Below are 56,298 nucleotides of genomic sequence, written 5' to 3' on the forward strand. Positions count from 1 at the left end.
CAAAATGCTGGACGTAGCGCAGAAGCCGGATCGCCGAGGTCGCGCCGCAGGGCGCACGGTATCCTGGAACATGGATGCGTAGACGAGCGATGACATACTCCTTCGCCAGACGGCGCGTGGCCGGATCGGCGATGCGGACAAAGTTCAGCCGGTAATTGCTGTAGCGGGCGTTCACCCGGAAGATGGCAGCGCTCAGATCCCAGTGATCGTCACCGAAGCGGGGAAGCTGCGCGCGGTCGGCATCGTCCCTGATCGCAATGCCGGCGAGCACAGGCTCGTCGTCACTGTAAATGGCCGAGGGCAAAGATGGCCGCCCTGGAAGCATGATCGGCGCCGGCATCATGGCGCTCCCGCTTCAGGCGGCAGGTAGATCAGCCTCGGGTCCGCAGCCGCGGCCTGTCGCGCCTCATCGATCTCGGCTTCGCTGAACCGGGGCAGGATCTGATCGGCGATCCGGCCGTGAACGCGGCCGAATTTGGTCGCCCAGTCGGCTTCGGTGAGCGCTTGTCTCTGCGTCCGGATGAAGCTGAGGAACGATAGCAGCGCGGGCAGCTTGCGGGCCGTGATCACCGCATTGCGGCATTCGAGACAGCCCCAGAAGGGCGACGGACAGGCTTCGCCCGCTGTGCCGAACGGGCTCGCGTAGAACCCGCCGCAACTGGCGAGCCAGACGTCCTGCTCGCCGCTGAGCAAGGCGGTAATGGCAGCAGCGCCGGCAACGGGAAGCCCCATTGCTCGGTCCGGATCGGCCCGGACAATCAACTCCTCGTTCGACGGCAGGACGCCCGGTTGCCGTGCAGCGTCGAACGCATCGCGCATGGCGTCGGCGATTGTCGCCTCGTGGACATGGCGAAGCGCGGGAATGTCGGCATAGTGATTGGCCGCGACCGTGACGCTGTGCCCGACGGCAAAGCGATCGAGCTGGCCGCCCGTGCGTCGATACCATGCCGCCTTGTGGGTCTTGCGCAGGCGGGTCAGGTTGAGACGGAGCGGCTGACCCTGTTCATCGCGAAGGTCGTGCCGGCGGGTCCATGAAGCCACAGGCTCCTTCATGCCAAGCACGTGCGGGGTCAAACGGCCCCAGGCGTAATGGACCCAGAGCGTGTCGGCACCAAGCCGGCTTCTCGCCGGGGCGGTCCAGTGCAACACCTTGCGTATCAAGCCGCCCGGCGTGGAGGAACCGCCGTCGCGCACACGCAGCCGCTTCCACTCGGCGCCGCGCGCCCGGCGCTTGCAATACTCGATCTCGACATAGCCCCCCGCCGGATTCTTCAGGCAGTCGGCCCGGAAGCCCTTGATCGCCTCGATCTCGAGCCCGGTGTCGAGTGAAACGAGGACGATGAGCGGCACGAGGTCGGTGGCGAGCAGGTGCCGGCGGCCATGCAGTTCATGGATCAGCCGATCGTTCGGCAGGCCGCTCTCACGGCGGAGCGTGTAGAGCCGCTTGAAGAGAGGATGTCTATGCCCGATGACGCTGTCCGCATCGATCGCCGCCATGGCCGCCGCGTGTTCCGCCGCGAGAGTGCCGCTTCGATCGGCATCCTCGACCGTCGGAATCCGATCTGCGTCGGCGAAACGGCGGATGATGGCGGCGAGATCTGTGCGTGCAGCGGTCCGCAACGCCGTGGCGACATCGTCGCCATAGGCATCGCGTGGCCGAGCGCGCACCCCCGATCGGTCGCTCGTGTACATCAACCGCCGCGATGCATCGGGCGGCAGGTGGCCGGGCTCGGCAGCCTCGGCGAGCCGCAGCAGATTGAGCACCTTGCTCATCCTTTGCAGTCGGTGATTGGGATGCAGGCCGCTCTCCTCCATCCAGGCGTCGAAGCCGTTGATGCAGGCGGCGCTCACGTCGGATAATCTGACGACGTGGGGACTAACGGCGTCGAGATACCGCCAGAACATCCTGAGCGAATTGGCATAGGCGGAGGCCGTCGATATCGAACCGGCCGGACCGCCGACCTGGCAGGCGCGCCAGAGCGTGCCGGCAAAACTCCGGGCCAATGCCTTGCGGCCGCTGAGCATCGACAGGTCGATCGTCTTGCTGCGGTCCGCCAGCGTCACGGTGAAGCGCAGCGAGGCAATCGCCGCTGCGGCTTCACCCGCAGGATCGGGCAACGCCTCGGGAAACAGTGCACGACGGCCGGGCCGCCGCACTGAGGCAGTCGTCGCGGAGGTCATCGGGCATCTCCGGCCGTGTCTTCGGCCCAGCGATCCGCGGCCGCCTCCACCAGCTCCTGCGCTTCGGCAAGACTGTCGAGATAGATGTAGGTGCTGGTCACGCTCGCGTGCCCCAGGAGGTGCTGCAGCTTTTGCAGCGGATCGCCGAGAATCCGCCGATAGGCTGCGCCGTGCCGATCTTGCGGATCGAAGACCGTCCCGATCTGCTCGCGGATCAGCATGGAGAGCATGTTGACGGCGAAGGTGTGCCGCAAGGTATGCGGCGTCACGTCGATCTCGATGCCGAAGCGGCGACAGCGGGCGCAGGCCCGGCGGAAGGCCGCTTCCCAGGTGGCCGATGGCACAGGCTTGCCGCCTTCGGTCAGCCACAGCGAGGCATGCTGCGCTTGGCCGGACACGCCGACCAGCACGCGCCGGCGCTCGCGCGGCGTCAGCCGGTCGAGGCGAACACGCTTGCCTGCGGCGTCGCTTGCCTTCCTGTCCTCCGACATCAGCCACAAAGGATCGGACACCGGTTCGGACCGGGAGACGGAGATGGTGCGCTCGAGACCGATGTAGTCGGTGATCATCCTCAGCACCCTGCGGGGAATCCGGATGCGCCGCGGTCGTCCGCCCTTCGCGATCGGACCAGGAAGATCGAACGGCACTGAACGCGATCCGCGCTCGGCCGGGTGCGGAAGCTCCGTCAGAAGCAGACTGCCGGCCTCGGTCAGTCGCAAACCGGTCGTGACGAGAAGCTCGGCGAAGAGCGCATTGCGCTCGCCATTGCGGCCCCGCCACGCCGGGTCCTCCGAGCCGTCGGGCAAACGTCCTCTCAGCCCAACGTCGCGAAAGAGCAGGTAGCGGCCAAGGTCAATGTATCGAATATCGTGCCGACGCGCTGCGCGCTCGCGTGCCCGATTCGTCGTGACAGCCACCATGGCGCGCGTACCCGCCGCCCGCCGCAGCTCGACGCCGTAGCCGAAGGGCGAGGTCGTGATGATCTCCTCTTCGACGGCCCAGCGATAAAGCTTGTCGAGTGCCGCAACGCTCCGATTCCAGCTCGCCGCTGAAATCCGGTAAGGCGCGTCCGACAGGCGCCGTGCCCGATGAAAGGCCAGGACATCGTGGCGATCGGCCTGCCAGACCGTCTTGCCGCCACGGCATTCGCCGAGGAAGCGCGCCCAGACAAGAATATCCCGTGCGTAAGAACGCCAAGTGTTCGGCGAGCGCGCGCCCATAGCCGGACAGGCGCGGAAGAAGCGGTTGATATGGAGATCATAGCTGGCGTCATCCATCAGGATGAAGGGCATGCCGTCGATCAGCCCAGCGCGCTCGGCTGTGTCGAGCGCGCCGAGCGCAGAGTTTACTGCGAAACCATCAATGGAAAGTGGGCGCGAAACAGCGCCAAGATCGGTAAAATACAACTGCACGCACGATACCTGAACGGAGCGCCTTCGGCGCAACTTCTTTGGTTGGACTGCGAGGGGTTCCCCTCGCGCTCTCCCGTTCGCCACGTGGCAGGGGTGCAGGACTTTGCCTGCACCCCATGAACAAGCTTATGGAGTCGCCGCCGCGTCAAGCGTTGTCCTCGCTTACGCTGCGGGAACGCTTGACCCGGACGTCTGAAGAGCCTCACCGGAACCGCCGATGATGCCTCCCCATGCCTGATTCTGAGACAGGATCACAGTGTCAGGATAATGCTGTTAGCTCTTCCATGGCATAGGCTTCACTGCCAAAGCGGCCGCTCAAGTCACGGTCCAGTCGATGCTTTGAGCCGGAAAGATGAGCCAGTTCATGCAGGAGAGTTGAATAGAGGTGTATCTCGGACTCGAACCGCTCCCGGTCGGGCATAAGGATATCGTCGAGGGCAGGGCGATAGCAGGCTGTTGCACCACCGTAAGTGACTGCCGCACCGGTGTTTCGGACGAACGCTTCGACTGCCTCAAGGTGGGGGACCTGCGTCGTCGGGAGCGCCTCGGCCGGCCGATAGAACTCCTGCGGAAGGTTCTCGATCTGCTCGACGTTGAAGACCGTGTAGCCCTTGAGATAGGGAATGCCGCGATCGTCATCGTCCTCGCGCTCCTTGGGGGCGAAGGTGCCGTATTTGACGACCAGGGCGCCTTTTTCGCCCTTCCGGACCTGGCCACCGAATTCTTGAGCCTGGCGGTAGGTGAGCCAGGTGTTTTCCTCGTAGCCGGCGCACTCGCTTGCAAGCCACAGCATCAGGACGTTGATCCCGCGATAGGCTTCGCCCGTTGCGCGGCGCGGAACGAGGGAGCCGCGGCTGTTTCCGCGCCAGGGGCGGATCCACGGCTTGGTGCCGGCTTCAAGCTGCTCGATGACCGCATCCGTAATGCGCTGGTAGGTGTCCTTGATGTTCTGCACTGCCGTCTCCTTCCGTTGGTTGACGGCAAAAAACGGAGATGGCCGAAGCGAGCCCATGCACCCAAAGGGCCGCAACGGAGAGGAGGACCGCGCCAGCGGTTGCATGGGGGAGGGGCTATCGTAGCTTGTCCGTCAATCATCTGACGGAAGGAGAGGGCGCAGAACATTGGCGCCTGCCCGTCATGGCCGGCGAGGCACAGCTTTAAATCTGCCGAAGTTCCTCACCGCCCATGATTGTCGTCATCGCGCTCACGGCTTCTTTGCGCTGCCAAGTTCGCTTCGATGGCCTTCAGATCAAGATTCTGGTCCTGCTGTGGCTGCCCGGCCGGCGTCTGCTGCGATTGCACCTGTCGGGCCAGACGTTCTCGCCCCAGCTGGGAAAAGTCCGATCGGGCGGTAAAGGTGATTTCTTCGTCGTGCGGTAAATTTTCGGGCAAATCGGTGCGATCAGCAACGACGATGCTGCGTTCGGTGACGAGGCTCGCCACGCGGTCGTCAGCTCCGAGAACCGTGCCGGTGATTTCCTCTCCGGTCCAGGCGGTGCGAACATTATGGTGAAGGGGCTCCTCGCCGCAGTCTTTCAAATCCGCGAATGCCGCTCGAATTGCTTCACGGCGATTAGGATCCAAAGCGTCCTGCACGACCCGCTTCATCGCATCGCTCGAAGGGTCGTTCGTGGTCTCGATCGACGCGTCGATCATCCGTGGCTTGCTGATAACGGAAAAATCGATCTCTTGCCCGAAGCGGCGCCCGAGTTCGGAAATGAAGGCTTCTTGCGCTCTGCCGTTGCCCTCGCGAAACGGATGCACATAATTCAGTTCGGCAAGGACCTTGCCGGCGCGTTCGGCAAATTGCTCAGGCGTGGCAGTGCGCAGTGCTTGCGGATCTTGGATCGGCTTCAAGGCCTCGTCCAAGCCCATTTCTATGCGCGATCCCGGCAGGAACGAAGTGCCGCCCTTAGACAAGCCCCCGATCGGCTCGACACGCTCGCCGTCGACGATCGGCGTTTCGTTGCGCGTGTGCCCGGCCCACTCGTAAACGTCCTGAAAAATGTATCCATGAATCGCCTTCAGATGGGCCGCGTCGAATTTGCCGTTGGGTCCACGTCCCTCGGCTATCTCGATCTGTCGGATGTTGGTCAGCGCGTATTCGGCCACCCGCAGTTCTGAATGTGTCGTCAGGGTCAATTTGTTGCGCAAGACGCCCGTGCGATCAGGATCACATAAAACGTCGGGGTAGGTGTAAGAGCCCTTTGGCTGCTCGTTTGCCAATCGATTCCTCATGAAAAAGCCGCCTGGGAACGCAGGCGGCTTGTTCAATTCACTGATCGAAGATCAGGCGCGCTTGAAGCGCGCCAGCATCTCTTCGCGAAACTCTTCCGTGGTAATGGCGCCGGCGACATAGCGGTCGGTCGCCGCCTCGAGGACGGGATCGTGAACATAGCCCTGCCGGACATTGGCAGCGCGTGCCTGCTCCGCAGCCTTGCGCCGCTTTTCGACGGCTTCCGCGGAACGGTCCGGACGGCGGGAATGAACGTTCATGGGCAAATCTCCAGTTACGGGAAACCTAGCAGGAATAATGCTGCAAATCCAGCATTTTGCCGGATTTCCGGCCTTTCGCAGGTATGCGCCCGGCTGGTTGCCGGGCGCTGTGAGCGGATCAATCGCGGGCGTCCCACTCGATGATCGCCTGCAGGGAGGCGTCGTCCTGGCCCGGGAACCGGCCGAGATTGGCATTGTAGCGGAGCTTGCGGATCGAAAGCGTGAAGTAGGGCTTGCCCTCCTGGTTGTCTTTCTTCCAGATGCCGCCGACCTCGATATCGTGGCCGCGCGGTGATTTGGCGTAGACGCGATGCGTCGGGGCCTTTTCATTGTCCGAGTCGAACGGCACAACCTTGATGTCCATGTCCCGGTCGATGGTGGAGATAAGGCCGGTGCCCTTTGCGGTTGCGAGGTCGTCGCCTTCGAACTGGATGTAGTTGGTGATGTTCATGTCTTTCACTCCTCGTTTGCGGTTGCGATGATCGTTCAAGCGGCACGGCGGTTAGCGATGGGCACCGCAGGCCGGAGCGGAGCGGAGGAAGCTGGACGGCGCGAAAATTTGCTTCTCGCGAGGAAGCCGAAGGCGGGGAAATTTTTGCGGCGTCCGGCTTTGCGCAAATTCGCTTCGACGTGCGAACGAGCGTCACAAGCAACCGCATCAGAGGAGTGTGGCTTGAACCTCTCTGGCAACGTTTCCCCGTTTCTCCAGCGACATACAACCGCAAATTATGCATCAATATTAATCACGATTACGGCGATATCAACAGCTTATCCGCCGATTCGGCAGAAAAGGTGAAGCAATTCGGCGCAGAGAGCAAATCCGCCGTTGCGGAATACTGACTAGTCGAGGGCCACGGCATCACGGACGTTTGGCCCGGCGATAGAGGTGCGGGCTTTCGACCTCGGCGGACCACATGCCGAGACCGTTGTCGCGGGCGCTGTTCTCGGCTTGGCCATACTCGACCTCACTGATTGAGTGGGTCGCCGGCAAATACCGCAACATTGCCTCTGCCATCCCGGCTTTCACCATCGCAAGCCCGATATCGATGTCACCGAGAAAGCACTGGCCGACCAGGCGCCGATACTGATCCTGGTCAATGATGTCACAGCGCACATGCTGTCCGTCGATCATTTTGCTGAGGTAGCTCCGGGCTGCGACGCCACAGCGCCACACCGTTCCGTCTCTCAATCCCGTCTGATCGCGTTCGCAGGCATCAATGGCCGCAATCCTGACGCGCTGGTTTCGGATGTTGATGGTATCGCCATCAATGACACGGGCGCGGCCTGAAAGGTCGGCAGCTTCCGCCGAACCACCGATGACGATGAGGATGGCGCAAAACGCCGGTAAGCCTTTATGTCTCAATGTTTGGTCTCCATGGAGTTTCGGGCAGCGAGCCCGAACACAGAGCGGGCGAGATGCAATTCGCCCGCGGCGGCGCGGTCAGTAAGGGCCCGCAAATAACCTCCCGGCGACTTGACGTCCTGCCGGTCGTATTTCTCTAGCGTCACGGCGACCGCAACGGCGGCTTGCTGCTCGCCCATCTGTTCGACAGCGCGGCGTCGGGCATCCTCGGAGATCCCGGCAAATCGGCACATCAGCGGCATGGCCCGCGCCAGGTCTCCCCAGGTGGCGGGCGTAAACCCGTAGGTCTTCAATGCGGGCAACGCCCTAAGCACATCTCGCAAGGCGACCATTTTCTGCGGCAAGCGCTGGGGCCGGTTGATTTGGCTCCGCCGTCGCCCCAGGCTTTCTTCAAAAGCCCAATTGCTGGCGGAGCCAGCCTTGACCGGATTGAGTTGTTCGGCGTTAGCCGAACGCGGTTCATCACTACTATCTGCAAGAGGGTAGGGGGTTGTAGTCTGTTTGTGCATGCCGTTTTCGACATGCGGGCATGTCCTATTCAGCGTCTCGTGCCCATCTTCTGATCGACGCGGAAGTCGCATCAAACGCTCTACGAACCACTCCAGCAGAGCTGTTGCCCGACGCAGCACGCTGCTGGTGGCCTTTCCGGCGATCCCGACACGATCGCTGACGCGATCGATGCGGGCTTCGATCAGTCTCACGACTCGCTCGCTCTGCTCGGTGGCGATCGCTAGGGCCTGGCGCGCGTTGCGAAGCGCCCCGCGGTAACGCCGCAAGGCTGCATCTGCGGCCTTCTTCTCCGCACGCGCACGCCTAACCAATTCATCGAGTTCGACATATCGAACGATCAAAATGCGCAGATCAATCCCGCATCCGTCCGTGATCTCGCCTTGGGCGTTGCGTATCGGATAGCGCTTGTAATTGCCGCTATCCTGCATGGTGACCAGGCCGACGTCGAACAGCCGCGACAACATACGGCTGACGCGGCCGACCGATCGTCCGATTTCGAAAGCCAGCTGCTGGTTGGATTTAAATATGATCGGACGGCCTGACTTGTCGAACGCATCGGCCTGGGCCGTGTTGACCAGAGCTAACAGCAGATGGCTTTCCGTTCCATTGATCAAGCCAACGCATGGGAGGCTTTGAACAAGTATCGCCAACTGGGCGCGCGTGACCGTCCCGATTTCTGCCGACTCCGCCAATCGGCGGAAATGGGCGCGCTGCGGCGTTATCCGGCGGCCGGCGGGCCGCAGATTCATTTGGGTTTCCCCCATTCCTCGTCTCCATTTTGAGACCAGGCAAAGCTTCGCCGTTCACCGAAAAGGTGCATTCATCGTTGACAGGGAAGGGAGGGTCTGCGAGAAAGGATTTGGCTAAATTATTGACTCGCAGACCGCTTCCGGAATTTTTTCGGGAGCGGTTTTTCTTTTCTGGTCGGGTACATCTCTCCAAATAATGATCGTTTCGCAGCCGGCATTCGAACCGATTCCGCTGCGTCGGAAACATAGCGGCAGAAAGCATATTGGCGCAACAATGTGGGCCATCAGATGGCTACCAAGGCGACCTGACCCCACTACAATTGACTGTTTTTGCGGCGATTTGCTGCAATATTCGCAAACGACGCCCTCATTCACGGCGGCCAAAATCCGAAGCAAATTGATGCGGATCCAGTGTCCGAATCGGAAATCCATGGGTGGGAAGGGGTGCGCGAGGGGAGGGGGATTGGGCCTCCCCTCGACATGATTAGAGCCAGGTCGACCCTGGCTCCTAATCATCGGCTTCGGAGGCGGGAGGGCCGATCACGGAGAGAAAAACGTGACCGGCCCGGCTTCGATTTCAGTGTCCACCTCGGGCAATATTAAGCGAACAGGGGACGGTAGCCAGCCGCTTCCGGCGACAACACGATCTGCGATCGTTACCGCATCGCGAACCGACAGTTCGGAAAAACTGCCCGTCCGAGCTTGACGTCGTTCAATCGCCCCAGATTGCGGTGTTGACAGTGTGAAGGCCGCCATGAAGCCGGTTTCGCGGGCGACTTCATGCAGGAGTTCGGTGATGCGAATGCGCGGCATCATCGCGTTGAGCCGATCAGCGAGCGCTTCGGAGGGGATCGCCGTCTTGAGCGGCGAGATCTGCAGCCGATCCTCGACAAAGCGCACGCCTTGGAGCTGGTCCCGTTTGAGGCGCTGCGCAAACTTCTTCAGCCGCCAGTCGAGCTCACGTTGTTCGAGCCATTCGTCGGCGGCCGTTGGCAGCCCGAGTTCGGCGACAATCGGCGTGGCGGCTGGCTCCGGCAGGAGATAGCTGTCGAAGCGGCGATAGGCGGAAGATCGCACGCCCCAGACGTCGCCCGAACGCAGCTTGTTGCGCAGGTGAGCGAGCATCGCGGTCTCGTAGAGCCGGCGATTGATATTGCCATCCGGCCCGATCACGAGTTTGCGCCTGACGTTGTAGAAAACGAACTTTTTCAACACTATCGACCCTTCTCTGCCATTCGGCCGGGGAATCTGAAGGGGAAGCTTTGACCCTATTCAGACCTCGACTGGGCATCCGACGCCAGTCTGGAGAGTAGACCCTCGACAACCTGGATGACCCTCGGTCTGTCCTCTGGCGACAAGCGGGCCAAATCGACCTCGATCTTGATGCCGTCCTGCTGATGACGAACGATGTTTCGTTGGTCGATGAGATCATCGCAGATGCCGAGGATGCGGTAGGTCCTGATCGGCTGCGCAAAGCCCTTGACGCGAATGGACTGAAGTTCCTCGGCAGGGATATCGTCCTTCACCAGGGAATAAGTCTCATGAGCGACGAGGATGCCGCCGAGGTCGGCGTGTGCCTGCAAACGCGATGCCAGGTTCACCTCGCCGCCGATGATCGTGTAATCCATCCGGTCTTCGCTGCCGAAGTTACCGACGGTGCAAAAGCCCGTATTGATGCCGATCCGCAGCTGGAACGGTTTCTCCATGCCCACATCCGACCACTCGGACTGGAGCTCCCGCATGCGGCGCTGCATAGCAATTGCCATCCTCACGCAGGCGAGAGTATCCTCTCGAACACCCCGGGTATCCGGGTCGCCGAAGAACGCGAGGATGGCGTCGCCGACGTACTTGTCGATCGTGGCGCCATGCTCGAGGGCGATCTTCGACATCTCCGTGAGATAGCGATTGAGCAGCCCAGTCAGCTCCTCGGATTCGAGGTTGTCGGTCGTCTCGGTGAAATCGGCGATATCGGAGAAGAAGATCGTCAGCTTCTTGCGCTGCGAGGAGATCTCGACACTCTGCTTGCCCGTGAAGATCGAGGTATAGACCTGCGGCGACAGGTACTTCGAGAGCTTCGTCGACAACGATTCGAGCATCCGGTTCTGCGCGCCAATACGCTTGCTCGCCTCCTCGGCGCGGTGCCGCGCCTCTTGGGCGGTCATGAAGAGGCGCGCATTGTCGAGAGAGATCGAGGCAAGCTGCGCGAAGCGGCTCAACAGCTCGACCTCCTCCTGGCCGAAGTGCAGATCATGCGTGACATAGGCCATGCCGAGCACGCCGATGACACCGTTGCCGGAGTTGAGCGGCACACCCATGCAAGAGCGCACGGTCATCTCCAGCTTCGCTGCTGCAGCAGCGCGTCCCTCCCAGGTGTCATAGTCGTTGATGACCAGCGATTGCCCGGACTGCCAGACTCTGCCCGCTACCCCCTCGTTCGACCGGAGCTTCTGCCCGATCGACGCCGCGTAGACGCCGACCCCGACCCGGCGCTCGATTGCCGTGCCGGTCTCATCGACGAGATAGATGAACCCGTGCTCCGTGCCGAGCAGCTGGCCGGCCCGGGCAACAAGGTCCGACAGCAGCTCCGTCAGGTCGAGACGCCGGATGAGGCCCAGCGTCGTGTCGTGCAGCGCACCGAGATACTCGCTGTGGCGCCGAAACCGTGTCGCCAGTGCCTCCTGCTCGTTCCGCCGCCGCTCCAGATCGTCCAGGCTCTCGCCCAGGCGCACCGTCATCTTGTTGAAGGTCGAAGCCAAGTTGCCGATCTCGTCGGAGGATTCGACCGCCGCCCGCGCCGCCAGATCCCCTGCCCGGATCCGCTCGGCGATCGCCGTCAGCCGCCGCACCGGACCGGCAATGTTCTCCCGGAAGATGAAGGCCAGCGCCAGGCCGAGTATCACCGCGGCGACGCCACCCAGCAGGATGGCCTGCTGCGCTGTAGCCAATTGGTCCCGGCCGCTGGCGAGATCCTCTTGCAGCAGGCTCTGTTCTTCAGCCGCGATGTCGCTCAGTAGCTTGAGCATCGTCTCGGCAAGCGGCACGGCCTCGGTCCGAAACAGATATAGGTCCTCGCGCGCATGCTCGCCCTCAACCGCCGAGAACATCTGAGGCGGCAGGAGCAGGAAGGCATCGCGGTCATGGGCGATCTTGTCCAGCTTCGCCTTCTGGGTCGGATCGAGCTGGGCCTGCTTCCGCGCGAGATTCTCCCAGGCGGTGTTGTTGATCGTCAGATTCGATTCATACTCGTACTTGAACGTATCGCGCTTAGTCGTGACGTAGCCCCGCAAACCGGAGACCATGGCGAAGAAGGAGCTCTGAAACGCCGCCATATCCGCCAGCAAAGCCATATTCGCTGGCGTGGCTTCCCGGCGCTGTTGCGTAGCGATGATGGCCTTGGCGCCGACCACGACAGAGGCGATGAGCGCATTGCCATCGACGATCAGGATGCGGAGCGCCGGTTCGCGGCGCAGCTGATCGTTGCGCAGGTTGAACATCCGGTCTGGCAGCTCGCGCCACTGGTCGAGCGAAGCCTTCAGTGCAGCCAGGTTGTGATCCACCCGCGATGCGGCGGCGGCTGCCCGCGCCGCGGGATCCTTGTGCAGCAGCCCTTCGAGGATCTGGAGATCCGCGTTGAAGGCTTCGCTGGCTTTCCGATAGCCGTCACGATAGGTCTCGTCGCCCAGGGCCAGATAGCCGCGGACCTCGCCGAGCATGCGCAGCAGATCGGCCTGGGCCTGCGCGGAAGCGAGTGCGCTCGGCGCGCGCAGGTCGCTCGTCCGATTCATGTTGGTGACTGCCTTGAAGCTGCCGAGATAGTTGAGGCCGACGACAATCAGCGTGAGCGCCACAAGAATGCCAAAGCCGAGGGTCAACTTGCCCCCGATTTTGAGCCGACCGAGAAGCCGCCCGCCGACGGCTGTGGCGCGCGACCGCGACAAGTCCGATCCAGGGTCGAAGCCTATCGAAGCTGGGGTGGGCTGGGTCATCGATGGGGCCACGAGATCCCTGGCGACCAAGGCGCGCAGGCGGTTAGCATTCTCCCAACGGAACCGGCCAAGCGCTTCATGGTTTGCGATACCAGTCGGCGATGTTCCAGGTCTCGGAATCCCAGGGCGTCCCATCGAAGCCTTCGATGTCCTTGCCGAGCCCTGTGACGTCGGCCCAGTACACAATCGGCACGACAGCAGCATCCGCGATCAGCAGGTCGTTCATCTGCACGAACAGCTGCCGCCGCTTCTCCGGATCCACCTCCGTCATGGTTTGCTCGTAGAGGGCGTCATAGGCCGGGTTACAGTATCGGCTCCAGTTCTCGCCTGCCCAGTTGTTAATCTGCTGCGCGGCTTCCGAGCAGATCCAGCCGCGCATATAGGCGTCCGGATCGGGACTCTTGTTGCCGTAGGCATACTCCTCGATATCGGAATAGAAGTGCCGGCGGGTATTGGTGTTGTCGTTGCCTGAGCCGAGAAAGATGCTGGAGTCGGTCACCTTGTTCTCCACGAGGACCCCGATCGATTCCAGATCGTGCTTGACGATCTCCTGGGTCTGCTGGCGGACGGGATTGACTGTCGTCTGATAGAGCACTCGGAGTTGAATGCCGCCTTTGTCGCGAACCCCATCGCCATCGCTGTCAATCCAGCCCGCCTCGTCGAGCAGCGCCCCGGCCTTCGCCAGGTCGAAGTTGAAGCTCGTGTTGGGAGAGATGTAGACCGACGGCGCCATCAGGATATTGGCCGTGGCGCGGCCGGTCCGGCCATAGAGCGCCGCGATTTTCTCCCGATCGACGGAAGCGGCAAAGGCCTCGCGGACCAGCTTGTCCGTGAGGAAGGGATGCGGAAACTGCGTGCTCGAGCGCTCGCCCTGGTCGGTTTCGCGGTTCGGGTCCGTGAAGTTGAGCATGATCCGCTCGATGTAGGATCCGAACGAGAAGGCCACCTTGCCCACGCCCTTTGCCTCCAGGCCCTTCAGCACATCGTCGTCCACCTGCAGGTTCCAGGCGTAGTCGACCACGCCGTCGCGTAGCACGGCGTTGGCCGCCATGTTGGCGTCGCCGCCGCCCTGGAGCGTCACCTGCTTGAATCGAAGCTTCTCTGGGTCGCGATAGAAAGGGTTTGGCTCGTAGATGATCTTGACGGTGTTGACGACGTCCTCGCCGATCATCAGCACATCTTCAGGGCGGAATTCCTTGGCGATGTAGGGCCCGGTGCCGACGGGCGTGAGATTCGCAGGCGCCGATGCGATGTTGACGTTGTTGTAGTCCGCGAAGACATGCTCGGGGATGATGCTTCCCCGCACGCCGACGAACGGGTACGACCCGATCGGCGTCGGATCCTTGAATTCGATCTTTACGGTATGGTCGTCGATCACCTCGACGCTCGTGACCGACTTGTAGTTTGGCGCGCTCGACGAGCCGATATCGGGATTGGTGATGAACCGATAGGTGAACAGCACGTCCTTGGCCGTGAACGGCTTGCCGTCGGACCACTTGACGCCCTGCCTCAGCTTCCACGTCACCGATTTCCCGTCTGGTGCCACGTCCCCGTTCTCGATTGATGGAGCCTCCGCGGCGAGGAAGGGAATGAGCTTGCCATTCTTGTCAAACGTGGCGAGTGGCTCGTAATTGATCCGGCTGGCCAACTGATCCTTGATGCCCGGCGCCAGGTGCGGATTGAGCGTAGTCGGCGCCTGCCAAAGCAACAGGCGCAAGGTGTCCTTTGGAAGATCGTCGGCCTTTGCAACAGCTATCGTGGCCACCGCCAGCGCGACTAGGAGCATGATCGAGGGTGCTACAGGTCCAATCCAGCGCGCAGTTCGACTCGCTCTCCTGAGCAGCGGCGATTGCCACATGTGCTTCCTCCCCATGCCTGGACCGAGGGAGGGGGTACTTGGGGGTACTAAATCAAGATGCGATCACGTGCCCTAAACCAGGTCGTTGCCGATGTTCTTGGGTCGGTGTCCGCTCGTTCCCTGCCTGTTTGCGACCTCCAAGAGCACCCTGCCTCAAACCTTATCATTTCATTATGGCTTCTCATTATTGCTCCGAGAATGCGCCAAACCGCAAGGGGGGCTGATCGGAAAACCGTCATCTGGGCGGACTATTTGGAGCCAAAACTCACGCCGGCAGCCCAGTCATCGATGAGCAGCATGTCGCTGGGCTGTTTGCCGCACGGTAATGATGGCGCGCTGTGGCCCGTGGATGTCTGGTCTTCGCGCGACTTGCTCGTTCTGGTCAACCAGATGTACGACGGGAAACCACCCAACTGCGAAGTTTAGCGCAATATCCGTCTATCCGCTTCCTGTTCGCGATTTGATCTCCCTTGGCGTTGTTTAGCGAGAACCTAACGCCACGCCCTCTTGCAGGGGAGAGGGGGCAGGGTCACCCTCTCCCCTGCCAAAGCTACAATGAGCGTATCAGGCGCAGGATCAGCGCCGCTTCAGCGGGAAAGCGGGAATTCGCGTCACGCGAAGGGCGGGACAAGGGCCGCCGCAGGGAGCTTCAACGTAGTGGCCCGAAGGGGAAGCGGGATCGACTGCCCCCCCGCCTCGAGCGTTCCGCAAGCCCCTGATCTGACGGTCATGCCCAGTCGCTCTCGAGCAGTCCACGGTTCAAGGCACGAGATGGGCGCATAGAGGCAACGGATCTCGAAATAACTCGGGCAACGGCGTTCACCAACCTTTACGCCACCTATCAGATATTTCCCATAAATCTGTCATACATGTTTGACAAGCTTGCTGACATCTGCCTATTGTCAGTCTAGACAAGTTAGCGCGGCCAAGCCCTCGCCTATTCGCATACCGGAGGAACAATGATCATCACCGACGTCGACGTGCGAGTCTTCCGCACGACCACACGCCGCCACTCGGACAGTGCTGGTCACGCGCATCCCGGCCCGCCGCATCAAGTGGAGCAGGCCATGCTAACTATCCGCACCGAGGACGGTCACGAGGGGCATTCCTTCACGGCGCCGGAGATCGTCCGCCCGCATGTCATCGAGAAATTCGTCAAGAAGGTCCTGATCGGTGAGGATCATCGCGACCGCGAACGATTGTGGCAGGATCTCGCCCATTGGCAGCGCGGTTCCGCTGCGCAGCTGACGGACCGTACCTTGGCGGTAGTCGATTGTGCGTTGTGGGATCTGGCAGGGCACACCTTGAAACAACCTGTCTACAAGTTGATCGGCGGTTATCGCGACAAGGTTCTCGCCTACGGCTCGATCATGTGCGGGGATGAGTTCGAAGGAGGCCTTGCAACGCCAGAGGATTATGGGCGGTTTGCCGAGACGCTGGTCAAGCGCGGCTACAAGGGCATCAAGCTGCACACCTGGATGCCGCCTGTGAGCTGGGCACCGGACGTCAAGATGGACCTCAAGGCCTGTGCTGCTGTACGCGAAGCTGTAGGGCCGGATATCCGCCTGATGATCGACGCGTTCCACTGGTATTCCCGCACCGACGCGCTCGAACTCGGGCGAGGGCTCGAGAAGCTCGGCTTCGACTGGATCGAGGAGCCAATGGATGAACAGTCGCTGTCGTCCTACAAGTGGCTCGCCGACAATCTCGACATTCCCGTCGTTGGTCCGGAGAGTGCGGCCGGCAAGCATTGGCACCGTGCCGAGTGGATCAAGGCTGGCGCCTGCGACATCCTGCGCACCGGCGTCAACGACGTCGGCGGCATCACACCGGCGCTGAAGACGATGCATCTTGCCGAAGCCTTCGGCATGGAGTGCGAGGTGCACGGCAACACCGCCATGAACCTGCATGTCGTGGCCGCCACCAAGAATTGCCGCTGGTACGAGCGTGGCCTGCTCCACCCGTTCCTCGAATATGACGACGGGCACGACTACCTGAAGTCGCTGTCCGATCCGATGGACCGCGAGGGCTATGTGTATGTCCCGGACCGTCCCGGTCTCGGCGAGGACATCGACTTCAATTTCATCGAAAACCATCGCGTTCGGTAACGGGCGAGCGAACCTGTGATGAAGACCGTTCTTGCCTTCGGAGATAGCCTGACCTGGGGCGCCGACCCGGCAACGGGCCTGCGTCACCCACCGGAAGGCCGCTGGCCCGAGGTTCTGGGCGAAACGCTTGGCGGCCGGGCAAAGATCATCCCCGAAGGTCTCGGCGGACGCACCACCTGCTACGACGACCACGCAGGGCCCGCATGCCGCAATGGCGCCAAGTCGCTGGAAGTGGCGCTTGCCAGCCACATGCCGCTCGACCTCGTCATCGTCATGCTCGGCACCAACGACATCAAGCCCGTACATGGCGGGCGCGCAGAAGGGGCGGTTTCGGGCATGCGCCGGCTGGCGCAGATCGTCGAAACCTTTCCATACAAACCAAAGGCGGCAAAGCCGAAGCTTCTAATCGTCGCGCCGCCGCCCTGTTCAGCCGGTCCAGGTGGATATCCGGCGGCGGGTCGCAGCGTGGCGGAATCCGAGAGGCTATCTCCCCTCTACCGCAAGCTCGCGGACGAACTCGGGCACCCGTTCTTTGATGCCGGGTCGGTCACCCGGGCATCAGAAATCGATGGTGTGCATCTCGAAGCCGCAGACACGGCGGCAATCGGACGGGCGCTCGCCGTGCCCGTCGGCGAAATTCTTGGCTGATCCGGCCTTGCCTGTGGAGGAACAGGCAGACGGATCTTGTAATAGAAAGGTCGGTTCCCGAGTGGACGGCCGTAAAGGAGGAAGCATGAAACATTTTCTAGCAACGATCGCATTCAGTGCGCTTCTTGCCACGACAATGCCAAACCTCGTTCTGGCCGAAACGCCGGAGGATCAACTCGTCGTCGCAACGACCATGAGCAACATCTTGACGCTCGACCCAGCCGCCATCACCGGCCGCGAGACGGTCCAGGTGCTGAACAACATCTATGACACGCTGGTCGTGCTCTCGCCTAAGGACCGCAGCGTTCAGCCGCGACTGGCGGAACGCTGGGAAGTGGCCGACGACCGTATGTCGATCCGCTTCCATCTGCGGAGCGACGCCAGGTTTGCCTCCGGTAATCCGGTTACAGCCGAAGACATCGCCTGGAGCCTGAAGCGGCTGCTCGCACGCAATCTGGCGCAATCGTCCTTCCTTAAAACCCGCGGGTTCACACTCGAAGCGGCCGACAAGCTGTTCGTCGTCGAAGACGAGCGCACCTTCGTGCTGCATCTGCCAAAGGCCGACGATCCGAACCTGATCCTGATGATCCTCGCGCAAAACGGGCCAGGCTCAATCATCGACAGCAAGTCGGCGCTCGAAAACGAAAAGGACGGCGACCTCGGTGCGGCATGGCTGACCTTGAATTCGGCCGGCTCCGGTCCGTTCACGCTGACGCAGTGGAAGTCGAACGAATTCATCATCCTCACCCGCAACGGCGAGTACTGGGGTGAGGCGCCTGGCATGAAGCGCGTGCTTCTGCGCCACCTGCCGGAATCGCAATCGCAGCGCCTGCTTCTGGAAAAAGGCGACATCGACGTTGCCTACTCTCTTCAAGCGCCGGATCTCAAATCGCTGGAAGCCGACAAGGCGATCACGATTGAATCGACCCCGGGCTCGGGCTTCTACTACCTCAGCGTCTCGATGAAGGACGAAAAATTCGCCAATAAGAAGGTGCGCGAGGCGCTGCGCTACCTGATCGACTACGAAGGTCTCGACAAGGCGGTGATGCCCTATTACGGCAAGTTGCATCAGCGTCCGCTGTCGACGGGTGTCTTGGGCGCCTTGCCGGACGAAGGCTACAAGCTGGACGTCGCGAAGGCCAAGGCTCTGCTTGCAGAAGCGGGTTATCCTGATGGTTTCAAGACGACCTTGCGCGTGCTTTCCGAAGACCCCTTCATGAAGGCGGCAACCGCCATCCAGAACACGCTTGGCCAGGCCGGTATTCAGGCCGAACTCATCAGCGGTTCGGGCGACCAGATCTACGGCGCGATGCGCGAGCGGAAGTTCGAACTGCTGCTCGGCCGTGGCGGCGGCGGCCAGCAGCCGCACCCGGACAACAACCTGCGCTCTGTCGCCTATAACCCGAACAATTCCGATGACGCGAAGCTCACCAACTACCAGAGCTGGCGCACCAGCTTCTTCGACGAGAAGCTGAACAAGATGATCGAAGAGGCGCTGGTAGAACGCGACACCGCCAAGCAGATCAAACTCTATGAAGGCGTGCAGACCTACATGGACGAGCTCGTCATGTCGATCCAGCCGTTCTCGGAGGTCATTGACACTGCGGCCTTCCGAAGCGACGTGAAGGGCATGATCGTCAGTCCCTGGCTCTCGCGCTTCGAAGGCGTGAAGAAGGAACGGTAATCCCGGCCTTCGTCTGTATCGAGAGTAAAAAGGCGCGTCGCAAGACGCGCCTTTTTACGTTTGTACGAGCGCAAATGAAACTGCCTGTCGGTTGAAAGAAAGCAGCCGCTACCTCTTGAGATGATAGGGGATGGCGCCGGCGGCAACGGCATGATCGTCTGCCGTCAAGTCCGGCCACGGTTTGAAGCGGCGACCGGCGCGAGGTCGGACATGCTCCTCACCTGCTCCCCCATCCCGATCAATGCGGTGCTGTCGGAGCTAAAGCCCGCTGCGCCATTTCCGCGATCGAGCACACTGCGCTAAAGCGCAACAAGGCGCGACACTGCACGAGGGCGCAGGGGTCCCTGGGCTCGGCGCTGCCGTATCTCCCTTTGGAGCGAGGTTGCCGACGCTGGGTATCGAGGTTCTGGCGATGAACTCCAGTCTCCGTTCCTAGCTGCAAGAAAGGTCCAGGTAAAGAAAAGCCCGGCACTGGGCCGGGCAAGTCGGGGGAGAATTTTGTTCACGCATTGCAAGGCCGAGAAGGTGTGCCTTGCAATGGAGTTGGCCTCGGGAGCATCAGTGCGCGCCCTCGTATTCCAGCGAGGCGCCAATCAACTCGCGGGCATAGGGGTGGGTCGCGCGGTTTCCGGGGATCGCTTCGCGCGGCAGGATTTCGGTGATTTCGCCATGGAGCATGACGGCAAAGCGGTCGCACATATGGTCGACGACGGCGAGGTCGTGCGTCACCATGATGTAGGTGAAGCCACGTTCTTCGCGCAGGCGCTGAAGCAGATTGAGGATCTCCGCCTGCACCGAAACATCGAGCGCCGACGTGGGCTCGTCGAGCAGCACCAGCGATGGTTCGAGGATCAGGGCGCGTGCGATTGCCACGCGCTGCCTTTGACCGCCGGAGAGCTGGTGGGGGAACCGGTCGAGGAACGAGACCGGCAGGCCGACATCGGTGATCGCCCTGCGCATGCGTTCTTCACGGTCGCCAAGCTTGTGAATGACAAGCGGCTCGTTGAGGACGGTTCGCACCGACTGGCGCGGATGCAGGGAGCCGTAGGGGTCCTGGAACACCATCTGCAGCGTGCGACAACGCTCGATGAGCGGAATGTCGCGCACCGGCTTTCCGTCCATGAGGATGTCGCCGGTCCAGATGTCGGTCAGCATCGAGATGCAGCGCAGGACCGTGGATTTGCCCGAGCCGCTTTCGCCAACGAGACCAAAACATTCGCCGGGCTTGACCGAGAAGGTGACGCCGGGAAGGACCTTGGCCGCCGTCGGGCCGGCGCCGAAGGTGATTGCGAGATCGCGGCATTCGACTGAAACGGACATCAGGCAATTTCCTCCAGCCATTCAGGACGGCGATCAAGCACGGCAAGCGGGGCACGCCCGCCGCCGATCCGCGGCTGCGCCGCGAGCAAGCCGCGTGTATAGGGATGCTGCGCATTGTCGAGGTCTGCAGCCGCCAAGGTTTCGACGATGCGACCGGCATACATGATCAGGACGCGATCGCAGAAATTGCGCACGAGATTCAAGTCATGGCTGATCATGATGAGGCCGATGCCGCGATCCCGGACCAGACTATCGAGAATGTTCAGCACCTGCAGGCGTACTGTGACATCGAGCGCCGAGGTCGGCTCGTCGGCGATGACGAGATCCGGGTCGGCGAGCAGCATCATGGCGATCATGACACGCTGGCCCATACCGCCGGAAATCTCGTGCGGATATAGATCGTAGACGCGTTTCGGGTCGCGGATCTTTACCGCTTCAAGCATGGCAATGGCCTTGTCGCCAGCGTCAGCCTTCGAGCACTTGAAGTGGCGCAGGTAGGTTTCTGCAACCTGATCGCCAACGCGACGAATGGGGTTCAGCGAAAACTTCGGGTCCTGGAGGATCATCGACATCCGCCGACCGCGGACCTTTAGCATCTCCCTTTCGGAAAGCGAGAGCAGTTCGAGCTCGGCAAAACGTAGCCTGTCGGCGGTGATGGTCGCGCCCGGCAGCAGATGCAGAAGCGCACGTCCGACTGTCGACTTGCCGGAGCCGCTTTCGCCGACGATGCCGAGGCGCTCACGCCCCAGGGTGAATGAGACGCCGCGCACCGCATCTGTCGGAGCGCCGCCATAGCGGATGCGCAGGTTCTCAACGTCGAGAATGGTGTTTTCCATGGCGCTATCTCCGGTTCATCTGCTTCGGGTCGAGTGCGTCGCGCAGGCCATCTCCGAGCAGGTTGAATGCGAGGCTGACGGAAAGGATGGAGATGCCGGGGAAGGTGACGAGCCACCAACTGTCCAGCATGTACTTGCGGCCGGTCGCGATCATCGCGCCCCATTCCGGAAGCGGAGGTTGCGCGCCGAGCCCGAGGAAGCCGAGGCCGGCGGCGGTCAGGATCACTGTCGCCATGTTCAACGTCAGCCGGATGAGGACCGAAGGCAGGCACATCGGCATGATCGACTTGAAGATGATGCGGGTCGCGGACGCGCCCTGCAGTCGCGCAGCCGAGATGTAATCCGCCTTTCGGAAGGTCATCGCCTCGGCACGCGCTAGCCGCGCGATCGGCGGCCAGGACGTGAGCGCGATTGCGATGATAGCATTGTTCAGGCTTGGCCCGAGTGCCGCGACGAAGGCGAGCGAGAGAATGAGGCTCGGGAACGAAAGGAAAATGTCGGTGATGCGCATCATCACAGTATCGACCTTGCCGCCGAGGTAGCCGGCAGTCGTGCCGATGACGAGACCGATCGGACCGACGACGATCGAGACGAGGAAGATGATCGTGAGCGTGATGCGTGCGCCGAAGACGAGCCGGCTGAAGATGTCGCGACCAAGCTCGTCGGTTCCGAACAGATGTCCGTTACCTGGCGCCTGCAAGGTGTTGGCGAGATCCTGCGCGTAAGGGTCGTGGGTCGCGATCAGCGGTGCGAAGGCGGCGATCAGGATCAACAAGGCGAGAACAGCGAGACCGAAGGTCGACGTCGGGCTCTTCAGCAGGAAAAGCACGATGTTCTTCAGGGACTGAAGCGGCGCCGGCAGACGGGAGGTGGGTTGAACGCGTGCGTCCATCAGCGTGTCCTCGGGTCGAAGATGCGGTAGAGAACGTCGGACAAGAGGTTCAGTCCGATGAAGATGATGCCGACGATCAGCACGCAGGTCATGACTGCGTTCATGTCACCAGTAATGAGATTGCTGGTGAGGTACTGGCCAAAGCCCGGCCAGGCGAAGACGGTTTCGATCAGCACCGCGCCCTCAAGCAGCGACCCATAGGCAAGTGCGATAATGGTGACCAGCTGGACGCGGATATTGATGAAGGCGTGCTGCCAGATCGTCTGGCTGCGCGAAAGACCCTTCACGCGTGCCGTCGTCACATATTCCTGGCCGAGCTGGTCGAGCATGAAGCTGCGCGTCATGCGCGTGATATAGGCAGATGAGGAATAGCCGAGCAGGGCGGCGGGCAGGATGATGTGGTTGATCGCCGACCAGAAGACATCCATCTCGCCCGCCATGAGGCTGTCGATCAAGAGGAAGCCGGTGCGTTCCTCGACGAGGCCGATATAGAACTGATCCATTCGCCCGCTGCCACCGACGAGTCCGAGATGGGCGTAAAACACAATGAGTGCAATCATGCCCGTCCAGAAGATCGGCATGGAATGGCCAAAAAGGCTGAAGACGCGCACGACATGATCCGGCCAGCGATCCTTGTTGACGGCGGCAAGGACGCCGAGCGGGATGCCAAGACCGGCGCCGATAAGGATCGCGAAAGTGGCAAGCTCGATCGTCGCCGGCATCACATGCAGGATATCCTGGATCACCGGCTGGCCGGTGCGGATAGAGGTGCCGAAATTGCCGGTGAAGACGTCGCCCAGATAGTAGAAGAACTGTTCCCAGAGCGGCCGGTCGAGACCCAGCGAGCGATAAACCTGCTCATAGGTCTCCCGGGTCGCATCTTCTCCGACAATGGCGCGGACGGGATCGGCGGGCATCAGCCGGCCGATGAAGAAGGTCAGGAGAAGCAGCCCGAGCAGCGTGACCGCAATGGTCCCGATCTGTCCGGCCGTGCCATAGAAGCGGATGCGGCGTGATGACATGGTTCTCTTGGTTCCTCCATGTGTCATTCGCCTGAGAGTAAGGCGATACAGGCCCCAATCCTGTATGACAACTTTGGCAAACCTGTCACAGGCTTGTCGTGCTGTCAAGCCGAACCGATCACAGGAAATCGTCGCGACGGGGCGAAAAGCAGTCAATGAGCTCGCCCGCCTCAAGGCACTGGCACCCGTGCTCGGTATCTCCGGGGATGACGAGACTGTCACCAGCCTGCAAATCATAAGCTTCGCCATTGCGAAAGAAGCGGAAACGGCCGCGCGCCACGTAGGTGGATTGCACATGCGGATGGTGGTGCAACTTGCCTTTGGCGCCGGTTTCGAAGCGAAAAGACACGACCATGAGTTCGGGGGATTCGGAAAGGACCTGGCGGGTGACGCCAGCGTCAGGCGATACTGCGGGAAAGGTAGGGAGAGTCATGTAAACCTCGGCGATGTTGTATAACACCATCACCATACATGTTCTTATACTTGTATGACAACTACGATGTTGCCCTCAGATCAACATTCTTCGGTTGCCATGGTGCGCGAACGCAAAAGCACCTTGTAGCGCTCCAGGCTCCCACGAAGGTGGGCGCGCATCCGTTCGCGTGCGGCATCCGCATTTCCTTCGATGATGGCATCGACGATCTGGCCGTGTTCCTCCTGCAGGTGAAGGTTATAGTCCTTTGGGCGCGAGCCCGGTGCCGAGCCTTGCAGTTCGCCGCGGGGAATGATGCCTGAGCGGATCAGCTGGAGAAACTCCGGGAAGCGCCTGTTCTGCGTGGCCTCCGCGATCGCAAGGTGAAGCTCGAAATCTGCGTCTCGCGTGGGGGCCCCGGTGGCCAGGCATTCACCTACGTGATGATGGGCCTCGAGGATCGCTTCGATCTGTGCCGCCGAACGACGAGATGCCGCAAGTCCTGCTGATTCAACCTCGAAAACTGTCCTGAGTTCAAGGAGTTCGATCACGGAGGAGATCCGTTGGGTCGTCAGGTCCTTGAAGGGCTGGTTCTTTTCCTGCTGGGTCTCCAGCGCGAAGATGCCAGCGCCCTTGCGTGCCTCGACCAGACCGTCTGCCCGCAGGATTGCAATGGCCTCACGTACGACGGTTCGGCTGACCGAATACTCCTTGGTCAGGGCGCTTTCGCTCGGGAGTCTGTCGCCTGGGCGGAAGACGCCCTCCATCAGTTCGCGGCGCAGTGCAGTGCTGATCTTTGCCGCCAGCGACGTGCCGCGAACGTGATTGTTTTCGGCTTCCATTTCCACTCCGCCTGTTTCGAACCTGTCTGGTATGTTAGCCGTTATCTGTTCGATTGCAAGGGCGGCCGCGAGTTCGCGTCCTTAGCGCGTAGTGCGCAACATGGCGCGATAGCGTATCTGGCTATTCTTGAGGTGGTTGCGCATGGCCGCGCGTGCTGCATCCTCGTCGCCGTTCTGTATGGCCAGGAGAATTGCCTCGTGTTCGTCTACGAGACGGCTGAGTTCGTCGGAGGCAAGAACAGCCTCCTCGCCGTTATCCACGATGGCGCGACGGGGGATGAGAGCCGGTCCAAGCGCCCTAAGGAACTCGCCAAAGCGCGGATTGTTGGTTGCCTCGGCGATCGCGATGTGGAAGGCGAAATCGGCCTCCGCGGTCGGTTTCCCTGCAGCCGCGCAGGCCCTGAAGGCGTCAAAGGCTTCGATGAGCTTGCCTTCCTGACCGGGCGAGCGGCGAAGGGCCGCAAGTGCCGCCGCGTCGCCCTCGACTGCGGTTCTAAGCTCCAGCATCTCGATCAGCGACGACACCCGCGTGAGGTCGACCTGTTGAAACGGCCGCCGCACGGACGCAGCCTGCTCCAAAAGGAAAACGCCCGCTCCTTGCCGGGGCTCAACCAGGCCGTCGGAGCGCAGGGCCGCAATCGCCTCGCGCACCACTGTGCGGCTCACGCCGAATTCCTGGGTGAGCTTTGATTCAGACGGCAGGCGGTCTCCAGGATTGTAACGCCCCTTGGATATCTGGGAACGAAGAGCATCCGCAACCTGCGCCGCGAGCGTCTTGCCCTGGGAGGCGGAGGGATCGGAAGTCGTCGCTGTCATCATGCAATAGGCCGTTTCCAAGATCACTGTCGGTCCGTTTGTGGATACGCCATCAAGGGGTGATGGCGCAATCCGCCGCTATGCCGACCTCAGATCCCGAGGCATCAGCCGTTCAGGAATGTTCTGATAGGAAACGGGTCTTAGAAACCGGCGAATGGCCATGGTTCCGACCGAGCTTGCGCCGAAGTTGGTCGAGGCCGGGTACGGGCCACCGTGAACCATCGCATCGCAGACCTCGACGCCTGTCGGATAGCCGTTGACCAGGATGCGGCCCGCCTTGCGTTCAAGGATCACCATGAGCTTGCGAGCGAGATCGGTGTCGCCCGCGTCAAGATGGAGGGTTGCTGTCAGCTGTCCTGCGAAGCAATTCGCGACCTCAATCATCTCTTCGGGATTCCCGACCGTGACGATCAGGCCGAGTGGCCCGAAAACCTCCTCTGAAAGGGCGTGATTGCCGAGCCAATCCCGAGCCGCAACGAGAAAGAGATTGGGCGTTGCATCGCGGTTCTCGCAATCTGAGCCGAGGATATGGCGGACGCCAACTCCCGCCGTGATGCGGTCACGCCCGTCGCGATAGGCTCTGGCAATGCCGTCGGTGAGCATCACCTGCGGTGCAACGTCTAAAAGCGCGGCGCGAGCGGCTTGCGCGAAGGCGGGGGCCTGCTCGGCAAGGATCACCGCGATGCCCGGATTGGTGCAAAACTGCCCGGCGCCCATGGTAAGCGAACCTGCCCACCCCTTGGCAATCTCCTCGCCGCGCGCCGTGATCGCGTCGGGCAGGAGGAACATCGGGTTCACCGAGCCGAGTTCGCCGAAGAAGGGGATGGGTTCCGGTCGTCCTGCGCACAGATCAAACAGTGCCCGTCCACCTGCCAGAGAGCCGGTGAAGCCGACCGCCTTGATCAACGGATGCGTTACGAGCCCGGTTCCGACATCGCGGCGTCCGCCCTGGATCAACGAAAAGACGCCCGGGTGCAATCCGTGCGCCTTGACCGCGGCCAGCGCTGCCTCAGCGACGATCTCGCCGGTCCCCGGATGTGCCGAGTGGCCCTTGACGATGACGGGGCAGCCTGCGGCAAGAGCCGAGGCGGTATCACCGCCCATGGTCGAAAACGCCAACGGAAAGTTGGAGGCGCCGAAGACGGCAACAGGACCGATCGGGCGCTGGATCAGGCGAATGTCGGGGCGGGGCAGGGGGTTGCGGTCCGGCAAGGCCTCGTCGCGTCGCCTGTCGAGGTACTCGCCCTTGCGAATGTGGGCGGCAAACAGCCGAAGTTGGCTGGTGGTTCGGGCACGCTCGCCCTCGAGCCGGGCGGCTGGCAACCCGGTTTCCGAACTCCCGATCTCGGTGATCGCCGCCCCGCGCGCCTCTATCTCGTCGGCGACGGTTTCGAGGAAGGCTGCGCGCTCCTCCCGAGTGGAGTGGCCATAGGTCCAGAAGGCGTCCTCTGCGGCTTTTGCCGCCTGATCAACCAGTTCCACCGTTCCGACGGAGAATTCAAAGGCAGGGCCACTTGCCGGTTCGCTCGTAAATTTCTGCGCAGTTGCGATCCATTCGCCTGCGACCAGATGTTTGCCATGCGGTTCGAAAGCCATTCATCACTCCTTAAAGATCGGATTGTCGACATAGGCGCCGCCCTGAAAGCGGGCCATGGATTTGTCGGAGCCAGGCTGCGGCACGGCCTCCGCGACACCCGCCCGGAAATGTTCGGCATTATCCCTGGGTTTCCAGCCGAGCCAGCCAAGATGGGTGTTGTCCCACCACCCGGCATCATTCGCCGATGCTCCCCAGATGACGGGGCAGCCCAAAACCGGTACGCGGAAGACCGCCTCGATAAGCGACGCGAAGTCTTCATGAGAAAGCCAGGTCGATAACATCCGGTGGTTCGTTGGCTCTGGCGTACAGGAGCCGATGCGAACCAGCGCCGTTTCCTGCCCGAACTTCTCGAAATACATGCGGGCAAGCGCCTCGCCGAAGCATTTTGAGACCCCATAGAGTCCATCCGGGCGCAACGGAACATCCGGGCCGAGCCGTTCGGCTTGCGGATAACAGCCGATCGTATGGTTGGAACTGGCAAAGACGATGCGTGGGCGGCCATTGGCGCGGGCGGCCTCGAAGAGATTGTAAAGACCGGAGATGTTTCCGCGTACGATCCCCTCAAACGGCCCTTCGGTCGACGCCCCGCCAAGATGGACGATACCGTCGCAGCCGGCGACCATGGCGTTCACCGCTTGAGCGTCGGCAAGATCGCATTGGACGAGCTCCTCATGGTCAGCCGGGGTGCCTAGACCTGCACGATCTGCAAGCCGGACCGTGTCAGCAAGCCCGGCGAGCTTTGTGCGCATCACGCGCCCAAGCTGACCCGCCGCGCCGGTAATGAGCAGACGTTCCATTCCAAGCCCCCTTCAGACACCGCAAACAAAGACAAGGCTGGCGCTTGCCTATTGACCTTGTCAGACATATCATACAAATATGCATAACACATATTATATGTTGGTCGCAATCACCGAAGGAGGAGTTTCATGCTGACCGTTGAAACGCGGCAAGCCGTCAATCCGGACTATGCAAAGACACTCGATACGGCGGGTCTCCGCAGGCATTTCCTGGCTCAGGACATGTTCCGGACGGGTGAGATCCGGTTGATCTATACCCACTACGATCGCTTCGTGATGGGCGGCGCCGTTCCCGCGGGCAAGCCACTGACGCTCGACAAGGTGGAAGAAACCAAGACGCCGTCGTTCCTTGACCGGCGCGAGATGGGTATCGTCAATGTCGGCGAAACAGGCATCGTCACCACCGAGAAGGAAAGCTACACGCTCAAGCGCGGCGACGTTCTCTATCTCGGAATGGGTACGGGGGCCGTAACCTTCTCCGGGGAGGGGCGCTTTTACATCACTTCCTGCCCGGCCCACCGCAGCCTTCCCGCCCGGCTTGTCACCATTGCCGACAGCGAGGAAGTCAAACTCGGCACGACCGAAACCTCCAACAAGCGCACGATCAACCAGTTCATCCACCCGCTGGTCATGGAGAGCTGCCAGCTCGTCCTCGGCTACACCACGCTTGAAGATGGCTCGGTGTGGAACACCATGCCTGCGCACGTCCATGATCGCCGTATGGAGGCCTATCTCTATTTCGGCATGGACGAAAAATCCCGCGTGCTGCACCTGATGGGTGAACCACAGGAAACGCGCCATCTCTTCATTTCCAACGAGCAAGGCGCGATTTCTCCTCCCTGGTCCATTCACTCGGGCGCCGGCATCGGGTCCTACACGTTCATATGGGCAATGGCCGGCGACAACGTCGATTATACCGACATGGAGTTCGTCCAACCGGGGGATCTGAAGTGACAAATCCCTTTTCCCTTCAGGGACATAAGGCGCTCGTCACCGGCGCGAACACCGGGCTTGGGCAGGCGATTGCCGTTGGCCTTGCTGCGGCTGGCGCCGAGGTCACTTGCGCGGCGCGACGCGCGCCCGAGGAAACACTTGAAATCATCGCAAACGCGGGCGGGATCGCCGCACCGCTTGCCTTGAACTTTGCCGATCCGATGGCTGCGCGCGACGTCTTTGCCGGAAAGGGCTATGACATTCTTGTCAACAATGCCGGCATCATTCGCCGCGCCGATGCGGTCGAGTTTTCCGAGGCCGACTGGGACGACGTCATGGACGTCAACGTCAAAGCGCTCTTCTTTACATGCCAGGCCTTCGCCAAGGAATTGCTGGCGAAGGGCCGACCCGGAAAAATCGTCAACATCGCATCGTTGCTTTCCTTTCAAGGCGGCATCCGCGTGCCTTCCTACACGGCATCCAAGCATGGCGTTTCGGGTCTCACCAAGCTGCTTGCCAACGAGTGGGCGTCCAAGGGCATCAATGTGAATGCGATCGCGCCAGGTTACATCGAGACCAACAACACCGAGGCACTGCGCGACGATCCTGATCGCAACAAAGCCATCCTCAATCGCATCCCCGCAAACCGCTGGGGCAAGCCTGAAGACATCGCCGGCGCTGCCGTGTTCCTGTCGTCGTCTGCTGCCGACTACGTTCACGGCGCCATACTCAATGTGGACGGTGGCTGGCTGGCCCGTTGACGCTGTCACCGACCGCTAACTCATCATACTCGACATATGATGAGTTGATACAGAACCGGGCCGTACCCCGCCATTTTTATTCTGAAAGCACGTAGAGGACCAAGAGAAATGACCCCAGAACAGATCAAGGCCGCGCTAGGATCGGGCCTGCTTTCCTTTCCGGTGACGCACTTCGATGCGCAGGGCCGTTTCGCGCCGGAGAGCTACAAGGCCCATGTCGAATGGCTGGCAGGTTACAAGGCGCCGGTGCTGTTTGCCGCCGGTGGTACGGGCGAGTTCTTCTCGCTAAAGCCCGACGAAATCCCCGGCATCGTTGCCGCCGCCAAGGAGGCTTCCGGAGAAACGGCAATCGTCTCCGGTTGCGGTTACGGCACGGAGATGGCCGTTGATATCGCCCGCTCCGTCGAGAAGGTCGGCGCCGATGGCATCCTGCTTCTGCCGCACTACCTGATCGACGCGCCGCAGGAAGGGCTCTACGCCCATGTGAAGAAGATCTGCCAGTCGGTCGGCATCGGTGTCATGGTCTATAACCGCGACAATTCCGTGCTGCAGGCCGACACCATTGCCCGGCTTTGCGACGAGTGCCCGAACCTGATCGGCTTCAAGGACGGCACGGGCGACATCGGCCTCGTGCGTCAGGTTACCGCCAAGATGGGCGATCGGCTGATGTATCTCGGCGGCATGCCGACGGCCGAGCTCTTTGCCGAGGCCTATCTCGGTGCCGGGTTCACCACCTATTCGTCCGCCGTGTTCAATTTCGTGCCGGGACTTGCCAACGAGTTCTACGCAGCCCTTCGAAGCGGAAATCGCGCCACCTGCGAGCGCATCCTCAATGACTTTTTCTATCCGTTCATGGCGATCCGCAATCGCGCCAAGGGCTATGCGGTTTCGGCGGTCAAGGCAGGCGTGCGACTGCAAGGGTTCAGCGCCGGTCCGGTGCGCAGCCCGCTCACCGACCTGACGAGCGCAGAAGTTGAGATGCTCGAGGCGCTGATCGGCAGTCACAAACGCAAGGTGTGACGACTTGATGGGAGGAGGCGTCGTTCGTCATGAAACGGCGGCTCCGGGGTGGCGCCGAGTGACGTTCAAGTCCGCCAATGTCAGGGAGCACCGTGACGGTCGCCCTTCTCGAAAGCATCGTTCGATGAAGGCTTCTCGATGCCGAATTGTGCGGACAACGCCCGTGCCTGTTCGGGCTCATCGAGTTGCATAAGCCCGCCGTCGCGGCTCTGGCGAACCTTGTTCAGGTGACCGCGCGGACTAAGTCCCAAGGTTCGCTTGAACATCCGCGAAAAGTAATAGGGGTCGGAATAGCCGACTTCCGTGGCGGCGGCCGCCACGGAAAGACCAGCCTCCAGGAAATGCATGGCGCGCTCCATGCGCTTCAGTTCCTGGTACTTTCGCGGCGTGCGCGTCACACGCTTTTGAAATTCTCGCAGGAAGTAGTCACGATTGTAAGGCGACGCGTCGACCGCCCGCGACGCAATTTCCGGATCGAGCGGATTGGCGGAGATCATTGTAGCAGCTTTCATGACAGCAAGGTCGATCGCATCGGCGCCCTCGGGCTGATAGGTGGCGTGGTCGCGCCAGCCGATGAATGCATCCTCGATAAAGGCAATGAGCAGCACCATGAAGAGATGATGCTGGCCGAGGGTAACCGAGGAGGGGGGAGCACTCTGGCGATAGTGACGGACCAGCGGTTCGAGAAGCGGCCAACGCGTGAGGCGCAACTTCGATTGCAGATCCATCTGCGCAATAAGGTTATGGCGCCCATAGATATCGAGCGTGAAGTGCTGCGCGACACCGAGATAGGTCTCCCGCCCCTCATTCCATCCGACGAAACGTTGCCCGCGCAAAATCAGCATCGCATCGCCCGGCTCCATGATCACCGGATCGCCGTCGATCAGGTAGTGGCCGCGCCCTTCGAGACAGATCACGAGGTCATCGACCTCGTTGGACTTGTCGATCCGCCAGGTGTGCGAGTGTTCCATGCGGATCGCCGCCCGCGTCAGATTAAGGGTCAGCGCCGTCGGCGGAATCGCAGAGAGAATGCCACCTTCAATTTCGTCCATCTTTTTCCTCGCCTTTGTGAATTCATTCTGCAGGAGAGATCGGCGATTGTCACCGCATAAACCGCTTATGCGCACCGCATCATCTGGGAGGAGGGATCGGTTCGTGGCGAAAAAGGGAAAGTCCCGCTTTCGTCCGTGCCGATCCGGGAGCGTAATTTGTACGAAACTGTATCATCTATAAACGCAGCATTTCGGGGCCATCCGGGAGGATGGGCATGAAAGGTCAGCGTCTTCTCGGGCTTGGCTATCTCGCCCCCTACGTCATCGGCCTTCTGATTTTCACCGCCATTCCGTTCATCGGCTCGTTCTACCTGAGCTTCACCAGCTATGACCTGATGAGCGAGCCCCGCTGGACGGGGTTCGCCAACTATGAGCGGCTGTTTACCCGTGATCGCACGTTCATCAAGTCGTTGAACGTAACGCTGCTCTACGTATTTCTAACCGTGCCGCTGAAGCTCTTCTTTGCACTCTTCATCGCCGCGATCCTGAATTACCGGTTGAAGTTCATCGGCCTGTTCCGCACCGCCTTCTATGTGCCGTCGATCCTCGGTGGCTCGATCGCGATCGCCGTTTTGTGGCGCTATGTCTTTGCCTCGGAGGGGCTGGCGAACATGGCGCTTGCCACGCTGGGGCTCGCCCCGGTCGACTGGTTCGGCGATCCGACCAACGCGCTCTTCACCATCACGCTTCTGCGCTGCTGGCAGTTCGGTTCGGCCATGGTGATCTTTCTCGCGGCGCTGCAATCGATCGACAAGTCGCTCTATGAGGCGGCAGCAATCGACGGTGCGGGCAAGGTGCGGACCTTCTTCTGGATCACGCTGCCGCTGCTGACCCCGGTCATCTTCTTCAACCTTATCATGCAGATGGTTCAGGCGTTCCAGGAGTTCAACGGCCCCTACATCATCACCCAGGGCGGTCCGCTGAAGGCAACCTACCTGCTGCCGCTCTACATCTATGACGAGGCCTTCAAGAAGTTCAACATGGGCTATGCCTCGTCGATTGCCTGGGTGCTCTTCATCATCATCACCGTGCTGACCCTCATGGCCTTCTGGTCCTCGAAGAAGTGGGTCTATTACGCCGGCGACAAGAGGAACTGAGCGATGGTCGATCTCCAGACTTTCAACGACCGACAGGCCGCACGCAGGGCAAGGCTCAGTCTGCTGTCGACAACAGTTCGCTACGTGCTCTTGGTTTCAGTCGGTTTCGTCATGCTCTATCCGCTGATCTGGCTGGTCGGCGCGAGTTTCAAGACCAACTCGGAGATCTTCGCCGGAGCCGGCTTCTTGCCGGACAATCCGACCGCCGACGGCTATATCAAGGGCTGGCAGACATCGACGCCCTATACGTTCGGCCGATTTTTCTGGAATTCGTTGCTGATCATTCTGCCGAAGGTGATCGGGACGGCGATTTCCTGCACCATGGCGGCCTACGCCTTCGCGCGGTTCGATTTCCCGTTCAAAAAGATCCTCTTCGCTTCGGTGATCGCGATCCTGCTCTTGCCGAACGTGGTTACGCGCATTCCGCAATATATCCTGTTCCGCGATCTCGGCTGGCTCGATAGTTTCCTGCCTCTCTGGGTGCCCTCGGCCTTTGCCGGCGATGCCTTCTTTGTCTTCATGCTTGTGCAGTTCCTGCGCTCTTTGCCGGCAGACATGGAAGAGGCGGCGCGCGTCGATGGCGCCAATAGTCTGCAAACGCTCGTCTACATCGTCGTCCCGATGCTGGCACCGGCGCTGATCTCCGTCTGCCTGTTCCAGTTCATGTGGACGATGAACGATTTTCTCGGGCCGCTGATCTACCTGTCATCGGTCGACAAGTATCCCGTGAGCCTCGCGCTCAAACTTTCCATCGACACGACAGAAGCCTTCGAATGGAACCGCATTCTCGCAATGTCGGTGCTGACCATCACACCGGCTCTGGTCGTGTTCTTCACTGCACAACGGTATTTCATTGAAGGGATCTCCTCCGGGGGAGTCAAAGGCTGACCATGGCAAAGGTTCAATTGAAAGACCTCGAAAAGGTCTATGGCGGCGCGTTCAAGGCAGTCCACGGCATCAACCTCGATATCGAGGATGGAGAGTTCATGGTCTTCGTCGGCCCGTCCGGATGCGCCAAATCCACGACGCTGCGCATGGTCGCAGGGCTTGAGGAAATCTCAGGCGGAGAAATCCTGATCGGCGACCAGCGCGTCAACGATCTGCCGCCCGGCAAGCGCTCGATCGCAATGGTGTTCCAGAACTATGCGCTCTATCCGCATATGAAGGTGCGCAGCAACCTCGCCTTCGGTCTGAAGATCGCAGGCAAGCCGAAGGCCGAGATCGAGGCGGCCATCAATCACGTGGCCAAGATCCTGGAGATCGAGCCGTTGCTCGATCGGCTGCCGAAGCAGCTCTCCGGCGGCCAGGCCCAGCGCGTAGCTCTCGGGCGCGCCTTGATCAAGAAGCCGGGCGTCTTTCTGTTCGATGAGCCGCTCTCCAATCTCGACGCCAAGCTGCGCGCCTCGATGCGGGTACGCATCACCGACCTGCACCGCCAGTTGAAGGCCGAGGGCCTGTCTTCGACGGTCATCTACGTGACGCACGACCAGACCGAAGCCATGACCATGGGGGACCGGATCTGTGTCATGCAGGCCGGCCACATCATGCAGGTGGCAACACCCAAGGAGCTCTACAACCGTCCGGCAAACCTGTTCGTCGCCGGCTTCATCGGAAGCCCCGAGATGAACCTTGTCGATGCGACGCTTGAGGGTTGCGAACTCCAGATCGGCAGCCAGAGGCTGGCGCTTGGCACCAATCTCGAAGGCAGGCTTTCGGCCCGCCCTGCTGACGCTGTCCTTGGCATGCGCCCGCAGCATCTTTCGCTCGCCGCCGACGGGCAGGGGCTCGCTGCAAGGCTCACCAATGCCGAGTTCATGGGCCACGAGGTCTATCTCCATGCCGATCTCGAAGGGTGCAAGCTCGTGAGCGTCGTCGGTGCTGCCGAGTTCGAGGCGATTGGCCGGTCGGATGTGATCCGACTGCGCCCGGACCCGGACCATCTTCACGTTTTCGACAAGACCGACGGCCGCAACGTCTCGCTGTGAGGAGGCAGCGTTCGGCCCTATTCCAAGGAGGAGAAGTTCGATGAAAATGAAAAGAATGATTGCAGCACTGGCCACCGTCGCCTACGGCGCTCTGGCTCTTGGCACGGCAGCGCAAGCCGCCGAATTGCGCATGGCCTGGTGGGGCGGCGAGAGCCGCCACGTCGCCACCCAGAAGGCGATCGCCGCCTGTGGCGAAAAACATGGCCACACGGTCAAGGGCGAGTTCACCGGCTTTGACGGCTACCTTGAAAAGCTGACGACCCAGATGGCCGGCAAGACCGAAGCAGATATCATCCAGGTCAACTGGCCGTGGCTGCCGTTGTTCTCGAAGAATGGCGATGGTTTTGCCGACCTGCGCAAGTTCAAGGCGATCGACCTTTCCAACTGGAGCGAGGCGGATCTGTCAGCCGGCTCGATGAACGGGGTGCTGCAGGGGCTTTCCGTTTCGACGACGGGTCGTGTCTTCTTCTTCAACGCCACGACCTTCGAGAAGGCAGGCGTCGCCATTCCAAAGAGCTGGGATGAGTTCTTTGGGGCCACGGCGACCATCAAGGAGAAGCTCGGCAAGGACTACTACACGTTCAACGCCGTGAAGGAGACTGCCCAGCTTTTGACGACCCTCGCTGTCGTTCAGAAGACTGGCAAGGATCTCGTCGATCCCGCGACCAATCGCGTTGCCTGGACGCCGGAGGAGCTGTCCGAGGGCATATCGTTCCTGGGTAAACTGGTCGAGACCGGAGCTATCCGATCGCAGAAAGAGGAGGCGGCGGACGGCAATGTCAACCTGTTCGAAAAGCCGGCCTGGGCCGATGGCAAGGTCGCCGGTTCCTACGAGTGGGATTCGACCTATTCGAAATATGCAGACCCGTTGAAGGACGGTCAGGCTCTGAAGCCCGTGGCCATGCTGAAGCTTCCGGACGCCGTAACAGAAGGCGTCTATCGCAAGCCCTCAATGGTGTTCTCCATCTCCAAGAATTCCAAGGATCCGGAGGCGGCAGCTCAGATCGTCAATTGCCTGCTGAATGAACCGGAGGGCATCGATGCGCTCGGCACATCGCGCGGCTTGCCGGCGTCGAAGGCAGCCGCTGCCCGCCTCGATGACAAGGGCGAACCTGAAGTGCGGGCCGCAAACGCGATCGTCGTTGCCGCGAGCGGCCCGGCCGTCTCGCCGTTCAACGAGCATCCGGAAGTGCGCGCAGCCTTCATCGATACGCTGGAGGAATACGCCTACGGCCAGCTGACGGCGGATGAGGCGGCCGCACAGATCATCGATACGGTGAACGACGTGCTCGCCGAGTTCGATTGATCCTTAGACTTCCCGCCGCGGTTTTCGCGGCGGGGTCCCCTCGTGGATCAATAGCCAAGAGAAAGAGACCATGATCCTACCGTCCATCATCGCGCTTTCGGCGCGAACGGCAGCGCTTTGCCTGCCTAAAGCCGGAGCGCGCTATCGCCTGCCTGAGCCGGCATCGTGGCGACTTTCGGCGCTGACTGGCGATGGCGACGTGCAAGAAGGCGTGGCGACGACGGTCGTGAGCCTCTTTCATGACCTTCGACCCCTTTGTCGTTACCGGCTCGAAGTCGACGGGTTCCAACCACTCGAGTTCGAAGCGGCAGCCTGCGCCGGTCTGGTTGATCCGACCGCGTTCGGTCTTGTCGCGGATATCTGTCACGACGATCTCGATGGTGCCCGCGCCAACGCTGCCGCTTTGGCAGATGCTGTAAGCGCCGTGCCCGACGGCGGTACACTGCGTCTACCCAAGGGAGACTGGACGGCGTTTCCCGTTCGGCTGAAGAGCGGCATGACCCTGCATCTCTCCAAGGGAGCGACCCTTCATGCACCGTCGTTGCGCACCGGGTGGCCTATCCTCCCGGCCCGCGACGCATCGGGCAGGATGCTCGGAAGCTGGGAGGGGCTGCCGGCTGCCTGTTTTGCCGCTCCGATACATGCCGTCGGTGCTGAGAACCTGGTGATCGAGGGCGAGGGCACGCTCGACGGGTCGGGTGACCTGGGGGACTGGTGGAACTGGCCGAAGGAGACCCGTGAGGGGGCCCGCCGCCCGCGCGGTCTGCACCTCGTTTCCTGTGTCGAGGTGAAACTCCTGGGCTTTACCATCCGCAACGCGCCATCCTGGACGATCCACCCGCAGGGCTGCAGCCGGCTGATTGCGGCGGGGCTCACTGTGGCTGCTCCGCCCGATAGCCCGAACACCGATGGCTTCAATCCCGAAAGCTGCCACGACGTCACGGTCACCGGCGTGAGATTTTCCGTGGGTGACGATTGTATCGCGGTTAAGGCGGGCAAGCGTGGGCCGAATGGCGAACACGATCATCTTGGTGAAACTCGCGGTGTCCGCATCAGCCATTGCCTGATGGAGCGCGGCCACGGCGGCCTCGTCATCGGCTCGGAAATGTCGGGCGGCGTGCACGACGTCTGTGTCGAGGACTGCGATATGATCGGCACGGATCGCGGCCTGCGCCTGAAGACAAGGCGCGGTCGCGGTGGATCCGTCACGAACATCGTCATGCGGCGGGTTCTCATGGATGGCGTCGACACAGCGCTATCGGCCAACGCGCATTACCATTGCGATGCGGATGGCCACGACGAGTGGGTCCAATCACGCCAGCCGGCAGTGATGGATGCGGGAACACCCTGCATCGCCGGCGTCACCATCGATGACGTCGAAATCCGCAAGCTTTCGCACGCCGCGGGCGTGTTTCTCGGCCTGCCGGAAGCGCCAATCCGAAACGTCAGAATCCACCGACTGAAGATTGCGTCCTATCGCGCCGACGCGACCGCTGCGCCACCGATCATGGCCGACCAGGTGCGACCAATGCGGCACCAGACGATCGTCGCGGAGTGCGCCGACGTCGTCTGTGATGAACCTACGCTCTTAAGCAGAGCCCCGATTTCCATTTCCCTTGAATGAGAAAACACATGGACCCGACCACCTATCTCGACCAGTTCGCGCGACGCTACACTCCCTACAAGGGCGGAAGCTGGTGCTATGAGGATGGCTGCATTTACCGCGGTCTTCGCCTTCTTTTCGAAGCGACACGCGAGGAGCGCTGGAACGAGCACCTGCGTCGGCTCATCGATCGCCAGATCGCTCCTGACGGCACGCTCCTCGGCTATGATCCCGCCGAGTACAATATCGACAACATCCTTGCAGGACGCGTCCTGTTCCCGCTCGCCGCAGAAACAGCGGATCCTCGTTACAGACAAGCGGCAGACCATCTCGCAGGTCAACTTGAAACCCATCCGCGCATAACTGCGGGCAACTATTGGCACAAGCAGCGTTATCCGCACCAGGTCTGGCTCGATGGGCTTTACATGGGGCTGCCGTTTCAGATCGAGTATGCCCTCGTTAATGACAAGCCGGCGCTGATCGCCGACGCTCTTCAGCAGTTTTCGACGGCGCTGGATTTCACTGCGACTACCGGCGGTCTTTACGCTCACGGCTATGACGACAGCCGGAAGCAACGGTGGTCCGACCCGACAACGGGCAAGTCACCGGCGGTTTGGGCGCGCGCCGTCGGCTGGCTGGCAATGGCGCTGGTCGATGCGCTGGCGCTTCTACCCGACGACAGGGCGACTGCAGCGCTGCGTCAGAGAACTCGCCTTTTGCTGGAGGAATTGATCGCGCGCCAGACGCCGTCCGGTCTCTGGATGCAGGTGCTCGACGAACCCGATCTCGCAGGCAATTACGAGGAAAGTTCTGCGTCCGCCATGTTTGCCTATGCGCTTCTGCGCGCTGCGCGTTTGGGGTTCGCCGACCGAGAAAGAGCCGCCGGGGCGGGTCGTCGAGCGCTTTCCTCTCTGCTTTCACGACGCCTTGTTACGGACATACGAGGCATCACCCGACTGACGACAATCGTCAGTGTCGCGGGCCTTGGGGGTTTTGACGGAAACTATCGGGATGGCTCGCCTGGCTACTACCTCAAGGAGCAGGTGGTAGACGATGACGCCAAGGGCGTCGGACCGCTGATGATGGCCTTGGCCGAAAGCGTGTGGCGCTACGATTGAACCGTTAGGCGCGAACGTAAAGCGCCCTTGCAAGCGTTTGCAAGGAATCGCAGGAAAGGCGGATGGCCAAAGGAGAGAGGATCAAAGACCCTCATCCGATCGGGTCCAACCGGTCGGCTGAAGATGAAGCGTATCGGAGCTTTCAGCATAGCGCTGGCCATCAGCCGGGAACCGGGATCGACTGGCCCCGGCAATCGGTTCCGTTCCGTCCGTACTGCGATCTCGTCCTGGGACAATTCAGCCGGAAAAGCGTTATGAAGCTAATATGAGTAGATTCACGGAAACCGAAACCGCATTGATCGAGCGTCTGCGCACCCTGAAGGCTTTGCGGATATGTCTATCAACGTTTACGACATTGGCGTCCCCTTGATTGCGGCCGGCTTCACGCAGGATGAAATCGTCGAAGTCCTCAATGCGCTCGAACAGGACAAGATCACCACGCTATTACCGGGAAATCGACTGCTGATGCTCAAAGAACTGCCGGAGGGCTGAGCCGTCGTAGCTGCCGCTGTGTTACCGGGGCAATCGACCAATCAGCACGGTGTTGTCAGTTCGGTTGCCACAGTCACAGCGAAACCTGCTTCTCAGGTTCATGAGATATTGATCGCCCCAACGCTTAAGGACAATGTTTTTGTCGACCCAGCCGATCCGGCCACATGCCGAGCATCGCGCCCCCAGCACCTCCCACTCCTGCAGGCCTTTGATCGTGTTATACATCGCAGGATCATGCTCGATGAACGATAAGGGCTGAAAGGGGACGTTTGCGGTAGGGGGCGAGATACTACCTTAAGCGATCGGGCGCGGGTCCTTACATGCTGTTGGGGGCGAGACCAGATCCCGAAGGGATCGCCTTGCGCCCGGTAAGTCCGGGGGGATGAAGGACTTTCGATGTCCTTGGTCGAACGAAAAAAGAGAGCGCGTGGCTATCGCCCCAGGACCGTCGCACATCGGCCCCCTCCGGGAAGAGCCGCCTCAGAAGGAGCGGCTCAGCTTCGATGATGTCGGTGCTGGGCCAGCACCACAGCCAACGGCCTGGGCGCGTGTGTCTGCATGTATGGGCAGCCAAATCATGCAGTTCTGGTCGCCCGATGGAGGAAGGAGGATTTCCTCCATCGGGCGCCGTCGAAAAACGCAAGTTTTTCGACGGTTCAGTCAAACGGCTGTTTCCAATGATGTCGTGTCTGCCCCTTCTCTGTGGGCGCTGACAGGTATTCCTGCACTGCAGTGTTGGCGCAACCGTTATGTCGAAACTTCCATCTTCCTAAAGCGGCAGCTAATGCTCCAGCCTCGGTTGGTCACCTTGGTCACGGGTGTTGCATGCCGCGACGATTGAGCGAGATCGCGTACACGCTGGTTGTTGCGGTGATGAAGAGTTGATGCTTTGCCCGCCCTCCGAAGCAGAGATTGGAAACAAGTTCAGGGACAAGAATTTTGCCCATCAGATGACCATCGGGCGCGATGCACTGCACGCCGTCGGCCGCCGAGGACCATAGGTTACCGTCGCTGTCCATCCGAAAGCCGTCGGCGCAGCCAGGATTGATGGCGTGGAAGACCTCTCCGCCGGACAGCCTGTCGTCCGACCCGACGTCGAAGACACGAATATGCTGCGGGTCCGAGTGGAACATCCGCCCCGTATCGGCCACATAAAGTCGCGTCTCGTCAGGGCTGAAGGCCAGTCCGTTCGGGCAGTGCATATCGGTCACGACCGCTTCGATGTGACCTGCCGGGTCGACGCGATAGACGCAACAAGGCAGCTCCTGCTCTGAGCGATAGCCCTCGTAGTCGGTCATGATCCCATAGTGCGGATCGGAAAACCATATCGAGCCATCGGATCTGACGACCACATCGTTGGGCGAGTTCAGCCGCTTGCCCTGAAAGCTGTCGGCAATGACGGTGATCGACCCGTCGAGCTCCGTCCGGGTGACCCGTCTCGTGCCATGTTCACAGGTCACCAGTCTCCCCTGTCGATCCCGTGTGTTGCCATTGGCGAAGTTCGACGGTTCTCTGAAGACCGAGACCCCCGCACCGGGGGACCACCGGTAGATTCGATTGTTGGGAATGTCTGAAAACAGAAGGCATCCCGCGTCACCAAACCAAACCGGGCCCTCCACCCAGTCGAAACCCGTCGCGATTTGCTTCACCGGTGCATTGCCGAGAACAAAGGCGCGAAAATCCGGGTCGGCTATTTCAAAGAACGACATTCAGCTTTCCTTCCCCTAGACATATTAGATGTTATCGATAACATAAGCGGCGAGCCCAAGCGAGAGAGATTGTGATGAATGCCACCGAAAAAACGCAGGTCTTAACCGACAATGCGGTGTTGATAATGCTTTCGGCTGCCCGCGAAAGGGCGCGGGAAATGCAACAGCCGCAATGCATTGTTATTGTCGATTCAAGCGGTGTTATCCTTGCTCAGTTGCGCATGCTAGGTGCGCGCTTTTTATCGCTTCATAGCGCTGAAGCAAAGGCGCGGACCGCGGCCTCCATTGGTGCGGAAAGCAACACCATTCCGGAAGAGGCGCGGCTTCTCATCGCCACGGCAACAGGCGGAGCGGTGACCGGGCTTACCGGCGGTCTCCCGATCAGAATCGGTGGCGTGCTCGTCGGCGGGATAGGAGTTGGTTCGGGTACGGGCGAACAGGATGTATTAGTCGCACGTGCAGCCCTTGCAGCAATAGGGGCCGACCAGCCATGACAAAGATCGCTCTTCTTGGAACTGGCCTAATGGGTGCGCCAATAGCGCGACATCTAGCCGCGCGCTTCGAAGTAAGTGTTTGGAATCGTAATCCGGACCGTGCCTTGCCTCTCGCCGAGTTTGCTCACGTCGCAAGCGATCCGGCAGATGCAGTACGCGACGCCGACATTGTGATTTCGATGCTGCTCGATGGCCCAGCGACCGAGGCTGTCCTGATTGGAAAAGGGGCAATCGAAGCAGCAAAACCCGACGCTCTTATAATTGATATGGGCTCGGTGGAGCCCGACTGCGACCGACACCTAGCAGATTTTTCCAGCCGCCTGGGAAAACATTTCATCGACGCCCCCGTTTCAGGCGGAGTCGTTGGAGCTGAGGCCGCTTCGCTTTCCATCTTCGTCGGCGGAAGCGTGGTGGACTTTGAGAATGCTCTTCCCGTACTCTCTGCTTTGGGGCGACCAACGCACATTGGCCCCGTCGGCTCAGGGCAAATCGCCAAGTTGGCGAACCAACTGATTGTGGCGATCAGCATCGGTGCGGTTGCCGAGGCTTTGCATCTTGCGGAAAATGCCGGTTGCGATCCAGCCGTTCTCGTGCAGGCCCTCAAGGGTGGTTTTGCCGACAGCCGCATCCTGCATCTGCATGGAAACCGAATGGTAAGGGGCGATTTTCAGCCAGGTGGACGGTCGGCCGCACAGCTTAAGGACCTGCGCAACGCTCTGGATGTGGCCGATAAAGCCGGCCTTGCGCTCCCACTTGCTCGAACCGCAACGGACGCCTACGGGGACCTCGTAAACAACAAGGGCGGCGCGGACCTTGACCACGCCGCCTACTTTTTATGGCTGAAAAGCCTTTGCTGACGATCAGGAAAAGGCGATCTGCGCCTTCATCGCCTGGCTGCGGTCGCTCGCCAGCTCAAAGGCGGTGACCGCTTCGGTGAGCGGCAGAGTATGGGTGATGAGCGGAGTGACATCGATCAGGCCCTTCTGCATCAGCCCGATGCCGGTGGCGAATTCCTCGTGGAAGCGGAAGGAGCCGCGCAATTCGAGTTCCTTGGCGGTGATCGCCATCATCGGCAGGCTCATGTCGCCCCCCAGCCCCAGCTGGATGATGACCCCGCGCGGGCGCAGCGCGGCGATGCCGGCGGCAAGCGCCGGCGCTGCACCGGAGCACTCGTAAAGGACATCGAAGCTGCCCTTGTCGGAGCCATATGGTGCGAGTGCATCCGGCTCGCTCTTCATGTTGATGACCCGATCCGCGCCGACCTTCTTGGCGAGCGCCAGGGTGAAGTCGGAAAGATCGGTGGCGACGATCTCGGCCGCACCGGCGCGGCGCGCCGCGAGGATCGAAAGCACCCCTATCGGCCCGCAGCCGGTGACCAGAACCCGCTTGCCGAGCATTTCGCCCGCCCGGCGCGTCGCATGCAGCGTCACCGCCAGCGGTTCGCCGAGCGCCGCCTCACCGGGCGTCAGGCCATCGGCTGGCACGCATTGGATGGCATCGGCGATAAGCACCTCGCGGAAGGCGCCCTGAATATGCGGAAAGGGCATGGCGCTGCCGTAGAAGCGCATGCTGAGGCACTGGTTGTGCAGCCCTTCCTGACAATAGCGGCAGGTTCGGCAGGGCCGCGACGGCGACACGGCGACGAGTTGGCCGATGTTTAGACCCTCGACGCCGGCTCCGAGCGCTTCCACATAGGCCGAGACCTCGTGGCCGAGGATCATCGGCTCGCGCAGCCGCACCGTGCCGAAGCCGCCGTGATTGTAATAATGCAGGTCGCTGCCGCAGACGCCGCCGACGGCGAGGCGAAGCCGGACTTCGCCGGCGCCCGGTGCCTCGACTGCCCGCTCCTCGATGCGCAAATCCTTTGCGCCATGAACGACGATGGCTTTCATCGGAGCCTCCTTAAAGAACGGGCGTCGGCAGCGGCTTGCCGGCAAAATGCGCGGCGAGATTGTCCCGCACCAGCTTGCCCATGGCCTTGCGCGTCTCGATCGTGCCGGAGGCATGGTGCGGCTGGAGCAGCACGTTGTCGAGGGCAAGAAAGCGCGGGTTCAACGCCGGCTCGCCTTCGAAGACGTCGAGCGCCGCAGAACCGAGTGTCTTGTTTTCCAGCGCTTCGAGCAGCGCCTCTTCGTCGATGTTGGAGGCGCGCGAAATGTTGATCAGCATGCCCTCGGATCCGAGCGCGGCGATCACCTCGCGGCCGACGATGTGGCGGGTCGCTGCGGAAGCGGCGAGCGTGACGAAAAGGAAGTCCGACCGCTCGGCAAGCGCCACCGGATCGGCGATATATTCCCATTCCGATGCATAGGGTTTCGCCTCGACGTCCGAATAGGCGATGTCCAGGTCGAAGCCCTTGAGGCGCTTGGCGACCTCGTAGCCGATCCTGCCGAGCCCGAGCACGCCGGCACGCCGGCCCCAGACACGCCGCTTCAGCGGATAGAGGCCTTGCGTCGCCCAGCTGCCGTCCTTCACCCAGCTTTCCGCACCGATCATACCGCGCGACAGGCAGAGCATCATCGCCACGCCGAGATCGGCGACGTCGTTGGTCAGCACGTCCGGTGTATTGGTGACGCGGATGCCGCGTTCGCGGCAGGCGGCAAGGTCGACGGCATCGAAGCCGACGCCATAGACGGAGATGACTTCGAGCCCCGGGCAGGCTTCGATCATCGCCCGGTTGGCGCCGAGTTCACCGCGCGTGGCGATCCCTTTGACGCTCGGGCCGACCTCGGCGAGGAAACCCACCTTGTCGGCGGCATCGAAATAGCGATGCACCGTGAAGGCCTCGTTCAGCGGCACTTGGTCCCACTCCGGGTAGGGCCCGACCTGGAGGATTTGTGGTTTTGTCATTTTCGGTCTCCGTCGCTTGACAATTAATGTTATCGATAACATAAAGATGGAAAAGTTAAATGTCGAGCCGAAAAATGAGGAAGATATGGGGCGAGACTTGTTTGAATTGACCGGCCGGCGGGCGCTCGTCACCGGCTCCTCACAGGGCATCGGCTTTGCCCTCGCCCACGGCCTTGCTGCCGCCGGTGCGGAGGTCGTACTCAACGGACGCGAGACGGCAAAGCTCGCCGAAGCCGCCGAGCGCATTGCCGGCGCGCGGCAACTCGCCTTCGATGCCACTGATCATGAGGCCGTGCGAATTGCTGTGGACGGCTTCGAAGCGGATGTCGGACCGATCGACATCCTCGTCAACAATGCCGGCATGCAGCACCGCACGCCGCTTGAGAATTTCCCAGCCGACGCCTTCGAGAAGCTGCTCAGGACCAATATCTCCACGGTCTTCAATGTCGGCCAGGCGGTGGCGCGGCACATGATCAAGCGCGGGGCCGGCAAGATCATCAACATCGCCAGCGTCCAGACGGCGCTGGCGCGGCCGAGCATCGCCCCCTATACCGCCACCAAGGGCGCGGTCGGCAATCTCACCAAGGGCATGGCGACCGACTGGGCGAAATACGGCCTGCAGTGCAACGCCATTGCGCCGGGCTATTTCGACACGCCGCTCAACGCCGCTCTGGTCGCCGATCCGGATTTCTCCGCCTGGCTCGAAAAGCGCACCCCCGCCGGCCGCTGGGGCAAGGTGGAGGAGCTGGTCGGCGCCTGCATCTTCCTCGCCTCGGACGCTTCCTCTTTCGTGAACGGACATGTGCTCTATGTCGACGGCGGCATCACCGCATCTCTCTGATATCCCGCGGCGAATGGTGCTGATGGGCGTTGCTGGCTGCGGCAAGTCCTCGGTCGGCGCCGCCCTCGCCAATCGCCTCGGCGCTGTCTATCGCGACGGCGACGACCTGCACCCGGCAGAAAACATCGCCAAGATGAGCAAGGGCATCCCCCTTGACGACGCCGACCGCTGGCCCTGGCTGACCCGCGTCGGCGAGGCGCTTGCAGCCGGCACCGGACCGACGATCATCGGCTGCTCGGCGCTGAAACGCGCCTACCGCCAGCACATTGAAAGCAAAGCCGGCGGGCCCGTCACCTTCATCCATCTCGCCGGGACCGTCGAGGTTATCGAGAAGCGAATGAAGGAGCGGCAGGGCCATTTCATGCCGCCGGCGCTGCTTGCCAGCCAGTTCGCGGCGCTCGAACCGCCGGGACCGGACGAAAATGCCATAGGCGTCGATATCGACCAACCGCTCGACGCGGTCGTCGAGACTATCGTTGCTCAACTAGGAGGACTACGAAAATGACGAACAAGGTCGCGCTGATCGGTGCCGGCGCCATGGGGGGCGCCATCGGCATGAGGCTCGTCGAAACCGGCAATCAGCTGACGGTCTTCGACCTCGACCGGGCCAAGGTCCAGGAACTGGTCGACAAGGGGGCGAAGGCGGCAGCAAGCGCGGCGGAAGCGGCGGCGGCATCCGACACCATCATCCTCAGCCTCAACTCGGCCAAGATCGTCCACATCGCTGTTTTCGGCGAGAACGGCGTCGCCAAGGGCGCCAAACCCGGAACGCTCATTGTCGACATGTCCTCGATCGATCCGGAAGCCACCAAGGCGTTGGCGCAGGAAGCGGCCGAACGCGGCCTGCGCTGGGTCGACAGTCCGCTTTCGGGCGGCGCCCCGAAGGCGCTCGTCGGACAGTTGACGCTGATGGCCGGCGGCAGGGAGGAGGATGTGACGGACGCCTATCAGGTGCTGAAGCACGTCGCCTCGAACTACACGCACATGGGGCCGTCCGGCGCCGGGCAGACGACCAAGCTGATCAACCAGGTCCTCTGCGGGCTGAATTTCCTCGCCGTCGCCGAGGCGACGCAGCTGGCGCTCGACGCCGGCGTCGACGCGGCGAAAGTCCCGCAGGCGCTGAAGGGCGGCCGCGCCGACAGCGCCATCCTGCAGGAATACATGCCGCGCTTCGTCGCGAAAGATTATCGACGCACCGGCCGGATCGACAACATGGTCAAGGATCTGAACGGCGCGCAGGACCTTGCCCGCCGCACCAACACCGCCATGCCGCTGACCGCGACCTGCGCGGAAGTGCACCGGATGCTGACGGCCGCCGGCCTCGGCGGCGAGGACCAGGCGGCGCTGATGGAATTTTTCAAGGGACCCAACAAGGAGATTATCGGATGATCACCCGCTACGCGCTGTTCGAAGGAAAGGTAAAGGAGGACGAGACCGAGGCCTTCCGGGCCGCGGTCCTCGATGAGATCCTGCCAAAATGGAAGGCCTTTCCCGGTGCGCTCGACGTGCGCGTCACCTTCGCCGATGCCCGCGACGAGGGCGCGCCGGAGATCCCGATGATCCTGGCGATCAACTACCCGGATCTCGATACGGTCGAGAAGGCGCTGGCAAGCCCGGCGCGCGCCGCGGCGAAAGCCGCAACGGAAGCGGTGCTGGCGCGCTTCTTCGAGGGCCGCATCCACCACCACGTCACCCAGGCGAACGAATTTCGCCTTTGAGCAAAATAATGTTTAGCCCGCGACGCCCGACGTCGCGGGTCCTTACGCTATTTGCCTTCACGCGGCAGCTTCCTGATCCCGACGCCGATCGGCCGCAAGCTGTTTCCTGGATGCCGCGGATCCGGACCCCAAATGGCCTGATAGGTGTCATACGCCATCCCTTTCCGCTGCAGTGCGGCGAACAACACCATCATGATCAGATACCAGCTACCGATGAGCAGAAACATCCACCGGGGGGCGTTCGCCTGCCAAAGGCCGGTTGAAACAGCCACGATAGAGACCAACATCGCCACATATCCCAATGACTTATGAATGCGCTCAAAGAGACAGCGACGGCGCGTCATGTCGTAGTGATCGCCGCGCCAGCTGCCGTCCGCTGCCGGCGCCGATGGACCGCCCTTCGTTCCCCTTACCCATCCTGCAAGATACTGCACGCCGCCGAATACCAGCACCATCCATCCCGTCAGTTGGTGCGCCCAGAACGTGGCGGTCATCGATCTGGTTGCCGCAGGTGCGGAAAGTATCACGAATAAGCCAGCGAGCATGAGCACCAGCGCCGTATACTGCGCGCCGCGATGAAGGTGCCACCAACGACGATCGTCCAATACGCGAGGCCAGTCCTGACCGGGGAAGACTTTGAAGAACCGCGCTGCGATCACGCCGAAGGGGACGAGAACCGACCAAGCCATCACCATTGATCGCGCGTGCCATGACAGGTGCGTTCCGACTTCATGAACTCTTGTCGGATCGCAGGGCGCGAGCAGCCAATCGAACATCGTCATCCTTTCACAGCGCCCGCGGTCATGCCCGTAATGATTTGTCTTGATGCGACAAAGGTGAAGATGATCGGAGGGATCGCCAGCAGCATGCCGGTAGCCATGACGACGCCCCAATCGATATCGTATTCGGTAAGCGAGTTCACGATTGTCACTGGCACAGTTCGCGTGTGCCTGTTGGTCAACGCGTTGCCCAGGAGAAATTCGTTCCAGGCAATGCGGAACGTGAAAATCGCCGCAGCCGCTAGTCCTGGTCGGATGACCGGCAGTACGACCAGGAAAAACACCTGCAATGGCCCGGCGCCGTCCATCCGGGCCGCTTCTTCGAGCTGGATCGGCACCTGCACTATGAAGCTCTGCAGGATCCATATCACGAAGGGAAGATTCATCGCGACATAGACAAGAATAAGCCCGGCAAGGGTCCCGTCGAGTCCGAACTGGTACGTCCAGATTCCAAATACGGGAACGAGGAGTACGGCCGGCGGCACCATGCGCATGATCAAAGTCGCAAGAGAAACGGCATCACGGCCCATGAAGCGGAAGCGTACGAGCGCGTACGCGGCCATGCAGCCGATAACGAGCGTCAGTGCGGTCGACGTCAAACCGACGACCAGGGAATTTCCGAGCGAACGCGCGAAGGTCGGATCACAACGCCCAACATTCTGCGGCGAATACCAGAGCACGTCGCACAGCACCTTCTCGTAATTGCGCAGTGTCGGCAAGAAGATCAGGCCCGCGCCGTCAGACATGATCTCGACGTTCAGGCGCAGTGAAGTGAGAAGCATCAGCGCAATAGGCCCAACAGCCATCATCACCAAGACTGCCAAAAGAGCATAAAAAGAGGGGTTGGTTTGCTGGTCGCGCGCGATCATCTATTTCTCGCCTTTCAGAGCTGCGGTCCGCAGTCGCGCCGCACGGCCTTCAATCATCTTATTGTAAGCAAACATGCCAAGCGTCAGCCCAAGGAGGAGGACAAGCAGCAGGTTCGACATTGCAGCAGCCAGTCCAAGCTCGCGAAACTCTGACGCTGTACGCGAAATGCGCAGCGAAAGGATCTCCGTGGACAGACCTGGCCCTCCATTCGTCAGTACCAGGATCACTTCGAGGACCTTGAACGCATCTATCAGCCGAAGCAAAGTTGCAACAACCAAGACGGGAAGCATCAGCGGCAGCTTGATGTAGAGCACTTGCTGCCAGTCGGTCGCACCGTCAATTCTGGCAGCTTCCAATGTGGAGCGGGGGAGTGATTGAAGGGCAGCGAGCGATAGAATGAAGATGAACGGAGTCCACTGCCATATGTCTGCAATGATGACAGATGTAAGGGCCCATCGGCTCTCGGACAGCCAGGGGACCGGCTCGAAGCCGAGAGACACCAGTGCTCGGTTGAAGACGCCGACCGTCGGATGGTACATGTACCGCCACATCAATCCGACAACGATTGGCGCGATCATCATCGGCAGGATGAACAAGGTTTTCAGCACCGACAAACCGCGGATATTGCGATCCAGCAGCAGTGCCAGGCCGACGCCCAGCACCATTTCGGCAGCCACGACTACTCCGGCGAACGTGATGGTAACTGCGACACTCTCGTGAAACTGGGCGTCGCTGAAAAGTTTCAGATAGTTGCCGAGCCCTACCCAGTCCGCTTCACCGATCCGTTGACTGGGATTCCAGTTCAAGAAGCTGGCATAGATCATGTAGCCGATCGGGTAGAGCAACGCAGCGCCAAGAATGAGCGCCGCTGGCGCGAGAAATAGGTAAGGGGTCAGCCGATTGACGTTGGCGGCCTGCATCATGTCCTCCGAGTAGATTCCAAGCGGGCCGGCAGCCGGCCCGCGCTCAGCGCGAAGTGTGCTGACCTTACTGCCAGCTGTAATAGCCGGCCTCTTCCATGGACGATCGGGCGCGTTCGGCAACCCCGTCGAGAGCGGTCTTTGCGTCAAGTCCCTCCGTGAGCACCTTGCTCAGTGCCGTTCCGAGATCACCATTGATCTTTCCCCAGGTTGGGATAATCGGCCGCCAGTCTGGATCCGCGTAGATGAGCGCCTCGCCGAACGTTGCCATATAGGGATACTTGGCGTTAACGTCCGGGTCATCGTGCGTTGATCGGCGAATCGGGTTTCCGCCCTCCAGCGCAATCAGCTTGTCGGCATGTTTGGAGGTGAGCCACTGCAGGAGCAGGAACGCCGCTTCCTTGTGAGCGGCATTCTTTGGAATAGCCAAACCGAAGCCGCCCGTCTGGGAGCCTCTTCGCACACCCTTCGGATGCAGCGCCCAACCCACCTTGCCGACGACTTGGCTTTTCGTCGGATCGTTGACTTGTCCCGCGAAAACAGTGCTGTCCAAATACATGGCGGTTTTGCCTTGAAGAAAAGCCGTGCCAGCCTCGGCGAAACCGAATGTCTTGGCCCCCGCCGGTCCGCAGTCGACGATCTTCTTCAGGGCATTGGCCGCAGCTATGCCCTTCTCATTATTGATGATCGGGTTCCAGTTTTCATCGAAGATGCGGCCTCCGAGCGGCGCTAGGTGCAACAGGAAGGCATGACTCGCATGCTGCCCGGATGCCGCACGGCTGGCGAGTCCGCCGATACCTGGCTCAAGCTGGGGAATGCGGCAGGCCAGCTCAAGGAGTTCCTCGTAAGTCTCTGGCACCTTCAATCCGTGCTTCTCGAAAATATCTTTGCGATAGCCTAGAATTGAGGTCTCCGCGCCGAACGGGAGCCCGAACAGCGAACCCGTCGGTCCCGGCAAGTACCCCTTGGTACCGCCGGCTATTCCGATGTTCTGCACATAGCCATCAATAATGTCAGCGGCGTCATAGGCCGGATCGGCAAGCCTCGGGTTCATGAAGTATTTTGCGAGGTTCTCGAGCTGATCGGCATACACATAGTCGGCCTTCGAGAACACAACATATGAAATCAGATCGTAGTCGCCCTCGGCTTTGGTGAGCTCAAGCGTCTGCTTCTCGCGCATCTTAAGATACTCGAGTTGATCGACCTCGACCTCGATCCCGGTCTCATCCGTAAACTGCGGCAGGACCTTGACCACTGCGTCGTAGTGTGGATGTGCAGGGAAATTCACCACGAGCGTGGTGCCCTTGTACGCCTCATACGGGTTTGCGCTCGCTGCTATGGTTTGTAGCAAAATTCCGGCGAGTGCCCCTGCTAGAGTAGTATTTAATCTGCGCATTCTCGTCCTCCCTTTGGTCATCAAAGTCTCAATGTGGTCGTGCGGTCGAAGATCAGAATGTCGTCGGTCACTACCCCGAACGTCGCCAAGGCCCCGGCTCTGGGAGATACGGCAGACGGCAATTCGACAAGCACCTCCTCGCCGCTTGGCAACTTCGTGACGAGGGTCGTTTGCGCTCCGAGATATTCGGAAACGACTACCTGCAACTCGATGGGTGCGCCGGAGGTAACGTCAAAGAGGATTGAAGAGGGCCGAATGCCGAGTGTGACCTCACTTGCCTTGTGAGGGCGGACCCGATTTGCCGTCTCCTCGGACAAAGGCAAGAGGAACCCGGCTCCGCGAGCCCAAAGGCGGCCTTTTTCCTCGATGAGCATGCCATCGATGAAATTGATCGCCGGACTGCCGATAAAACCCGCCACGAACTTGTTGTTCGGCCGCTTGAAAAGCTCTTCGGGTGTTCCCTGTTGCTGAACTATCCCTTCGTTCATTACAACAATGCGATCGCCGAGAGTCATTGCTTCGACTTGGTCATGCGTGACATAGACCATGTTCTTTTGCAGCCGGTCGCGCATTTCGCCGAGCTCAGTTCGCATCTGGGCGCGCAATTTGGCGTCGAGGTTCGACAGAGGTTCGTCAAAGAGAAAAGTCGAGGCATCGCGCACCAAGGCTCTCCCCATCGCCACGCGCTGACGCTGCCCCCCAGAGAGTTCCGCCGGCTTGCGCTCGAGCAGGTGTGCGATGTTCAGCATCTTGGCCACCCGTTCGACCCGGGCGTCGATCTCAGGCCTGGGTACGCGTGCCAGGCGCAGACCAAAAGACATATTTCGCGCGATATTCATGTGCGGATACAGAGCGTAGTCTTGGAACACCATCGCGATGTCGCGTTCCTTCGGCTCCAGCCGACCGATGGCGCGATCATCGAAATAGATCTCGCCGCCACTCAACTGTTCCAATCCGGCAAGGATGCGCAAAGTGGTGGATTTTCCGCAGCCGGAAGGGCCCACGAGAACGGTAAATTCGCCGTTCGCCAAGCTCAGATCGATTGGCGGCAGAACTTCAAGAGACCCAAATCGTTTTGTGACCTGTTCAAACAGAATCCGCGGCACAGTTTCCTCCAGCACTTTTGTTATCGATAACAATGGCGTATATTTCGAACACACGGAAGATTTCGAGCTGGGAAATCAGCGTTACCGATAACGTTGTTGGGAGGGGCTGGTGCAAAGAAAGACTGGCTGTACGACGGCCGACATAGCGCGGGCATTAGGGCTCAGCCCGATGAGCGTATCGCGCGCCCTTCGAGGCATCGAAGGTGTGTCGGAGAGCACACGCGAGGCGGTCGTCCGCATGGCCGAGGTTTTGAACTACGTACCCGACAGCACAGCTCGGGCGCTCAGTCAACGCAGCTCGAACCTCATCGGCATCTCCGTTCCGACCTTGTTCAACGACGTCTTCGCGGAAATACTGGAGGGAACCCGCAGCACATTTCAGTCGGCGGGCTACGAAACAGTAATCGATACCACCGACTATAGTCCGGCAGCCGAGCTGGCATGGGTTGAACGGGTCCTGTCCTGGCGACCGGCTGCTATAATTCTCACGGGCGCCCACGCTGATCCGCAACTGCGTCATTGCCTGAAACAGCGAGGGGTACCCACTCTTGAGTTGTGGCAATACACAGACGACCCTATCGATATTTGTGTCGGCATTGACCACTATGCCGCCGGCCTTACGATAGGCAGGCACGTATTCAGGCTCGGCTATCGGCGGCCCGCTTTCGTCGGCGCGCCAGTATCTCGGGATCCGCGCGCCGAAGAGCGCTTGGCCGGCTTCATGGCGGCCTTCGGAACTACAACAAGGCGAGAGGCTGCGATAGCACGTCCTGTCGAGACGAACGCCTTTGAGGCTGGCCGGGCCGGCACATTAACGTTGTTCGCTGAAACGCGCGAATATAGGCCAGACGTCATCTTCTATCTCAATGATCATCTTGCGTTCGGTGGGTTAACGGCTTGCCAGTCGCTCGGATTGCGGATTCCACAGAACATCGGAATCGTCGGCTTCAACGCACTCGGGTTAACGAAAGTATTATCCGTGCCGGTAACAACCGTTTCCACCCCACGCAGATTGATGGGTGTCATGGGAGCACGCAATCTGCTGGCGCGCATCCGAGGTGCGAAAGTTCCAAACAGCGTCTGCCTGCCCGTCGAAATCATTTCGGGTCAGACAACGCGCTTGCAATTCTGAGTGAAACTGGCTGTACTAGGTTTGATAACGATAACATGGATGCAAATGGATACGATCCGCAAGCCCCCGACTATGGCCGATGTCGCGCGCAAAGCCGGTGTTTCGCCGATGACAGTTTCGCGCGCCTTCAAGCGTGACAGTTCCGTCAGCCAGGAGACCCGCGAGGCGGTGCTGCGTGCTGCCGAGGAACTCGGCTATGTCTTCGACAGCACCGCTTCCAATTTGCGTTCGCAGCGCACGGATTTCATCGCGGTGACAATCCCGTCGATCAACAATGCCAACTTCGCCGACACTGTGCGAGGGCTTTCGGACCGTGTTTCGGAACGAGGCCTGCAGATCCTGCTCGGCTACACCAATTATGACGTCCGGGAGGAAGAGCGGCTGATCGAGCAGTTGCTGCGTCGCAAACCTGAAGCGATCGTGGTGACCGGCGGCAAGCACACCCCGCGCGCCCGAAAACTGCTAGTGAATGCCGGCATCCCGGTCATCGAAACCTGGGACCTCCCCGATGAGCCGATCGGCCATGTCGTCGGGTTCTCGAACGCGCTCGCCGTTCGCGAGATGGTGGATCATTTCGTCAGCGTCGGCTACCGCAAGATCGCCTTCATCGGTGGCGACGCCGATCGCGACACGCGCGGTACCGATCGTCGTGCCGGCTTCATCGCTGCCCTTATCCATCATGGTTTGGATACCTCACGCCTGATCGCCGCCGGTCCGCCTCCGATCTCTATGCGCGAGGGCGCCAATGCCATGGGGCAGTTGCTCGAGCGCTTTCCCGACACGGAAGCGGTGATCTGTGTCTCCGACCTTTCCGCCTTCGGAGCGCTTACCGAATGTCAGCGGCGCGGCATCGCCGTACCCGACAGAATCGCCATCGGCGGGTTCGGCGATTACGAGATCGGCGCGATCTGCGTGCCGAGTCTGACGACGATCAACGCCTTTGCCAGCGAGATCGGCGCGAAAACGGCGGAACTGATCCTTGACGTGCTCGATGGCAAGCTCGACCAGCCGGGGCGAGTGACGATCCGCCCCGATCTGATTCTGCGGCAAACCAGCCGATAGGCCCTGCGCCGAATTCAAGCGGCGGCGCAGAAGCGATCATTTGACGTCGGATTTCACGAACTGACGCAGTTCCGGCGTCTGAGGATTGGCGAAGAGCGCGGCAGATGGCCCCTGTTCCCAGATCTTGCCCTTGTGCATGAAGATCGTCTGCGTGGCGACGCGGCGGGCAAAGCCCATTTCGTGCGTCACCAGGATCATGGTCATGCCGTCACGGGCGAGGTTCTCCATCACCGTCAGCACTTCTTCGGTGAGTTCCGGGTCGAGCGCCGAGGTCACCTCGTCGAAGAGCATGACCTTGGGCCGCATCGCGAGCGAGCGGGCAATGGCGACGCGCTGCTGCTGGCCGCCGGAAAGCTGGTCCGGATAGGAATCGAACTTTTCCAACAGCCCGACGAGATCCAGCACTTCACGGGCAACCTCTCGGGCCTTGGCCTTCGCCACGTCCTTGACGATCCGCGGCGCCAGCATGATGTTTTCGCCGACCGTGAGGTGCGGAAAGAGATTGTAGCTCTGGAAGACGATGCCGACGTCGGTGCGCAGTTTGCGCAGCGCCTTGGCGTCGCCGCCAAGCGCGTGACCCGCGATCTCGATGCGACCCGAATTGATCTTCTCCAGGCCGTTCATGCAGCGCAGCAGCGTGCTTTTGCCCGAGCCCGAGCGGCCGATCAGTGCAAAGACTTCACCACGTTCGACCGTCAGCGACACGCCCTTGAGGACTTCGAGAGCGCCAAAGCTCTTGTGGACGTTTTCAATGATTACTTCCGGCATGAAGCCTCCTTTCCAGCAAGCGCGACAGCTGGGACAATGGGTAACAGACGACGAAATACAGGGCGGCCACCGTGAGGAAGACGCGGAACGGCTGGAACGTCGCGTTGTTGATGAGCTGCCCGGCCCGGGCCAACTCGACAAAGCCGATGATCGAGGTGATCGAGGTGTTCTTCACCACCTGGACGGCAAACCCGACGGTCGGCGGCAGGGAGATGCGCATGGCCTGCGGCAGGATCACGTAGCGATATTGCTGCAACCTTGCCATGGCAAGCGATTCCGACGCCTCCCATTGCTGCTTCGGCACGGCCTGGATGCAGCCCCGCCAGATCTCCGCCAGATAGCCGGACGCGTAGATCGTCATCGAGGCCCCGGCGGCAATGAGCGGCGGCAATTCGAAACCGGCGAGGCTCAGGCCGTAATAGGAGAGAAACAGGATCATTAGCACCGGAATGCCCTGGATGATCTGAATATAGCTGGCGGCGGCAATCCGCACCGGCTTCAACTGCGAGGTGCGGGCGAGCGCGACGGCAAAGCCCAACAGGCCGCCACCGATCAGCGCGATTACCGTCAGAAGGATCGTCCATTGCAGCGAATAAAGAAGAAAGCCGAACTGATCGAGGCCAAAGGTCTTGAGCGTCATGCCTGCACCTCCGGTAGTGCCGTCATCGTCCGGCGCGCAACCCGCCGCCCGAAAAGCCACATGCCGACAAGCGCAAGGACGGCGCGCAGCGCCAACGCCAACGCAAGATAGATCAGCGTCACGGCGATATAGATTTCGAAGGACCGGTAAGTCTGTGATTCGATGAAGGCAGCCGAGGCGGCAAGTTCCTGAGTCGAGATCGCCGAGCAGATGCTGGAGGCCAGCATCATCAGCACGAACTGGCTGCAGAGCGCAGGATAGACCTTGGCGATCGCCGGCACGATGATGACGTGGCGATAGATCTGGAAGCGGGTGAAGCCGAGTGCCTCGCCGGCCTCGATCTGCGACTTGTGGATCGCCTCGATCCCGGCGCGGATGATCTCGGTCGAGTAGGCAGCGAGATTGATCGTCATTCCGATCAGCGCGGCGGAATCGGCGCCGACGCGAAGACCGAGGCCCGGCAGGCCGAAATAGACGATGAAGAGCTGAACCAGGAAGGGCGTGTTGCGGATGATCTCGACATAGGCATCGACGAGAAAGCGAACCCCGCCGCCCCAGATAGAGCGAACCGAGGCAAGCAGGATGCCGGCGGCGCAGCCGAGGATGATCGACAGCACCGAAATCTTGATCGTTAGCCAGATGCCGCTCAGGATCTGATCCTGGTACTGGGCCAGCACGCCGAATTGAAACGTGTAGGACATGGGAACTCCGTCGACGTAAGGGGATCCGCCGGGGCAATCGCCGACGGATCCTTGGGAGAAGCCATTAGAACGTCGGTAACGCCGGCATCGGACGACCGGTCCACTTGGTCGCGATCTTGTCGAGGTCACCAGAGATCTTCATCAAGTAGATGGCGGTGTTGAGCCACTGGCGGATCTCGAAGTCTTCCATCCGCGTCGCCATCGAATTGCCCTGCTGGAAGAAGGTGAAACCGACCTGCAGGCCGGCATCCGGGCGCTGTTTGATGATTGCGTCGCCAACCGTCGAGGGCAGCGCAACTGCATCGACCTGGCCGGCGATCAGCGCCTGGGCGCTGGTCGAGTCATCCTCGTAGACGACGATTTCCAGGCCGGGAACTGCCGCCTTGCGGAGCGCCGTCTCCTGCGACGAGCCGCGG

At 61.0% G+C, this 56,298-nt stretch carries 53 protein-coding genes and 2 pseudogenes (2 of these 55 only partly in view); 21 read left to right on the forward strand and 34 right to left on the reverse strand.

The annotated features are described in order from the left end of the window. The 12 genes and pseudogenes from AC1Z3V_RS33250 to AC1Z3V_RS33305 form a co-directional block, all read right to left on the reverse strand. Positions 1-340: the 5' portion of a hypothetical protein gene (locus tag AC1Z3V_RS33250; RefSeq protein ID WP_483504325.1), read on the reverse strand. The gene continues 1,397 nt to the left of window position 1, outside the view; 340 of the gene's 1,737 nt are visible here — the first part of the coding sequence; it begins with the start codon at positions 338-340; the stop codon falls past the left edge of the window. Then, positions 340-2,181, reverse strand: a complete 1,842-nt coding sequence (locus AC1Z3V_RS33255; protein ID WP_483504326.1) for a hypothetical protein — start codon at positions 2,179-2,181, stop codon at positions 340-342. The genes AC1Z3V_RS33250 and AC1Z3V_RS33255 overlap by 1 nt, the downstream gene beginning before the upstream one ends. Continuing rightward, positions 2,178-3,593, reverse strand: a complete 1,416-nt coding sequence (locus AC1Z3V_RS33260; protein WP_483504327.1) for a tyrosine-type recombinase/integrase — start codon at positions 3,591-3,593, stop codon at positions 2,178-2,180. Before AC1Z3V_RS33260 ends, AC1Z3V_RS33255 begins: the two co-directional genes overlap by 4 nt. A 268-nt stretch (positions 3,594-3,861) precedes the next feature. Beyond that, positions 3,862-4,548, reverse strand: a pseudogene (locus AC1Z3V_RS33265) (ArdC family protein); the annotation flags it as partial. Between the two features lie 221 nt (positions 4,549-4,769). After that, positions 4,770-5,819, reverse strand: a complete 1,050-nt coding sequence (locus AC1Z3V_RS33270; RefSeq protein WP_483504328.1) for a Fic/DOC family protein — start codon at positions 5,817-5,819, stop codon at positions 4,770-4,772. Between the two features lie 63 nt (positions 5,820-5,882). Next, positions 5,883-6,089 (reverse strand): antitoxin VbhA family protein, encoded by a 207-nt coding sequence (locus AC1Z3V_RS33275; RefSeq protein WP_483504329.1) that lies wholly within the window; start codon positions 6,087-6,089, stop codon positions 5,883-5,885. 118 nt (positions 6,090-6,207) lie between these two features. Further along, on the reverse strand, positions 6,208-6,540 hold the full coding sequence (locus AC1Z3V_RS33280) for a DUF736 family protein (RefSeq protein WP_483504330.1): 333 nt from the start codon (positions 6,538-6,540) through the stop codon (positions 6,208-6,210). 408 nt (positions 6,541-6,948) lie between these two features. After that, positions 6,949-7,452 (reverse strand): thermonuclease family protein, encoded by a 504-nt coding sequence (locus tag AC1Z3V_RS33285; protein ID WP_483504331.1) that lies wholly within the window; start codon positions 7,450-7,452, stop codon positions 6,949-6,951. Then, the gene (gene repC, locus AC1Z3V_RS33290; RefSeq protein WP_483504332.1) at positions 7,449-8,726 is read right to left on the reverse strand and encodes a plasmid replication protein RepC; all 1,278 of its coding nucleotides are present in this window, start codon (positions 8,724-8,726) and stop codon (positions 7,449-7,451) included. Before repC ends, AC1Z3V_RS33285 begins: the two co-directional genes overlap by 4 nt. Before the next feature lie 726 nt (positions 8,727-9,452). Then, positions 9,453-9,872, reverse strand: a pseudogene (locus AC1Z3V_RS33295) (Tn3 family transposase); the annotation flags it as partial. A 107-nt stretch (positions 9,873-9,979) separates the two neighbouring features. Next, positions 9,980-12,697: an adenylate/guanylate cyclase domain-containing protein gene (locus tag AC1Z3V_RS33300; RefSeq protein ID WP_483504333.1), complete on the reverse strand. Its 2,718-nt coding sequence runs from the start codon at positions 12,695-12,697 to the stop codon at positions 9,980-9,982. 76 nt (positions 12,698-12,773) lie between these two features. Next, positions 12,774-14,483, reverse strand: a complete 1,710-nt coding sequence (locus AC1Z3V_RS33305) for a peptide ABC transporter substrate-binding protein (RefSeq protein ID WP_483504334.1) — start codon at positions 14,481-14,483, stop codon at positions 12,774-12,776. A 1,031-nt stretch (positions 14,484-15,514) separates the two neighbouring features. Between AC1Z3V_RS33305 and AC1Z3V_RS33310 the strand changes: the two genes are divergently transcribed. From AC1Z3V_RS33310 to AC1Z3V_RS33320, 3 genes are all read left to right on the forward strand, one after another. Next, entirely contained in the window at positions 15,515-16,663 is a 1,149-nt protein-coding gene (locus AC1Z3V_RS33310) for a mandelate racemase family protein (protein ID WP_483504335.1), read from the forward strand. Between the two features lie 18 nt (positions 16,664-16,681). Next, a complete protein-coding gene (locus tag AC1Z3V_RS33315; protein ID WP_483504336.1) occupies positions 16,682-17,311 on the forward strand; it encodes an SGNH/GDSL hydrolase family protein in 630 nt (209 codons plus the stop codon). A gap of 85 nt (positions 17,312-17,396) precedes the next feature. Next, complete coding sequence (locus AC1Z3V_RS33320; protein ID WP_483504337.1) at positions 17,397-18,995, forward strand: ABC transporter substrate-binding protein; 1,599 nt, start codon at positions 17,397-17,399, stop codon at positions 18,993-18,995. 558 nt (positions 18,996-19,553) lie between these two features. Here AC1Z3V_RS33320 and AC1Z3V_RS33325 read toward each other — a convergent pair. The 9 genes from AC1Z3V_RS33325 to AC1Z3V_RS33365 form a co-directional block, all read right to left on the reverse strand. Next, positions 19,554-20,315 (reverse strand): ABC transporter ATP-binding protein, encoded by a 762-nt coding sequence (locus AC1Z3V_RS33325; protein ID WP_334142043.1) that lies wholly within the window; start codon positions 20,313-20,315, stop codon positions 19,554-19,556. Next, complete coding sequence (locus tag AC1Z3V_RS33330) at positions 20,315-21,151, reverse strand: ABC transporter ATP-binding protein (protein WP_483504338.1); 837 nt, start codon at positions 21,149-21,151, stop codon at positions 20,315-20,317. Before AC1Z3V_RS33330 ends, AC1Z3V_RS33325 begins: the two co-directional genes overlap by 1 nt. A gap of 4 nt (positions 21,152-21,155) precedes the next feature. Then, positions 21,156-22,043 (reverse strand): ABC transporter permease, encoded by an 888-nt coding sequence (locus AC1Z3V_RS33335; protein ID WP_483504339.1) that lies wholly within the window; start codon positions 22,041-22,043, stop codon positions 21,156-21,158. Then, positions 22,043-23,065: an ABC transporter permease gene (locus tag AC1Z3V_RS33340; RefSeq protein ID WP_483504340.1), complete on the reverse strand. Its 1,023-nt coding sequence runs from the start codon at positions 23,063-23,065 to the stop codon at positions 22,043-22,045. Before AC1Z3V_RS33340 ends, AC1Z3V_RS33335 begins: the two co-directional genes overlap by 1 nt. A gap of 118 nt (positions 23,066-23,183) precedes the next feature. Next, positions 23,184-23,498 (reverse strand): cupin domain-containing protein, encoded by a 315-nt coding sequence (locus AC1Z3V_RS33345; protein WP_334142266.1) that lies wholly within the window; start codon positions 23,496-23,498, stop codon positions 23,184-23,186. Between the two features lie 80 nt (positions 23,499-23,578). Beyond that, on the reverse strand, positions 23,579-24,319 hold the full coding sequence (locus AC1Z3V_RS33350) for a FadR/GntR family transcriptional regulator (RefSeq protein ID WP_483504341.1): 741 nt from the start codon (positions 24,317-24,319) through the stop codon (positions 23,579-23,581). A gap of 81 nt (positions 24,320-24,400) precedes the next feature. Next, positions 24,401-25,138 (reverse strand): FadR/GntR family transcriptional regulator, encoded by a 738-nt coding sequence (locus tag AC1Z3V_RS33355; RefSeq protein ID WP_483504342.1) that lies wholly within the window; start codon positions 25,136-25,138, stop codon positions 24,401-24,403. Positions 25,139-25,213: 75 nt separating this feature from the next. Next, positions 25,214-26,731 (reverse strand): aldehyde dehydrogenase (NADP(+)), encoded by a 1,518-nt coding sequence (locus AC1Z3V_RS33360; RefSeq protein WP_483504343.1) that lies wholly within the window; start codon positions 26,729-26,731, stop codon positions 25,214-25,216. 3 nt (positions 26,732-26,734) lie between these two features. Further along, positions 26,735-27,529 (reverse strand): NAD-dependent epimerase/dehydratase family protein, encoded by a 795-nt coding sequence (locus AC1Z3V_RS33365; protein ID WP_483504344.1) that lies wholly within the window; start codon positions 27,527-27,529, stop codon positions 26,735-26,737. Positions 27,530-27,658: 129 nt separating this feature from the next. Between AC1Z3V_RS33365 and kduI the strand changes: the two genes are divergently transcribed. The 3 genes from kduI to kdgD all read left to right on the forward strand — a co-directional run bounded on the left by kduI (position 27,659) and on the right by kdgD (position 30,243). Beyond that, positions 27,659-28,483, forward strand: a complete 825-nt coding sequence (gene kduI / locus AC1Z3V_RS33370) for a 5-dehydro-4-deoxy-D-glucuronate isomerase (protein WP_483504345.1) — start codon at positions 27,659-27,661, stop codon at positions 28,481-28,483. After that, complete coding sequence (gene kduD, locus AC1Z3V_RS33375; RefSeq protein ID WP_483504346.1) at positions 28,480-29,223, forward strand: 2-dehydro-3-deoxy-D-gluconate 5-dehydrogenase KduD; 744 nt, start codon at positions 28,480-28,482, stop codon at positions 29,221-29,223. The genes kduI and kduD overlap by 4 nt, the downstream gene beginning before the upstream one ends. 108 nt (positions 29,224-29,331) lie before the next feature. Then, positions 29,332-30,243 carry a 5-dehydro-4-deoxyglucarate dehydratase gene (kdgD, locus tag AC1Z3V_RS33380; protein WP_483504347.1) on the forward strand — a complete coding sequence of 304 codons (912 nt, stop codon included), beginning with the start codon at positions 29,332-29,334 and terminating at the stop codon, positions 30,241-30,243. An 80-nt stretch (positions 30,244-30,323) separates the two neighbouring features. Here the strand turns inward: kdgD and AC1Z3V_RS33385 are convergent, their stop codons facing one another. Beyond that, positions 30,324-31,295, reverse strand: a complete 972-nt coding sequence (locus AC1Z3V_RS33385; RefSeq protein ID WP_483504348.1) for a helix-turn-helix transcriptional regulator — start codon at positions 31,293-31,295, stop codon at positions 30,324-30,326. A 215-nt stretch (positions 31,296-31,510) separates the two neighbouring features. On the opposite strand from AC1Z3V_RS33385, the gene AC1Z3V_RS33390 reads away from it, so the two are divergent. The 7 genes from AC1Z3V_RS33390 to AC1Z3V_RS33420 all read left to right on the forward strand — a co-directional run bounded on the left by AC1Z3V_RS33390 (position 31,511) and on the right by AC1Z3V_RS33420 (position 38,896). Next, positions 31,511-32,392, forward strand: a complete 882-nt coding sequence (locus AC1Z3V_RS33390) for a carbohydrate ABC transporter permease (RefSeq protein WP_483504349.1) — start codon at positions 31,511-31,513, stop codon at positions 32,390-32,392. Between the two features lie 3 nt (positions 32,393-32,395). Continuing rightward, on the forward strand, positions 32,396-33,280 hold the full coding sequence (locus AC1Z3V_RS33395; protein ID WP_483504350.1) for a carbohydrate ABC transporter permease: 885 nt from the start codon (positions 32,396-32,398) through the stop codon (positions 33,278-33,280). A gap of 2 nt (positions 33,281-33,282) precedes the next feature. Next, positions 33,283-34,377 carry an ABC transporter ATP-binding protein gene (locus AC1Z3V_RS33400; protein WP_483504351.1) on the forward strand — a complete coding sequence of 365 codons (1,095 nt, stop codon included), beginning with the start codon at positions 33,283-33,285 and terminating at the stop codon, positions 34,375-34,377. 40 nt (positions 34,378-34,417) lie between these two features. Continuing rightward, positions 34,418-35,683 carry an ABC transporter substrate-binding protein gene (locus AC1Z3V_RS33405; RefSeq protein ID WP_483504352.1) on the forward strand — a complete coding sequence of 422 codons (1,266 nt, stop codon included), beginning with the start codon at positions 34,418-34,420 and terminating at the stop codon, positions 35,681-35,683. Positions 35,684-35,753: 70 nt separating this feature from the next. Next, positions 35,754-37,307 (forward strand): polygalacturonase PglA, encoded by a 1,554-nt coding sequence (pglA, locus tag AC1Z3V_RS33410; protein ID WP_483504353.1) that lies wholly within the window; start codon positions 35,754-35,756, stop codon positions 37,305-37,307. Between the two features lie 8 nt (positions 37,308-37,315). Further along, entirely contained in the window at positions 37,316-38,404 is a 1,089-nt protein-coding gene (locus AC1Z3V_RS33415; protein ID WP_483504354.1) for a glycoside hydrolase family 88/105 protein, read from the forward strand. Positions 38,405-38,737: 333 nt separating this feature from the next. Beyond that, the gene (locus tag AC1Z3V_RS33420) at positions 38,738-38,896 is read left to right on the forward strand and encodes a hypothetical protein (RefSeq protein WP_483504355.1); all 159 of its coding nucleotides are present in this window, start codon (positions 38,738-38,740) and stop codon (positions 38,894-38,896) included. Between the two features lie 812 nt (positions 38,897-39,708). Here AC1Z3V_RS33420 and AC1Z3V_RS33425 read toward each other — a convergent pair. Beyond that, positions 39,709-40,605, reverse strand: a complete 897-nt coding sequence (locus AC1Z3V_RS33425) for an SMP-30/gluconolactonase/LRE family protein (protein ID WP_483504356.1) — start codon at positions 40,603-40,605, stop codon at positions 39,709-39,711. A gap of 74 nt (positions 40,606-40,679) precedes the next feature. On the opposite strand from AC1Z3V_RS33425, the gene AC1Z3V_RS33430 reads away from it, so the two are divergent. Then, positions 40,680-41,099: a GlcG/HbpS family heme-binding protein gene (locus AC1Z3V_RS33430; RefSeq protein ID WP_483504357.1), complete on the forward strand. Its 420-nt coding sequence runs from the start codon at positions 40,680-40,682 to the stop codon at positions 41,097-41,099. Then, positions 41,096-41,956: an NAD(P)-dependent oxidoreductase gene (locus tag AC1Z3V_RS33435; RefSeq protein WP_483504358.1), complete on the forward strand. Its 861-nt coding sequence runs from the start codon at positions 41,096-41,098 to the stop codon at positions 41,954-41,956. The genes AC1Z3V_RS33430 and AC1Z3V_RS33435 overlap by 4 nt, the downstream gene beginning before the upstream one ends. A 3-nt stretch (positions 41,957-41,959) precedes the next feature. Here AC1Z3V_RS33435 and AC1Z3V_RS33440 read toward each other — a convergent pair whose 3' ends face one another. Then, a complete protein-coding gene (locus AC1Z3V_RS33440) occupies positions 41,960-42,991 on the reverse strand; it encodes an L-idonate 5-dehydrogenase (protein ID WP_483504359.1) in 1,032 nt (343 codons plus the stop codon). 10 nt (positions 42,992-43,001) lie between these two features. Next, positions 43,002-43,949, reverse strand: a complete 948-nt coding sequence (locus AC1Z3V_RS33445) for a 2-hydroxyacid dehydrogenase (protein WP_483504360.1) — start codon at positions 43,947-43,949, stop codon at positions 43,002-43,004. 85 nt (positions 43,950-44,034) lie between these two features. Here AC1Z3V_RS33445 and AC1Z3V_RS33450 point away from each other — a divergent pair, with 85 nt between their 5' ends. The 4 genes from AC1Z3V_RS33450 to AC1Z3V_RS33465 are packed head-to-tail and all read left to right on the forward strand — an operon-like array spanning position 44,035 to position 46,508. Next, positions 44,035-44,790, forward strand: a complete 756-nt coding sequence (locus AC1Z3V_RS33450; RefSeq protein WP_483504361.1) for an SDR family oxidoreductase — start codon at positions 44,035-44,037, stop codon at positions 44,788-44,790. Next, complete coding sequence (locus AC1Z3V_RS33455; RefSeq protein ID WP_483504362.1) at positions 44,759-45,295, forward strand: gluconokinase; 537 nt, start codon at positions 44,759-44,761, stop codon at positions 45,293-45,295. The genes AC1Z3V_RS33450 and AC1Z3V_RS33455 overlap by 32 nt, the downstream gene beginning before the upstream one ends. After that, on the forward strand, positions 45,292-46,179 hold the full coding sequence (locus tag AC1Z3V_RS33460) for an NAD(P)-dependent oxidoreductase (protein ID WP_483504363.1): 888 nt from the start codon (positions 45,292-45,294) through the stop codon (positions 46,177-46,179). Before AC1Z3V_RS33455 ends, AC1Z3V_RS33460 begins: the two co-directional genes overlap by 4 nt. Then, positions 46,176-46,508, forward strand: a complete 333-nt coding sequence (locus tag AC1Z3V_RS33465; protein ID WP_483504364.1) for a hypothetical protein — start codon at positions 46,176-46,178, stop codon at positions 46,506-46,508. The genes AC1Z3V_RS33460 and AC1Z3V_RS33465 overlap by 4 nt, the downstream gene beginning before the upstream one ends. Positions 46,509-46,555: 47 nt before the next feature. On the opposite strand, the gene AC1Z3V_RS33470 is transcribed toward AC1Z3V_RS33465, so the two are convergent. The 5 genes from AC1Z3V_RS33470 to AC1Z3V_RS33490 form a co-directional block, all read right to left on the reverse strand. Further along, complete coding sequence (locus tag AC1Z3V_RS33470; protein WP_483504365.1) at positions 46,556-47,284, reverse strand: cytochrome b561 domain-containing protein; 729 nt, start codon at positions 47,282-47,284, stop codon at positions 46,556-46,558. A gap of 2 nt (positions 47,285-47,286) precedes the next feature. After that, positions 47,287-48,156 carry a carbohydrate ABC transporter permease gene (locus tag AC1Z3V_RS33475; protein ID WP_483504366.1) on the reverse strand — a complete coding sequence of 290 codons (870 nt, stop codon included), beginning with the start codon at positions 48,154-48,156 and terminating at the stop codon, positions 47,287-47,289. Continuing rightward, positions 48,157-49,077: a carbohydrate ABC transporter permease gene (locus AC1Z3V_RS33480; RefSeq protein WP_483504367.1), complete on the reverse strand. Its 921-nt coding sequence runs from the start codon at positions 49,075-49,077 to the stop codon at positions 48,157-48,159. It lies immediately after the preceding gene. A 67-nt stretch (positions 49,078-49,144) separates the two neighbouring features. Then, positions 49,145-50,473: an extracellular solute-binding protein gene (locus AC1Z3V_RS33485; RefSeq protein WP_483504368.1), complete on the reverse strand. Its 1,329-nt coding sequence runs from the start codon at positions 50,471-50,473 to the stop codon at positions 49,145-49,147. Between the two features lie 20 nt (positions 50,474-50,493). Continuing rightward, positions 50,494-51,579, reverse strand: a complete 1,086-nt coding sequence (locus tag AC1Z3V_RS33490) for an ABC transporter ATP-binding protein (RefSeq protein WP_483504384.1) — start codon at positions 51,577-51,579, stop codon at positions 50,494-50,496. Between the two features lie 109 nt (positions 51,580-51,688). Here AC1Z3V_RS33490 and AC1Z3V_RS33495 point away from each other — a divergent pair, with 109 nt between their 5' ends. Together AC1Z3V_RS33495 and AC1Z3V_RS33500 are read left to right on the forward strand one after the other, a co-directional pair. Continuing rightward, entirely contained in the window at positions 51,689-52,711 is a 1,023-nt protein-coding gene (locus AC1Z3V_RS33495) for a LacI family DNA-binding transcriptional regulator (protein WP_483504369.1), read from the forward strand. 45 nt (positions 52,712-52,756) lie between these two features. Continuing rightward, positions 52,757-53,773, forward strand: a complete 1,017-nt coding sequence (locus AC1Z3V_RS33500) for a LacI family DNA-binding transcriptional regulator (protein WP_483504385.1) — start codon at positions 52,757-52,759, stop codon at positions 53,771-53,773. Between the two features lie 36 nt (positions 53,774-53,809). Here the strand turns inward: AC1Z3V_RS33500 and AC1Z3V_RS33505 are convergent, their stop codons facing one another. The 4 genes from AC1Z3V_RS33505 to AC1Z3V_RS33520 form a co-directional block, all read right to left on the reverse strand. Next, positions 53,810-54,541, reverse strand: a complete 732-nt coding sequence (locus tag AC1Z3V_RS33505) for an amino acid ABC transporter ATP-binding protein (protein WP_483504370.1) — start codon at positions 54,539-54,541, stop codon at positions 53,810-53,812. Further along, entirely contained in the window at positions 54,522-55,181 is a 660-nt protein-coding gene (locus AC1Z3V_RS33510; RefSeq protein WP_483504371.1) for an amino acid ABC transporter permease, read from the reverse strand. The genes AC1Z3V_RS33505 and AC1Z3V_RS33510 overlap by 20 nt, the downstream gene beginning before the upstream one ends. Beyond that, positions 55,178-55,882, reverse strand: a complete 705-nt coding sequence (locus tag AC1Z3V_RS33515) for an amino acid ABC transporter permease (protein WP_483504372.1) — start codon at positions 55,880-55,882, stop codon at positions 55,178-55,180. Before AC1Z3V_RS33515 ends, AC1Z3V_RS33510 begins: the two co-directional genes overlap by 4 nt. A 64-nt stretch (positions 55,883-55,946) precedes the next feature. Then, a protein-coding gene (locus AC1Z3V_RS33520) for a transporter substrate-binding domain-containing protein (RefSeq protein ID WP_483504373.1) crosses the window boundary here: on the reverse strand, positions 55,947-56,298 show its 3' end. Its footprint extends 452 nt past the window's final position; only the last 352 of its 804 coding nucleotides appear in the window; the start codon falls outside the window, past its right edge — the gene reads right to left on this strand; its stop codon occupies positions 55,947-55,949.

This window comes from Ensifer sp. 38_S197, from assembly GCF_056924495.1.

Excerpts from the sequence above, each read along its gene's own strand:
- AC1Z3V_RS33255 (WP_483504326.1), bottom strand. The coding sequence starts at position 2,181 with ATGACCTCCGCGACGACTGCCTCAGTGCGGCGGCCCGGCCGTCGTGCA.
- AC1Z3V_RS33275 (WP_483504329.1), bottom strand. The coding sequence starts at position 6,089 with ATGAACGTTCATTCCCGCCGTCCGGACCGTTCCGCGGAAGCCGTCGAA.
- AC1Z3V_RS33280 (WP_483504330.1), bottom strand. The coding sequence starts at position 6,540 with ATGAACATCACCAACTACATCCAGTTCGAAGGCGACGACCTCGCAACC.
- repC (WP_483504332.1), bottom strand. The coding sequence starts at position 8,726 with ATGGGGGAAACCCAAATGAATCTGCGGCCCGCCGGCCGCCGGATAACG.
- AC1Z3V_RS33300 (WP_483504333.1), bottom strand. The coding sequence starts at position 12,697 with ATGACCCAGCCCACCCCAGCTTCGATAGGCTTCGACCCTGGATCGGAC.
- AC1Z3V_RS33305 (WP_483504334.1), bottom strand. The coding sequence starts at position 14,483 with ATGCTCCTAGTCGCGCTGGCGGTGGCCACGATAGCTGTTGCAAAGGCC.
- AC1Z3V_RS33310 (WP_483504335.1), top strand. The coding sequence starts at position 15,515 with ATGATCATCACCGACGTCGACGTGCGAGTCTTCCGCACGACCACACGC.
- AC1Z3V_RS33315 (WP_483504336.1), top strand. The coding sequence starts at position 16,682 with ATGAAGACCGTTCTTGCCTTCGGAGATAGCCTGACCTGGGGCGCCGAC.
- AC1Z3V_RS33320 (WP_483504337.1), top strand. The coding sequence starts at position 17,397 with ATGAAACATTTTCTAGCAACGATCGCATTCAGTGCGCTTCTTGCCACG.
- AC1Z3V_RS33325 (WP_334142043.1), bottom strand. The coding sequence starts at position 20,315 with ATGTCCGTTTCAGTCGAATGCCGCGATCTCGCAATCACCTTCGGCGCC.
- AC1Z3V_RS33330 (WP_483504338.1), bottom strand. The coding sequence starts at position 21,151 with ATGGAAAACACCATTCTCGACGTTGAGAACCTGCGCATCCGCTATGGC.
- AC1Z3V_RS33335 (WP_483504339.1), bottom strand. The coding sequence starts at position 22,043 with ATGGACGCACGCGTTCAACCCACCTCCCGTCTGCCGGCGCCGCTTCAG.
- AC1Z3V_RS33340 (WP_483504340.1), bottom strand. The coding sequence starts at position 23,065 with ATGTCATCACGCCGCATCCGCTTCTATGGCACGGCCGGACAGATCGGG.
- AC1Z3V_RS33345 (WP_334142266.1), bottom strand. The coding sequence starts at position 23,498 with ATGACTCTCCCTACCTTTCCCGCAGTATCGCCTGACGCTGGCGTCACC.
- AC1Z3V_RS33350 (WP_483504341.1), bottom strand. The coding sequence starts at position 24,319 with ATGGAAGCCGAAAACAATCACGTTCGCGGCACGTCGCTGGCGGCAAAG.
- AC1Z3V_RS33355 (WP_483504342.1), bottom strand. The coding sequence starts at position 25,138 with ATGATGACAGCGACGACTTCCGATCCCTCCGCCTCCCAGGGCAAGACG.
- AC1Z3V_RS33360 (WP_483504343.1), bottom strand. The coding sequence starts at position 26,731 with ATGGCTTTCGAACCGCATGGCAAACATCTGGTCGCAGGCGAATGGATC.
- AC1Z3V_RS33365 (WP_483504344.1), bottom strand. The coding sequence starts at position 27,529 with ATGGAACGTCTGCTCATTACCGGCGCGGCGGGTCAGCTTGGGCGCGTG.
- kduI (WP_483504345.1), top strand. The coding sequence starts at position 27,659 with ATGCTGACCGTTGAAACGCGGCAAGCCGTCAATCCGGACTATGCAAAG.
- kdgD (WP_483504347.1), top strand. The coding sequence starts at position 29,332 with ATGACCCCAGAACAGATCAAGGCCGCGCTAGGATCGGGCCTGCTTTCC.
- AC1Z3V_RS33385 (WP_483504348.1), bottom strand. The coding sequence starts at position 31,295 with ATGGACGAAATTGAAGGTGGCATTCTCTCTGCGATTCCGCCGACGGCG.
- AC1Z3V_RS33390 (WP_483504349.1), top strand. The coding sequence starts at position 31,511 with ATGAAAGGTCAGCGTCTTCTCGGGCTTGGCTATCTCGCCCCCTACGTC.
- AC1Z3V_RS33395 (WP_483504350.1), top strand. The coding sequence starts at position 32,396 with ATGGTCGATCTCCAGACTTTCAACGACCGACAGGCCGCACGCAGGGCA.
- AC1Z3V_RS33400 (WP_483504351.1), top strand. The coding sequence starts at position 33,283 with ATGGCAAAGGTTCAATTGAAAGACCTCGAAAAGGTCTATGGCGGCGCG.
- AC1Z3V_RS33405 (WP_483504352.1), top strand. The coding sequence starts at position 34,418 with ATGAAAATGAAAAGAATGATTGCAGCACTGGCCACCGTCGCCTACGGC.
- pglA (WP_483504353.1), top strand. The coding sequence starts at position 35,754 with ATGATCCTACCGTCCATCATCGCGCTTTCGGCGCGAACGGCAGCGCTT.
- AC1Z3V_RS33415 (WP_483504354.1), top strand. The coding sequence starts at position 37,316 with ATGGACCCGACCACCTATCTCGACCAGTTCGCGCGACGCTACACTCCC.
- AC1Z3V_RS33420 (WP_483504355.1), top strand. The coding sequence starts at position 38,738 with ATGTCTATCAACGTTTACGACATTGGCGTCCCCTTGATTGCGGCCGGC.
- AC1Z3V_RS33425 (WP_483504356.1), bottom strand. The coding sequence starts at position 40,605 with ATGTCGTTCTTTGAAATAGCCGACCCGGATTTTCGCGCCTTTGTTCTC.
- AC1Z3V_RS33430 (WP_483504357.1), top strand. The coding sequence starts at position 40,680 with ATGAATGCCACCGAAAAAACGCAGGTCTTAACCGACAATGCGGTGTTG.
- AC1Z3V_RS33435 (WP_483504358.1), top strand. The coding sequence starts at position 41,096 with ATGACAAAGATCGCTCTTCTTGGAACTGGCCTAATGGGTGCGCCAATA.
- AC1Z3V_RS33440 (WP_483504359.1), bottom strand. The coding sequence starts at position 42,991 with ATGAAAGCCATCGTCGTTCATGGCGCAAAGGATTTGCGCATCGAGGAG.
- AC1Z3V_RS33445 (WP_483504360.1), bottom strand. The coding sequence starts at position 43,949 with ATGACAAAACCACAAATCCTCCAGGTCGGGCCCTACCCGGAGTGGGAC.
- AC1Z3V_RS33450 (WP_483504361.1), top strand. The coding sequence starts at position 44,035 with ATGGGGCGAGACTTGTTTGAATTGACCGGCCGGCGGGCGCTCGTCACC.
- AC1Z3V_RS33455 (WP_483504362.1), top strand. The coding sequence starts at position 44,759 with ATGTCGACGGCGGCATCACCGCATCTCTCTGATATCCCGCGGCGAATG.
- AC1Z3V_RS33460 (WP_483504363.1), top strand. The coding sequence starts at position 45,292 with ATGACGAACAAGGTCGCGCTGATCGGTGCCGGCGCCATGGGGGGCGCC.
- AC1Z3V_RS33465 (WP_483504364.1), top strand. The coding sequence starts at position 46,176 with ATGATCACCCGCTACGCGCTGTTCGAAGGAAAGGTAAAGGAGGACGAG.
- AC1Z3V_RS33470 (WP_483504365.1), bottom strand. The coding sequence starts at position 47,284 with ATGTTCGATTGGCTGCTCGCGCCCTGCGATCCGACAAGAGTTCATGAA.
- AC1Z3V_RS33475 (WP_483504366.1), bottom strand. The coding sequence starts at position 48,156 with ATGATCGCGCGCGACCAGCAAACCAACCCCTCTTTTTATGCTCTTTTG.
- AC1Z3V_RS33480 (WP_483504367.1), bottom strand. The coding sequence starts at position 49,077 with ATGCAGGCCGCCAACGTCAATCGGCTGACCCCTTACCTATTTCTCGCG.
- AC1Z3V_RS33485 (WP_483504368.1), bottom strand. The coding sequence starts at position 50,473 with ATGCGCAGATTAAATACTACTCTAGCAGGGGCACTCGCCGGAATTTTG.
- AC1Z3V_RS33500 (WP_483504385.1), top strand. The coding sequence starts at position 52,757 with ATGGATACGATCCGCAAGCCCCCGACTATGGCCGATGTCGCGCGCAAA.
- AC1Z3V_RS33505 (WP_483504370.1), bottom strand. The coding sequence starts at position 54,541 with ATGCCGGAAGTAATCATTGAAAACGTCCACAAGAGCTTTGGCGCTCTC.
- AC1Z3V_RS33510 (WP_483504371.1), bottom strand. The coding sequence starts at position 55,181 with ATGACGCTCAAGACCTTTGGCCTCGATCAGTTCGGCTTTCTTCTTTAT.
- AC1Z3V_RS33515 (WP_483504372.1), bottom strand. The coding sequence starts at position 55,882 with ATGTCCTACACGTTTCAATTCGGCGTGCTGGCCCAGTACCAGGATCAG.